The sequence below is a fragment of the Peribacillus sp. NPDC101481 genome, assembly GCF_044767165.1.
GTDB lineage: Bacteria > Bacillota > Bacilli > Bacillales > DSM-1321 > Peribacillus.
Genome location: NZ_JBIWNJ010000004.1, coordinates 53,917 through 111,587 on the forward strand (window position 1 = coordinate 53,917; position 57,671 = coordinate 111,587).

General features: G+C 40.7%; 61 protein-coding genes and 1 riboswitch (1 of these 62 running past the window's edge). Of the genes, 16 read left to right on the forward strand and 45 right to left on the reverse strand.

Annotated features, from left to right (window positions below; translation table 11 throughout):
• Positions 1–1,173 (reverse strand): SH3 domain-containing protein (locus ACIROD_RS21910; RefSeq protein ID WP_402944243.1); only part of this gene is annotated, 1,173 nt, incomplete at its 3' end.
• Positions 1,174–1,759: 586 nt separating this feature from the next.
• Between ACIROD_RS21910 and ACIROD_RS21915 the strand changes: the two genes are divergently transcribed.
• The 4 genes from ACIROD_RS21915 to ACIROD_RS21930 all read left to right on the forward strand — a co-directional run bounded on the left by ACIROD_RS21915 (position 1,760) and on the right by ACIROD_RS21930 (position 3,763).
• Positions 1,760–2,365, forward strand: coding sequence for a protein kinase family protein (locus tag ACIROD_RS21915; RefSeq protein WP_101224808.1), 606 nt, complete (start codon positions 1,760–1,762; stop codon positions 2,363–2,365).
• Between the two features lie 34 nt (positions 2,366–2,399).
• Positions 2,400–2,843, forward strand: coding sequence for a DUF6376 family protein (locus tag ACIROD_RS21920; RefSeq protein WP_402944246.1), 444 nt, complete (start codon positions 2,400–2,402; stop codon positions 2,841–2,843).
• 119 nt (positions 2,844–2,962) lie between these two features.
• Entirely contained in the window at positions 2,963–3,391 is a 429-nt protein-coding gene (locus ACIROD_RS21925; RefSeq protein ID WP_101225029.1) for an SRPBCC family protein, read from the forward strand.
• Entirely contained in the window at positions 3,392–3,763 is a 372-nt protein-coding gene (locus tag ACIROD_RS21930; protein ID WP_101224810.1) for an ArsR/SmtB family transcription factor, read from the forward strand.
• Between the two features lie 46 nt (positions 3,764–3,809).
• Here ACIROD_RS21930 and ACIROD_RS21935 read toward each other — a convergent pair whose 3' ends face one another.
• From ACIROD_RS21935 to ACIROD_RS21975, 9 genes are all read right to left on the reverse strand, one after another.
• Entirely contained in the window at positions 3,810–6,659 is a 2,850-nt protein-coding gene (locus tag ACIROD_RS21935; RefSeq protein ID WP_402944768.1) for a YhgE/Pip family protein, read from the reverse strand.
• Between the two features lie 2 nt (positions 6,660–6,661).
• Positions 6,662–7,168 (reverse strand): Rrf2 family transcriptional regulator, encoded by a 507-nt coding sequence (locus ACIROD_RS21940; protein ID WP_101224812.1) that lies wholly within the window; start codon positions 7,166–7,168, stop codon positions 6,662–6,664.
• Positions 7,169–7,342: 174 nt separating this feature from the next.
• A complete protein-coding gene (locus ACIROD_RS21945) occupies positions 7,343–7,672 on the reverse strand; it encodes a thioredoxin family protein (protein ID WP_402944771.1) in 330 nt (109 codons plus the stop codon).
• A 114-nt stretch (positions 7,673–7,786) separates the two neighbouring features.
• Positions 7,787–7,993 carry an alpha/beta fold hydrolase gene (locus ACIROD_RS21950; protein WP_402944251.1) on the reverse strand — a complete coding sequence of 69 codons (207 nt, stop codon included), beginning with the start codon at positions 7,991–7,993 and terminating at the stop codon, positions 7,787–7,789.
• 178 nt (positions 7,994–8,171) lie between these two features.
• Positions 8,172–8,327, reverse strand: a complete 156-nt coding sequence (locus ACIROD_RS21955) for a hypothetical protein (RefSeq protein ID WP_402944254.1) — start codon at positions 8,325–8,327, stop codon at positions 8,172–8,174.
• A 306-nt stretch (positions 8,328–8,633) separates the two neighbouring features.
• Positions 8,634–9,908 (reverse strand): M20 family metallopeptidase, encoded by a 1,275-nt coding sequence (locus ACIROD_RS21960; protein WP_402944257.1) that lies wholly within the window; start codon positions 9,906–9,908, stop codon positions 8,634–8,636.
• A 222-nt stretch (positions 9,909–10,130) separates the two neighbouring features.
• A complete protein-coding gene (locus ACIROD_RS21965; RefSeq protein WP_402944260.1) occupies positions 10,131–10,835 on the reverse strand; it encodes a VOC family protein in 705 nt (234 codons plus the stop codon).
• Positions 10,836–11,072: 237 nt separating this feature from the next.
• Positions 11,073–11,720, reverse strand: a complete 648-nt coding sequence (locus tag ACIROD_RS21970; protein WP_402944263.1) for a pentapeptide repeat-containing protein — start codon at positions 11,718–11,720, stop codon at positions 11,073–11,075.
• A 221-nt stretch (positions 11,721–11,941) separates the two neighbouring features.
• On the reverse strand, positions 11,942–12,424 hold the full coding sequence (locus ACIROD_RS21975) for a DUF4306 domain-containing protein (protein ID WP_402944267.1): 483 nt from the start codon (positions 12,422–12,424) through the stop codon (positions 11,942–11,944).
• Between the two features lie 135 nt (positions 12,425–12,559).
• On the opposite strand from ACIROD_RS21975, the gene ACIROD_RS21980 reads away from it, so the two are divergent.
• Positions 12,560–13,207, forward strand: coding sequence for a DUF6944 family repetitive protein (locus ACIROD_RS21980; protein WP_101224818.1), 648 nt, complete (start codon positions 12,560–12,562; stop codon positions 13,205–13,207).
• A gap of 266 nt (positions 13,208–13,473) precedes the next feature.
• Here ACIROD_RS21980 and ACIROD_RS21985 read toward each other — a convergent pair whose 3' ends face one another.
• On the reverse strand, positions 13,474–13,875 hold the full coding sequence (locus tag ACIROD_RS21985; protein ID WP_402944270.1) for a hypothetical protein: 402 nt from the start codon (positions 13,873–13,875) through the stop codon (positions 13,474–13,476).
• 165 nt (positions 13,876–14,040) lie between these two features.
• Between ACIROD_RS21985 and ACIROD_RS21990 the strand changes: the two genes are divergently transcribed.
• Entirely contained in the window at positions 14,041–14,460 is a 420-nt protein-coding gene (locus ACIROD_RS21990; protein ID WP_230177961.1) for a MarR family winged helix-turn-helix transcriptional regulator, read from the forward strand.
• A gap of 12 nt (positions 14,461–14,472) precedes the next feature.
• On the forward strand, positions 14,473–15,672 hold the full coding sequence (locus ACIROD_RS21995) for an MFS transporter (RefSeq protein ID WP_402944273.1): 1,200 nt from the start codon (positions 14,473–14,475) through the stop codon (positions 15,670–15,672).
• Positions 15,673–15,752: 80 nt separating this feature from the next.
• Here ACIROD_RS21995 and ACIROD_RS22000 read toward each other — a convergent pair whose 3' ends face one another.
• The 7 genes from ACIROD_RS22000 to ACIROD_RS22030 form a co-directional block, all read right to left on the reverse strand.
• A complete protein-coding gene (locus tag ACIROD_RS22000) occupies positions 15,753–16,967 on the reverse strand; it encodes a hypothetical protein (RefSeq protein ID WP_402944277.1) in 1,215 nt (404 codons plus the stop codon).
• 24 nt (positions 16,968–16,991) lie between these two features.
• The gene (locus ACIROD_RS22005; protein ID WP_402944280.1) at positions 16,992–17,819 is read right to left on the reverse strand and encodes a hypothetical protein; all 828 of its coding nucleotides are present in this window, start codon (positions 17,817–17,819) and stop codon (positions 16,992–16,994) included.
• Positions 17,816–18,502, reverse strand: coding sequence for an ABC transporter ATP-binding protein (locus ACIROD_RS22010; protein ID WP_034310708.1), 687 nt, complete (start codon positions 18,500–18,502; stop codon positions 17,816–17,818). Before ACIROD_RS22010 ends, ACIROD_RS22005 begins: the two co-directional genes overlap by 4 nt.
• A complete protein-coding gene (locus ACIROD_RS22015) occupies positions 18,499–18,879 on the reverse strand; it encodes a GntR family transcriptional regulator (RefSeq protein ID WP_048686641.1) in 381 nt (126 codons plus the stop codon). The genes ACIROD_RS22010 and ACIROD_RS22015 overlap by 4 nt, the downstream gene beginning before the upstream one ends.
• Positions 18,880–19,071: 192 nt before the next feature.
• Positions 19,072–19,827, reverse strand: coding sequence for an AAA family ATPase (locus ACIROD_RS22020; protein WP_402944285.1), 756 nt, complete (start codon positions 19,825–19,827; stop codon positions 19,072–19,074).
• 102 nt (positions 19,828–19,929) lie between these two features.
• Complete coding sequence (locus ACIROD_RS22025; RefSeq protein WP_402944289.1) at positions 19,930–20,538, reverse strand: YdbC family protein; 609 nt, start codon at positions 20,536–20,538, stop codon at positions 19,930–19,932.
• The gene (locus tag ACIROD_RS22030; protein WP_402944292.1) at positions 20,519–21,058 is read right to left on the reverse strand and encodes a GrpB family protein; all 540 of its coding nucleotides are present in this window, start codon (positions 21,056–21,058) and stop codon (positions 20,519–20,521) included. Before ACIROD_RS22030 ends, ACIROD_RS22025 begins: the two co-directional genes overlap by 20 nt.
• A 303-nt stretch (positions 21,059–21,361) precedes the next feature.
• Between ACIROD_RS22030 and ACIROD_RS22035 the strand changes: the two genes are divergently transcribed.
• On the forward strand, positions 21,362–22,369 hold the full coding sequence (locus tag ACIROD_RS22035) for a LacI family DNA-binding transcriptional regulator (protein ID WP_101224829.1): 1,008 nt from the start codon (positions 21,362–21,364) through the stop codon (positions 22,367–22,369).
• A gap of 113 nt (positions 22,370–22,482) precedes the next feature.
• On the opposite strand, the gene ACIROD_RS22040 is transcribed toward ACIROD_RS22035, so the two are convergent.
• From ACIROD_RS22040 to ACIROD_RS22050, 3 genes are read right to left on the reverse strand one after another with little or no spacing between them, the layout of a single operon-like run.
• A complete protein-coding gene (locus ACIROD_RS22040) occupies positions 22,483–22,986 on the reverse strand; it encodes a GrpB family protein (RefSeq protein ID WP_402944296.1) in 504 nt (167 codons plus the stop codon).
• A 40-nt stretch (positions 22,987–23,026) separates the two neighbouring features.
• Complete coding sequence (locus tag ACIROD_RS22045) at positions 23,027–23,527, reverse strand: hypothetical protein (RefSeq protein ID WP_402944299.1); 501 nt, start codon at positions 23,525–23,527, stop codon at positions 23,027–23,029.
• On the reverse strand, positions 23,524–23,895 hold the full coding sequence (locus ACIROD_RS22050) for a hypothetical protein (RefSeq protein WP_402944302.1): 372 nt from the start codon (positions 23,893–23,895) through the stop codon (positions 23,524–23,526). The genes ACIROD_RS22045 and ACIROD_RS22050 overlap by 4 nt, the downstream gene beginning before the upstream one ends.
• A 109-nt stretch (positions 23,896–24,004) precedes the next feature.
• Between ACIROD_RS22050 and ACIROD_RS22055 the strand changes: the two genes are divergently transcribed.
• Positions 24,005–24,502, forward strand: a complete 498-nt coding sequence (locus ACIROD_RS22055; RefSeq protein WP_101224831.1) for a VanZ family protein — start codon at positions 24,005–24,007, stop codon at positions 24,500–24,502.
• 441 nt (positions 24,503–24,943) lie between these two features.
• Here ACIROD_RS22055 and modA read toward each other — a convergent pair whose 3' ends face one another.
• The 5 genes from modA to bioB form a co-directional block, all read right to left on the reverse strand.
• Positions 24,944–25,744: a molybdate ABC transporter substrate-binding protein gene (gene modA, locus ACIROD_RS22060; protein ID WP_402944307.1), complete on the reverse strand. Its 801-nt coding sequence runs from the start codon at positions 25,742–25,744 to the stop codon at positions 24,944–24,946.
• Positions 25,745–25,838: 94 nt separating this feature from the next.
• Positions 25,839–27,008 (reverse strand): MGDG synthase family glycosyltransferase, encoded by a 1,170-nt coding sequence (locus ACIROD_RS22065; protein ID WP_402944310.1) that lies wholly within the window; start codon positions 27,006–27,008, stop codon positions 25,839–25,841.
• Positions 27,009–27,110: 102 nt separating this feature from the next.
• Positions 27,111–27,710, reverse strand: coding sequence for a DedA family protein (locus ACIROD_RS22070; RefSeq protein ID WP_101224834.1), 600 nt, complete (start codon positions 27,708–27,710; stop codon positions 27,111–27,113).
• Between the two features lie 17 nt (positions 27,711–27,727).
• A complete protein-coding gene (locus tag ACIROD_RS22075; protein ID WP_402944774.1) occupies positions 27,728–28,426 on the reverse strand; it encodes a polysaccharide deacetylase family protein in 699 nt (232 codons plus the stop codon).
• 528 nt (positions 28,427–28,954) lie between these two features.
• The gene (bioB, locus tag ACIROD_RS22080) at positions 28,955–29,938 is read right to left on the reverse strand and encodes a biotin synthase BioB (RefSeq protein WP_402944778.1); all 984 of its coding nucleotides are present in this window, start codon (positions 29,936–29,938) and stop codon (positions 28,955–28,957) included.
• 500 nt (positions 29,939–30,438) lie between these two features.
• On the opposite strand from bioB, the gene ACIROD_RS22085 reads away from it, so the two are divergent.
• The 3 genes from ACIROD_RS22085 to bioA are packed head-to-tail and all read left to right on the forward strand — an operon-like array spanning position 30,439 to position 33,088.
• Positions 30,439–31,023, forward strand: coding sequence for a biotin transporter BioY (locus tag ACIROD_RS22085; protein ID WP_101224837.1), 585 nt, complete (start codon positions 30,439–30,441; stop codon positions 31,021–31,023).
• Entirely contained in the window at positions 31,002–31,709 is a 708-nt protein-coding gene (gene bioD, locus ACIROD_RS22090) for a dethiobiotin synthase (protein WP_101224838.1), read from the forward strand. The genes ACIROD_RS22085 and bioD overlap by 22 nt, the downstream gene beginning before the upstream one ends.
• Positions 31,706–33,088 (forward strand): adenosylmethionine--8-amino-7-oxononanoate transaminase, encoded by a 1,383-nt coding sequence (gene bioA, locus ACIROD_RS22095; RefSeq protein WP_402944317.1) that lies wholly within the window; start codon positions 31,706–31,708, stop codon positions 33,086–33,088. Before bioD ends, bioA begins: the two co-directional genes overlap by 4 nt.
• 750 nt (positions 33,089–33,838) lie before the next feature.
• Here the strand turns inward: bioA and ACIROD_RS22100 are convergent.
• The 11 genes from ACIROD_RS22100 to ACIROD_RS22150 form a co-directional block, all read right to left on the reverse strand.
• On the reverse strand, positions 33,839–34,981 hold the full coding sequence (locus ACIROD_RS22100; RefSeq protein WP_402944320.1) for an amidohydrolase: 1,143 nt from the start codon (positions 34,979–34,981) through the stop codon (positions 33,839–33,841).
• A gap of 14 nt (positions 34,982–34,995) precedes the next feature.
• Entirely contained in the window at positions 34,996–35,505 is a 510-nt protein-coding gene (locus ACIROD_RS22105) for a GNAT family N-acetyltransferase (RefSeq protein ID WP_402944323.1), read from the reverse strand.
• A gap of 22 nt (positions 35,506–35,527) precedes the next feature.
• Positions 35,528–36,298, reverse strand: a complete 771-nt coding sequence (locus ACIROD_RS22110; protein WP_402944326.1) for an amino acid ABC transporter ATP-binding protein — start codon at positions 36,296–36,298, stop codon at positions 35,528–35,530.
• Positions 36,295–37,005 (reverse strand): amino acid ABC transporter permease, encoded by a 711-nt coding sequence (locus ACIROD_RS22115; RefSeq protein WP_402944329.1) that lies wholly within the window; start codon positions 37,003–37,005, stop codon positions 36,295–36,297. Before ACIROD_RS22115 ends, ACIROD_RS22110 begins: the two co-directional genes overlap by 4 nt.
• A gap of 20 nt (positions 37,006–37,025) precedes the next feature.
• On the reverse strand, positions 37,026–37,733 hold the full coding sequence (locus tag ACIROD_RS22120) for an amino acid ABC transporter permease (protein WP_053344404.1): 708 nt from the start codon (positions 37,731–37,733) through the stop codon (positions 37,026–37,028).
• Between the two features lie 32 nt (positions 37,734–37,765).
• Positions 37,766–38,590 (reverse strand): amino acid ABC transporter substrate-binding protein, encoded by an 825-nt coding sequence (locus ACIROD_RS22125; protein ID WP_402944334.1) that lies wholly within the window; start codon positions 38,588–38,590, stop codon positions 37,766–37,768.
• Between the two features lie 20 nt (positions 38,591–38,610).
• Entirely contained in the window at positions 38,611–39,144 is a 534-nt protein-coding gene (locus ACIROD_RS22130) for a GNAT family N-acetyltransferase (protein WP_402944338.1), read from the reverse strand.
• A 136-nt stretch (positions 39,145–39,280) separates the two neighbouring features.
• The gene (locus tag ACIROD_RS22135) at positions 39,281–39,541 is read right to left on the reverse strand and encodes a glutaredoxin family protein (protein WP_402944341.1); all 261 of its coding nucleotides are present in this window, start codon (positions 39,539–39,541) and stop codon (positions 39,281–39,283) included.
• A gap of 38 nt (positions 39,542–39,579) precedes the next feature.
• Positions 39,580–40,914: an LLM class flavin-dependent oxidoreductase gene (locus ACIROD_RS22140; protein ID WP_402944344.1), complete on the reverse strand. Its 1,335-nt coding sequence runs from the start codon at positions 40,912–40,914 to the stop codon at positions 39,580–39,582.
• A gap of 74 nt (positions 40,915–40,988) precedes the next feature.
• Positions 40,989–42,011, reverse strand: coding sequence for an LLM class flavin-dependent oxidoreductase (locus ACIROD_RS22145; protein ID WP_402944347.1), 1,023 nt, complete (start codon positions 42,009–42,011; stop codon positions 40,989–40,991).
• Positions 42,012–42,144: 133 nt separating this feature from the next.
• Positions 42,145–43,056 carry a LysR family transcriptional regulator gene (locus ACIROD_RS22150; protein ID WP_402944349.1) on the reverse strand — a complete coding sequence of 304 codons (912 nt, stop codon included), beginning with the start codon at positions 43,054–43,056 and terminating at the stop codon, positions 42,145–42,147.
• Between the two features lie 462 nt (positions 43,057–43,518).
• Between ACIROD_RS22150 and ACIROD_RS22155 the strand changes: the two genes are divergently transcribed.
• Positions 43,519–43,731: a hypothetical protein gene (locus tag ACIROD_RS22155; protein ID WP_101224840.1), complete on the forward strand. Its 213-nt coding sequence runs from the start codon at positions 43,519–43,521 to the stop codon at positions 43,729–43,731.
• A gap of 81 nt (positions 43,732–43,812) precedes the next feature.
• On the opposite strand, the gene ACIROD_RS22160 is transcribed toward ACIROD_RS22155, so the two are convergent.
• Both ACIROD_RS22160 and ACIROD_RS22165 read right to left on the reverse strand, forming a co-directional pair.
• Positions 43,813–45,162: an FAD-binding oxidoreductase gene (locus ACIROD_RS22160; RefSeq protein ID WP_402944354.1), complete on the reverse strand. Its 1,350-nt coding sequence runs from the start codon at positions 45,160–45,162 to the stop codon at positions 43,813–43,815.
• Positions 45,163–45,481: 319 nt separating this feature from the next.
• On the reverse strand, positions 45,482–46,870 hold the full coding sequence (locus ACIROD_RS22165; protein ID WP_101224842.1) for an amino acid permease: 1,389 nt from the start codon (positions 46,868–46,870) through the stop codon (positions 45,482–45,484).
• 502 nt (positions 46,871–47,372) lie between these two features.
• A riboswitch (glycine riboswitch) is annotated at positions 47,373–47,451 on the forward strand.
• A 206-nt stretch (positions 47,452–47,657) separates the two neighbouring features.
• On the opposite strand from ACIROD_RS22165, the gene ACIROD_RS22170 reads away from it, so the two are divergent.
• The 3 genes from ACIROD_RS22170 (at position 47,658) to ACIROD_RS22180 (ending at position 50,948) form a co-directional block, all read left to right on the forward strand.
• The gene (locus tag ACIROD_RS22170) at positions 47,658–49,001 is read left to right on the forward strand and encodes an amino acid permease (RefSeq protein WP_230177817.1); all 1,344 of its coding nucleotides are present in this window, start codon (positions 47,658–47,660) and stop codon (positions 48,999–49,001) included.
• Between the two features lie 271 nt (positions 49,002–49,272).
• Entirely contained in the window at positions 49,273–49,473 is a 201-nt protein-coding gene (locus tag ACIROD_RS22175) for a DUF3311 domain-containing protein (protein ID WP_048685209.1), read from the forward strand.
• Positions 49,470–50,948, forward strand: a complete 1,479-nt coding sequence (locus ACIROD_RS22180) for a sodium:solute symporter family protein (protein WP_402944358.1) — start codon at positions 49,470–49,472, stop codon at positions 50,946–50,948. Before ACIROD_RS22175 ends, ACIROD_RS22180 begins: the two co-directional genes overlap by 4 nt.
• Before the next feature lie 138 nt (positions 50,949–51,086).
• Here ACIROD_RS22180 and ACIROD_RS22185 read toward each other — a convergent pair whose 3' ends face one another.
• The 6 genes from ACIROD_RS22185 to ACIROD_RS22210 form a co-directional block, all read right to left on the reverse strand.
• The gene (locus ACIROD_RS22185) at positions 51,087–51,293 is read right to left on the reverse strand and encodes a hypothetical protein (RefSeq protein ID WP_057278651.1); all 207 of its coding nucleotides are present in this window, start codon (positions 51,291–51,293) and stop codon (positions 51,087–51,089) included.
• Positions 51,294–51,569: 276 nt separating this feature from the next.
• Positions 51,570–53,054 (reverse strand): argininosuccinate lyase, encoded by a 1,485-nt coding sequence (argH, locus tag ACIROD_RS22190; RefSeq protein ID WP_402944362.1) that lies wholly within the window; start codon positions 53,052–53,054, stop codon positions 51,570–51,572.
• 15 nt (positions 53,055–53,069) lie between these two features.
• Positions 53,070–54,758 carry an ABC transporter permease gene (locus ACIROD_RS22195; protein ID WP_230177822.1) on the reverse strand — a complete coding sequence of 563 codons (1,689 nt, stop codon included), beginning with the start codon at positions 54,756–54,758 and terminating at the stop codon, positions 53,070–53,072.
• Positions 54,755–55,867 (reverse strand): ABC transporter ATP-binding protein, encoded by a 1,113-nt coding sequence (locus tag ACIROD_RS22200; protein WP_402944367.1) that lies wholly within the window; start codon positions 55,865–55,867, stop codon positions 54,755–54,757. The genes ACIROD_RS22195 and ACIROD_RS22200 overlap by 4 nt, the downstream gene beginning before the upstream one ends.
• 15 nt (positions 55,868–55,882) lie before the next feature.
• The gene (locus tag ACIROD_RS22205; protein ID WP_101224848.1) at positions 55,883–56,974 is read right to left on the reverse strand and encodes an extracellular solute-binding protein; all 1,092 of its coding nucleotides are present in this window, start codon (positions 56,972–56,974) and stop codon (positions 55,883–55,885) included.
• Positions 56,974–57,671 carry the 3' portion of an ROK family transcriptional regulator gene (locus tag ACIROD_RS22210; protein ID WP_230177824.1) on the reverse strand. It continues 529 nt past the right edge of the window, so 698 of the gene's 1,227 nt are visible here — the last part of the coding sequence; the start codon falls outside the window, past its right edge — the gene reads right to left on this strand; its stop codon occupies positions 56,974–56,976. The genes ACIROD_RS22205 and ACIROD_RS22210 overlap by 1 nt, the downstream gene beginning before the upstream one ends.

A 57,671-nucleotide genomic window follows, 5' to 3' on the forward strand; every position in this document is an offset into this window, starting at 1 on the left:
TTTGATTTTCGCCCAGCCATTGGATTCCGAATATACCGTCACTTTCGTTCCTTTTGAAAGTATTGCGACTATGCTTGCGGTAGCTTTTCCACTTTTTCGCATATTGAGTGAACCCGTGCTCACATTCACATATTTCGTCGTCGTTTTAGCAGGTGTGACTGCTGTTGATCCCGATCCTGGCTTTGTAGCAGACAGATACTTGGTGCTGACATATCCGTCCTTTCCATTGGCTTTGATTTTCGCCCAGCCATTGGATTCCGAATATACCGTCACTTTCGTTCCTTTTGAAAGTATTGCGACTATGCTTGCGGTAGCTTTTCCACTTTTCCGCATATTAAGTGAGCCCGTGCTCACATTCACATATTTCGTTGTCGTTTTAACCGTTGCCGCAGCTTTGGTTACCGTTCCGGGCTTCGTTGCCGATAGATACTTGGCACTGACATATCCTTCTTTTCCATTGGCTTTGATTTTCGCCCAGTCTTTCGATTCCGAATACACCGTTACCTGTGTTCCTCTTGTCAGCTTCGCGACCAGGCCGGCACTATCACTGCCGCTTTTTCGCATATTTAGTGAACCTGTGCTCACATTCACATATTTCGTTGTCGTTTTAACGGTTGCCGCAGCTTTGGTTACCGCTCCAGGCTTCGTTGCCGATAGATACTTGGTACTGACATAACCTTCTTTTCCATTGGCTTTGATCTTCGCCCAGCCTTTGGATTCCGAATACACCGTCACCTGTGTGCCCCTTGTCAGCTTCGTGACTATGCTGGCACTATCACTGCCGCTTTTTCGCATATTTAGTGAACCTGTGCTCACATTCACATACTTCGATGTCGTTTTAATGGTTATTGCAGTTTTCGATAAAGTCCCCGGCTTTTTTGCCGATAAATACTTGGTACTGACATATCCTTCTTTCCCATTGGCTTTGATCTTCGCCCAGCCTTTCGATTCCGCATACACCGTTACCTGTGTGCCATTTGCCAGCTTTGCAACTATGCTTGCACCTTCCGCCCCGGTTTTTCTCATATTGAGCGATCCGGAATTCACCTGTACAAACATGACGTCTTCAATATTGGCCTGTTCCGCATGTAGTGGAGCTGCAGATATTTTTTCTTCGAAAGCAACTGTCGACAACACTGCAAAACAGAAAGTTGGTATAATTAATTTCTTCATCTCATTCTCCCTACTAAAGAATTATTTTTTTAACATTTATTTAAATATCGGTTAAAATTAGTATAATAATATAGGTAAATATGCTTATTCGTTTAAAATATATCATATTCCTTTAGATCTACAGGGAGATAAACTGGATTGTAACATAATAGTAAACTATTAGACATTTAAGTAATTTAATAGAAATATTCGCAATGAAACTTACGTGACAGGAAAATGATGGATATAAAGTATATTGATATAATTACTAATCACTCAAATAAATAAGGATGAGACGAGCATCTTTCTGCCTAAATCGAATATATATATAGGGTAAGCATCGATCTTATATTTGACGGATCGATGCAATAACCTATATAATTACTGTATATAACTTATAAGAATCCTTCTGTTAAGGGGAGTAGCTATTCAATAAAGTCGTCAGTACAGGATTGAATCCTCGGCTTTATTGGCAACTGATTTTAGTTGTTTGCAAGACCTTGCCGATTATTTGGTGAGGTCTTTTAATTTTTAAAAGACGGTATAACCACTAATCGGTTGTACCGTCTTTTTTGATTCGAAAAATCGCACAATAGAGGTGAAAAGTATGCAGAACTATAATGAATTAGCTCAAAGCGTTAAGATTTCCGATGATAAAAAGCATATATTGCTTGATGCCGACCCATCTTTATCACTGATCGGAAAAGGCCGAAGCGCATATGTATTCCGAATACATTCCACCAATAAGGCACTAAAAGTGTTTTTCCCGGATCATACACACACAGCTAAAGTTGAAGCTGAAATATACAAAACCGTCCAATCCATCGAATACTATCCAACCCTATATGATGCGGGGGTAAATTACCTGGTTATAGATCACATTGAAGGCAATACTCTTTTTGAATGTTTAACATTGGGAATCCCGATAACGGAAGAAAACATTGCGGAGATAGACCATGCCCTGCAATTGGCAAGGAAAGAAGGATTGAATCCTTCGGATATCCATTTACGAAACATCTTCATCACTTCTGAAAAAAAGGTGAAGATCATTGACGTTGCAAGGTTTAAGCAAGTGAAATCCTGCAATCAGTGGCACGACTTGAAAAGTGCATTTCACCTTTTCTATTCGAAGTCATTTTTTCCGAAGAAGATCCCCAGCTTCATACTGAATTCCATTGCAGCGATTTATAAAAAGAGATTTCTGCCCATCTGATCCTTACTATAATAAAATCACATTGGAGGCACATATGAAAAAAATAATGACCATTGCCCTACTGTCCATCCTTACATTAAGCGGATGCTCAGCTTTAGAAGAAGTCAATTCATCATTGGAGTATGCAGATAATGCGACGGAATATGTAAATACCGTTAAGGATTTTTCCAATGAGGTGCCCGCACTGTCACAGGACGCCGTCACGAATGACGAAGCAAGAGCAAATCTTGAAAAAGAATTGGAATTGATGAAAACGGAGATTGAAGAATTCAATGCAACCGAACCACCAAAAATAGCTGAAGGCATCCATGAAAAGATCGTCAGCTCAAATCAACAGCTTTCAGATGGCATTGAATTATATCTGAATAATATTGAGAATGGCCAAATTAATCCTAAAGCATTGGAAGATTCAGAGATAATGAAATCAATCGATAATATAACAGGATTGGCAAAACAAATTGAAGAGTTGGGAAATTAAACATTCTTCAATGAATAAAAAGAGATCGCTTGAAACAAATTATTGACATGAAACCAAAAGGTTTTATATAATCAACAAAGCAAAACCAATTGGTTTCATATTTTCACTTAAAAAGGAGAATCAGTATGGAAAATACATTACAGGATATCAAGAAGACGATTATTCTTGAAGCACCTATCCAAAAAGTTTGGGATACAGTTTCAACTGCAGAGGGCATAGCTTCATGGTTCATGCCAAATGATTTTCAACCAAAAGTGGGACATGAATTCCATATGCAATCACCCTTCGGTCCATCTCCTTGTAAGGTAATGGAGTTAGATGCCCCTTATCGCCTTTCATTCAGTTGGGATACGGACGGTTGGTTCATTTCATTCATTTTAAAAGAACTGGACGGCAAAACGGAGTTCACCCTTATTCATGGCGGTTGGAAAGAGCCTGAAACGATTCTTCCGAAACCGAACGAAAAAAGCTCAGTAATTCGCGATAGAATGAATCATGGCTGGGAACAGATCGTTAACCAAAAACTTAAAAAGGTTGTTGAGGGCTAAGTGTCTGCAACAGAAAAACATGATGTATTTCAGGCTATCGCAGACCCGACCCGCCGAAAGGTCCTGCAGTTGCTTGCTGAAGGGGATTTACCCATTTCAGAAATCACTTCTCACTTTTCCATGAGCCGTACGGCGATTGCCAAGCATCTTCATATCCTTTCTGAAGCTGAATTGGTAAGTGGCCGGAAGGTAGGAAGAGAGAAACGCTTTCGACTTCAGCCAGAACCTTTAGCAGAATTGAAACAGTGGCTTTCATTTTACGATCAATTCTGGGATAACAAATTATCCATCCTTAAACATGTGATTGAAAATTCAGGGGAAAATGGATTGAAAGTCATCGAAAAAGAAAAGGACAAGGATAAACCATCATAATGAAGAAAACCCCCGGCGCATTGCACTGGGGGTTTTCTTCATTTGTTTATGCATCCATCTCAATATTGTGTACTTTGCGCTTCTTGATGACCATCGTCAGCAATAGCAGCAGATTAAAGACAATGATGCATCCAGTAAGGAACACTATACTAGTTGTCAATGCATCCGCTCCAAGGCTCGTACTCATCGCCTGACGGAAGCCCATGACAGAGTATGTCATCGGTATGAACGGGTGAACATGACTGAAGAAGTTATTGGTCAGTTCCACAGGGAACATCCCTCCGCTTGCACCTAGCTGTAGTACAAGGAATATCATCGCCAATAAACGACCTGGATTTCCAAACCCTACGGTCAAGAAGGTAACGATGAACATGAAGGTAAGGGAAGTCAGTATGGAAACCCCAATGAATTGCCCCATATTCTCGACCTGTAAATCCATTCCCCAAATCATGATCACATCCAACACTAATGCAGAAAGCGTCGCTTGGATGAATAGGACCGTAAATTTACTGAACCACCATGCAAATCCTGATGTAGGCCTAGTAGAAGGCAGGCCTGTCGGGAATCCCATATTGAAGGCAATAGCTCCAACAAATAACCCAAGAGACAATACATAAGGAGCCAGTGCATGACCATAATTCGGCACGTCACTGCTTTTTTGTTCTTTAACCTGTGTCGGTTCAGCAATCATGCTGTAATTATCATCGGTTGTTTTATTTTCACTTATTTCTTCTGCACCATCACTGAGTTTTTCCGAAAGCTCGACCGTTCCATCTTTAAGTGAGGAGATTCCATCACCCAATTTACCGGAACCTTCAGCAAGTGCTGATGAACCTTCATTGATCTTACCTGCGCCATCAGCAAGCTGGATGACTCCATTGCTCAAAGTAGGCAGATTGCTTGCCAATTGTTCAGTGCCTTTAACAAGTGCTGATGAGCCCTCGTTCAATGCCGCTGAGTTGGCATCCAGTTGATTGGCCCCATTAGCAAGTTTGCTTGCCCCTTCGCCAACTTGGCTAACACCAAATGCGTACTTCTCAAGACCATTTCCAAAGGAGGATGACCCTGCTTGCAGTTGTGAAACTCCATCAACCAACTGACCAGATCCCTCAGTTAGTTTTGAAAGGCCATTATTTAACGAGGAACCGCCTTGAGCTAACTGGTTGATCCCCTTCACTAATTCTGGTGTCCGTTCATTTAAACTTTGTGTTGCCGCCGTTAATTGATTGCTTCCTTCAACAGCTTCATTCATGCCGCCATTTAATTGGGTCGCACCAGGAATCAATTGTTCTTCCAGTGCATTCCTTATTGCCGTATATCCGTTTAACGCAGAAACGGCGTTTGGATTGACTTTATTCACCGCATTATTTAAATTGGCCACTTGTTCCGGAAGCTGGCCCAATCCATTCAATACAGGCATTACTTTATCCTTTAATTGCGTTGATAAGTCGGATACACTTGCAGCAAGAGTCGCTGCGATTTGTTTTTGTGCTTCCGCCTGGCTTTGAAGTTCATTTTGAACCGCTCCGATTAATTCGGATTGTTGCTCACTGGTCATGCTTTTGAAGGCTTCCGTGTTTTGAACGGCATTGATTGTGCTCTGGCCATTATTTGCAATCGTTGATTGAAGTTCCGTCAACGCCGCTTGACTGTTATTGAGGTCTTCGGTAATGCGGGATACGGTACCGGACGCGCTGCTTCCTGCGGGAACCGCTTCTTGCAATTGATTAACACCGCTTTGAATGCTTGTCAGTCCTTGCTTAAGCTGATTCAGCTGTTCTTCTGCGGGTAATTGGCCATCCATTTTTTTCAGGCCGTCATTTAACGCCCGGCCTCCTTCTGCCAGTTTATTGATTCCCTCATTTAAACTCTGCTGACCTGCTGCCAATTTTGGAATTCCAGTCGATTGGTCTGTCAGCTGGCTTGCATTTTGTGATAATTGATTCAACCCATCATTCAAATTCGCACTGCCTGTTTGCGCTTGTGCCAATCCAGTATTTAAAGTTTGCGCTCCTGGAACCACTTTGGCCAGCCCAGTGGACAGTTGGGAAGAACCTTGTATAAGTGCTTCACTATTATTAGTTAATTCCCCTGTGCCTGATGCGAGTTCGTCCGCACCCTTTTGCAACTCACCGACACCGGAAGTGTATTGTGAAATTCCCTTATTTAATTCCGACGCGCCACTTTCAAGCTTATTGGCTCCTTCCAAAAACTCGCCAACGCCAACTTGAAGTTTATTCGCTCCATCTTTAAAGGTTAATGTGCTGGAAGCTAATTTATTCAGATTTTCTGTCACTTCTTTGTTTCCATCATGCAGTTTTTCAGCACCATCATCCAGTTTTGATGCCCCATCTGCTGCATCGCCGAATCCTTCTCCGATTTCATCCAGTTGTGAGAAGATCGCTTCCGCATATTCTTTTGTGACACTTTCGGCAATTTCCGTTTTCAAATTATTCGTTGCCTGTTTTCCGACCGTTTCAGAAACGAAACTGCGTCCAGGATTCACGTCATACGTTAAATTCATTTTTTTTGGCTTATCATCCATGACGGTTGAAGCATTTTTTGAAAAGTCCTCCGGAATGGTAACGACCATATAATATGTACCATCATCGAATCCTTTTTTCGCCGCTTTTTCCGTTACGAAATGCCATTCCAAATCATCATTGTCCTTTAATTGCTCGATTAGCTCATTACCGACTGTTAAGGTTTTCCCCTCATATTCCGCCTTCACATCCTTATTCACGACCGCAACAGGTAATTTGCCTGTATTCCCGTATGGATTCCAAGCAGAACTAAGGAATAACCCCCCATAAATAATCGGAACGAACAGTAAAACGATTGCCACACCGACCAGTTTTCGATTTGTAAGGAAAAGCTTCCATTCTTGTTTAAGCATGTTCACTTCTTTTCACCTTTCTTTTCACGCAGTACATCACTCAATGACGCGGTATTCCAATTAAGAGTCGGTATGTCCGTGGTGCCAAAGCTTTCTTTAAGCAAATCCGCCACTGTCTGACTGGAAAAGAACTCTATTAAAAGTTGATCCGCCCGAGAAAACATCCGACGAAGGACATCCATTCCCTTCTCTGCATACTCTCCATCTTTAAACGCTTTTTCTATAAGTCCTGTATCCGGAAACATCGAAATGGGACCTTCCATCGCCTCAATTATTTCAAGGTTTTTAATCTTATCTACGCTTTTGGCAAGAGTAAGGCCGCCGTTATTACCAGGAACGGAAGTGATTATCTGCTTTACGACCAATTTCCTTATGATTTTTTTCAAATAAGAAGGAGACACCTCTAATCGCCTGCTGATCTCATTAGACGAAAGCGGAATATTTTTATCCTGGGTAGAGAGTATTACGATGATGCATATAGCTTGCTCTACCCCTTTTGTTAATTGCAAATCAGTTCACCTCTTTCATTATGTATGTGGATATTTGATATCCATAATGGATATTCGGTATCTATAATTAAAACCCGTTTCACCTTAGAAATCAAGTCATTTATAGAAAAAATTTCTAAAAAAAGATGAACCCCTCATTACAGCTCCATGCGGGGTTCACCTTTTCAAGATCTTTTATAGGTCATTTAGAAATTCATTGACCGCTTCTGGAGTTTTAGCATTTGCACTGTGCAGGTGCGCAACCTTTTCCCCATTTTTAAATACTAATAGTGATGGAATTCCCATTACCGTTTGCTCTTCAGAAATCTCAGGGAACTCGTCACGATCGATCGTAAACCACTGTTTGTCTTGATGTTCTTGAGTGATCTCACCGATGAACATGTCTAAACGTTTGCAGTCCGGGCACCATGTAGTCGTAAAAATCCCGACCGTCAGTCCCTCTTGGTTGATTTGTTCACGATATTCTTGTTCTGTATTGATATTTTTCATGATTGTCTCCTCCAGGCTTTTCTTATCATCATACTTTAATCCATGAATTAATGTACTCAAGGATTAATATATAATTAATTCCTTCACAGTACAAACGGTTTATCCTAAAAGTATCTAACTCTTGCCCGGTTATGCTTTGCGCGATGCCGCCTTTTCTTTGTGTCCAAATCTCTCGTTTATGAAAGAAGAAATCCTCGAAATGAATTCCCTATTTTCATCGATGAAAAGATAGTGGCAGCTTTTTTCAAAAATGATCAATTCACTGTCAGGTATCTTTTCGGCGATGAGAATCGATGCCTCTACAGGAGTGATCCAATCGTGACGGCCTCCTGCCACTAATGTCGGGCAGATCCAGTTGGTCCACTAAGTCAAATGTTTTCAAGAATTTGGCCCCTTCATTAGCCGCTTCCAAATTAAAATTCGATTTCTTCTTTCTCATTATCTCTTTTTCCGCTTCAGATCTTACTTTTCCCCTTATGAATAAAAATAGAGCGGTTCCATGACTATACTGAATTCATTCTGCCATTTGCTGTTTTTCCATAGTCCCCTCGAATAGAAGTCTTGCCATCCTTCTTTGATCATCCGTCCCGGTTTCCTCTATTTTCACCAACGCTCTTTCTCCGAAAATATGGCTTGGCAGTACAACCAGGTCTTGTTTAAGTTTTTTCATTCGTTATCGCACTTTTTTCTACCCGTCCGCTCCTCATGGTTCGGGGTGTCACTTACGAACCTCTTTGGCCACAAAACTGAAAAAGCCTGAAGCGGTTTTCTGCTCCAAGCTTTTTTTAGCTTTTGGTCTTCATGTAAATGTAAAACAAAGTTTGATCAAAACACACTATAAAGAATTAATACCATCGAGTATATAAATAATCCCACCAATAACCACCACCATATACACCTTGAAAGAGAACATTAGCAGTAGCACGTGCAGTATACCCTGCATCGTTAACCTGCATAAAGTTTAATGAAAATAGGTTTAAAATGATCTAAGATACTTCACTGCCGTCTCAGCATATATCTCGGCAGATTCCACTAAGCTCTCCACTGAAACCCGCTCATCGTACCCATGGATAGTTTGTTCCAGCCCAGGACCATAAAGGACGGTGTCAATGCCATGGCGCCGGAAGTGACTGGCATCACTTGAACCAAGCAAAAGTAAGCTGAAGACGGGTTCCTCCATTCCAAGGACACGCTGAATTCCCAGTTCTATGGCCCTTACAATTGGACGATTCTCTAAGGTCCAGTTCGGGTTAGTACAGGGTACTATAGGCTCTACAATCGCACCTGGCGCTACAGCACTAACAAGATTCCTAGCGACATCAAGTACAAACTCGGACTTCATACCGAATGGAACCCGGGTATCCACTTTAATGATACACTTGTCTGCGACGACGTTCACATTTGTTCCGCCCTGGATTACACCTGGATTGTAAGAGGGACGATAAAGTAACTGTGACAATAAGGGATTTCCTGGATACTGAGATAGGAGCCACTCAGTATTGTACAAAAGTTGACAAGGCTCTGCCGGAGGCGTTGCCTTGAGCTCCCATAGCTTGGTTAGTGCTTCGACCGCGGCTGCCCCTCTTCGTATGGCGGAGATTCCATAAAGCGGTTGTAGGCTGCCATGATCTGCCTGACCTGGTATGAACACCTGCATCCATGCCTTGCCCTTTTCGCCGGCATTCGGATGGTGGGGGTCCGTTGGTTCACCAATCAGACAAGCATCACCTTTAATCAATCCTTGTTCCAGGAGCGAGGCCACCTCAATGCCGCCAGTCTCTTCATCCGGAGAGGCAATAACTCCTAGGCTACCTTTCAAATTAAGAGCGGGGGCGAACTCCTGAAGTAGCCCAGCCACAAAAACCAGTGATGCCAAGCCTCCTTTCATATCGGAGGCTCCCCTACCCAAAAGCATACCCGCTCTGACTTCTCCAGAGAAAGGATTGAAGGTCCAATGTGAACAATCGCCAGCAGGTACGACATCTGTATGTCCACAAAATAGGAGCCGTGGACCAGGTACCCTGGTTAAGGGAGCATCACAGACCACGGTAACCAACGAATTTTCGCTACGGCGGTGCTCGGTAATCAAGAACCCTTTTGCTGCTAGGTATCGGCTAATATGGCGTCCCATTTCTGCTGACCGCTTCTTAAACTCGGGCGATGGGTTTTCAGATGGAATTCGAATAGCAGCAAGTTCGACTAATTCCTGTTGCCTTGACCTTATCAGCTGCCGGATTATTCTGGTACTCATATAAATTCATCCCCTCCATGTCCAGCATTAGCCGCAGTATTTTAGCCACAGTATTTCTATACTATTCTATGTACTGTTCCTAGATCATATTTCTGAGGCTAAAAGTGGGGAAACATTTGATACATGTTATTTTAAAGTCTCGTTCAATGCTATAGTTAAACTTAATGAGCCAAAAATATATAGGGGTAATGCCTAACCTCCGTTATCTTAACAGCAATTCTTTCAACTATTTGGCTGATTATACTTGACTGGTTTTAATTTCATAAATCCTTTGCCATCCAATGAAATATCCAGTTGCTGATTTATGACTAGCGAAAGCGGAAAGATTTCCGACTCTTTATCCGAGAAAATCCAACGCCGTTTCCTTGGACCTAAAAGTAAAAACGAACCTGCTTCATGTTCCCCCATGAAATTCAATCCATCTTCACTTATTGCCTCACCCTTCCTTACAGGTACACCATTACTGATCAACTGATTTCCCAAAGTCCTGACTTCATCTGTCGTAATGTTTATTTCACTGATGCACAGGACGTTTTGTGCTGAAAAAGACTCAGCCTCGGATTCGGGTGATACGGAATATCTCGATATGAACTCGACAATGTTGCCTGAAGGGTCTAAAAAATAAAAAGAATGTGCGTCTGAAAAGCTGAAATAAACTTCGTCATCATCATCTTCTCTAGTCAATTTCACTTTTGATTTCGCCCATGCTTTTGCCGAAGTAAATAAATTGGTCGGTATGTTCATGGCAAAATGGTAAAAAGGCTTTCCTTTGTGATGATATTTTTTAATTTCAAGCACACTTTCCCCTGCCTTTATTACAAAACCATCATCAGTTTGCGATAAAAACTCAAATCCTAACACATCAACATAAAAACTCCGCATTTCATCCAAGACATGACTGTACAAAGTGACCTTATTGATAATCAACGTTCAATCCCCCTCCACTTAACAAATATTGTAAAGATATCCTGCATTTATGCAAACATTCCGTACTATTCAAAATCTATATAATTCTATTCACCCTCCCTTTTTTCACCATAAATATCCAATGAATTAGCGACAAGCCAACTCAAAAAGGACCACCAAATCGGTGGTCCTCGCTTCTGCTTCATTGAAGATCTCGCAGTTAACTCTCCATTAGCTCAATTTACATCTTAAAAAGGTTCACTCTTTAATTTTCAGTCCAAGCATGGCTGCAAAGACTATAGCTTGGTCCGGGGAAACTTCGCATCCCTTTAAATCCTCCGGGGATACGGTAAGCCTTTGAAATGTAGAACTGCTAATATCAATTCCTTTGAGCGGTGTCCGGGAAAAGTTCACTTCATTTAATCTGCATGTTTCAAACTTCACTTTAATGAATTTACATTCATAATAATCAGCACTTTCCAATGAGCAATGATCGAACTTCACTAGCTTTAAACTGGAATAACCAAAAGCACTTAAATTAAGGTTGCAATTCTCAAAGGAGACATTCCCTAAACTTGCGTCAGACAGGTTAATGCCTAAAAGTTTGGACTCTTTGAATTCCACCCGATGAATCGAGCCGCCCATGAAATCGGCATTCGTCAAATCGCAATGATCAAAAATGACATCCGTCAGCTCAATATTCCTGAATGATACATCGCTGAATGTCACATTTTTAAAAACAATCTGTGATAATACGATTTTTTCCATATTTTCTCTATCGATCGTGCAATTAGTTATGATACAGGACTCAAGATAAGGCTCATCTTGATAATATATTTCCTGAAAGTTCGCTTGGGGTAAGTCATGGGGAATCTTTGGCTGTTCAATTTTTATTTTGCCTGACATATTATCACCTTTTCGCTTTATTCTTCAATCACTGGATAACCCTATATCCAACCGATAAGGGTTCATCGCCGGTAATATAGCAACTGGTCTACTAAATTTCGACTTAACTATAAACTACATTTCAGTGAAGTTCAATCTAAGAATTTCGCGGAAATGACTATTATTTTTCGTTATTTTGTGTCATCTTTCCAAAAAAAAAGCTGCCTCATTGGCAGCCTTGCTTACTTCATGAACGTATTGAATCCTCTTGGCATCCGGAAATAATATAGAACTCCACTAAATATGGCTATCATTCCGCCTATCAGAAAAAGTGCTTGAAAGATATTTCCTCCAACAGTCGGGGAATTGGATACAAAACCACTTGAAAGCAGAAAAAGGATACCCAATCCAAAGAAGAATAGTGCCATTTTTTTAATCCTTCTTTTGAATAGGATATATCCCGTAAGTATGATAAAGTACGATGCGGCTAAGACCATAAGAAGTGGAAATAGCGGCTTGAATTTTGCGGCATACACGAAATAATCAAAACTCGAAATATCATCTGCTTCCATCCTCTGATCATCATTAACTTGTGTGAAATGGGTGGAATACTTCCATTCCCAAGGTCTATCCAGGATTTCACTGCCTTCGTACCAGGTACAAAACATAAAAACGATAAAGAAAAGTGCAGTGATAATCATTTGTAAAAAAATGCTAAATGTCAATATCATCTCCTCCAGCTGTCATTATACCAATAAATGGTTATTTTTCAACCCGAGCTTACGGTGTTAAAGCAATATGTAAACAAACACTGTTTCCTGAATAATATAATCTAACCACTTTTAAGGAGCGTTTGAGATATGATCACTCATGGAGATGACCTCCTTATTTCAGGAGCATGGTTACTTGGCATCGGCACACTTGTAGGTGCAATCGGGCAAACCCGGCAAACTTTAACGGGGACTAACCTCGGAAAAGATCTTGTCCTCAAAGGGAATGGCATTGAGGCCGTTGGAAATTCGCTGCAAGCAATCGGCCGTTCGAAAATGCTGAACTCGGATAATGAACGATCGGAAACCTATTTCATATTCGGTGCTTGGCTTGAGGCTATTGGCAATATCGCAAATGCAGTTGGAATAGATATGCAGTTGAGTGGTTCAGAGGAAGAGGGCACCAGAACCGATGCACTTGGCAGTGGAATCCAAGGACTAGGTGCCGCATTTGAAGCATTCGGGGCATCATTGACGGAGGAGTCCATTTCACGCTCTTTTGAGATCAAGGGAAATGGACTCATTGCAGCCGGTTCTTTTTTGGAATCGGTCGGAAATATCTTCATTTTAAACGAAAAACGACGGATGGGAGAACAAATTCTTTTACTAGGCAGCTGGACCCAAGTTTTCGGTGCATTTATATTGATCGAGGCCTTTTCACTTGGCCCAGAACCCGAACCAGAGAAAGGGAAAGATGGACATAACGGCCATTATAGCTATGCCAACTATTGCGTATGATTAAGGGGCCGTGAGTTCGTTCTTCCTCCGATCGGGATCTTCGAAATATACAGCATAATGATCCTTCCCACCGGCAATTAATGTTTGTCGGTATAAAGGATGGCAAATCCTCTGCCCATTAACTTTCTAGTGATCTCATCAACATGATGCCGGGAAGCAGCAGACCCACTCGCTCGCCCTCTATGATAGGGAATGCGATAACCTTAAAGGTTTACAGCCCTTTCCCCCCGACCCCTTTATCAAAACCACCACTTACGCAGGTCCACTTATTTTAAGATTCCGTCGTAAACCTCTCCGCCGCCATTTATTTTGATAATTTTCAGGCGATTGGTATTTTTGACGAAAACGGTTTTATATTGTTTTTCACCGTTCAACTCAATAAGGAATACTCGTTTACCATCGTTATCCGTTTCCTTATTGAAAGTATAGTCTTCATTGCCGATTTGCTCGATGATTTTGTCATATTCGGGCAAAGAAGACCACCTCTCATGATTATGACTTGTTTGAGTTTCTGTTTGCGAAGGTTGTTTTTGTTGTTCATTTTCAGTTTGGGTTTGATTTTCATCTGTTGTTAGGACAGATTTTTCCCCGTTTTCATCCGCTTTGTCATTATTGCAAGCAGTTAGCATTGTTACTGTGGCAATTAACGCGATCATAGATTTATTCATGCTTCACATCATCTCCTATTCCTATATTCCCATTCATTTTAGCTAAAAACCTGATTTAACTAAACAATACATATCCGAGTGGACAGAATGGATTTGTTTTGGTATTATAGTTACTCAGGGTAACAATTACTCACGATAACTATATATTGATAAGAGGTGTTTCTGATAAAGACTTTCCAAAAATTCTTTCAGCAATTATTACTGCTGTACCGGCCGTTTGAAAATAATCTTAATATCCAGCTGAATAAGCATGATTTACACAGGGCGCAATGGTCCATTTTACATTTCTTAATCAATAATGGTTCGGCGACGCTTGTAGAGCTTGCCAATTATCAAAGTGTGGAAAAACCAACGATTACGAGGACCATTAGCCGCTTGGAAGAGCTGGGGTATGTCGAGCATGTGCCAAGCAAAGATAGACGCGAGAAAAGAATGCGGCTTACGGAGCTTGGCAAAAAAATTTACAGTGAAGTCCGCGTGACAATCGATCAATACGAACAGGATATCTTGCAAGGAATCACTGAAGAGGAACAACTTGCAGCCATACGCATCATGGGCGAAATAAGAAATAACATTATAAAGTAAGGAGATAATAAAATGGATCAATCCAGAGCCAGACTGTGGACGAAGGACTTTGTCATCGTTTCGTCCATCAATTTTTTCATCACATTAATCTTTTATTTACTGATGGTGACACTTGCCATCTATGCTGTTAATGAATTGGATGCTTCTACAAGTGAAGCCGGACTCATATCGGGTATTTTTATTATCGGGACGTTAATCGGACGTCTATTCATCGGCCGTTTCATTGATTCAATCGGCCGGAAGAAAACATTATTCATAGGCTTGATCTTTTTCACTTTGACAACACTTCTATATTTTGTGGACCTTGGAATTGGCTTCCTGCTTGTTAACCGCCTGATTCATGGGATGGCGATGGGGATGGCTAGTACTGCGACAGGCACGATCGTCGCCCAGATCATCCCGGCAACTCGAAAGGGAGAAGGCATCGGCTATTACAGCATGAGCGCAACGCTTGCGACGGCAATCGGTCCTTTCATCGGTCTGTATATGGCTCAACATACAAGCTTCCAAGTCATTTTCAGTTTCTGCCTGGCTTTAGGGGTAATCTCCCTGATTACAGCATTCTTCTTGTATGTCCCGGCATTGAAAGTGACGGCCAAAGTTACGGAAAGCAAAGGATTCATGCTTTCCAATTTCATTGAACCTAAGGCACTGCCCATCTCAATCATCACTTTGTTATTGGCATTCTGTTATTCCAGTGTCCTTTCTTTCATCAGTTTTTATGCCATTGAAATCGATCTGGTCAATACGGCAAGCTTCTTCTTTGTAGTTTACGCAGTAGCCGTATTGTTATCACGTCCTTTTTCAGGACCATTGATGGACCGGAAAGGATCGAACTTCATTATGTATCCGGCTTTCATTATTTTCGGAATCGGATTGCTCCTTCTAAGTATGACAACCAATAGTTTCACTTTACTGGCAGCCGGTTTCCTAATTGGCCTTGGATTCGGTAATATGCAATCCAGCTCGCAGGCGATTGCCGTTAAACTGACACCGCCTCACCGAATGGGGATGGCAACGTCCACCTTCTTTATCATGCTTGATGCAGGACTTGGATTCGGCCCTTATATTCTGGGATTCATCATTCCGGTAACAGGTTACAGCACACTTTATGTCATCTTGGGCGTTTTGGTCATCGCAACCTCCGTCCTTTACTACTTCTTGCACGGCAAGAAGGAACGTACAGCCAGAACGAACTTGGCTTCCATTTAAAATAAAAAGGGATATCCCATTGGGGGATATCCCTTTTTATTTTAAAGCTTTTTGAAACAGCTTCTAGCTATATTAGGTCCTTATTTTATTTCCAATTCATCGATAATAAGTCCAAAACCTTTGCTGTTCTTTTTATTTATGACTGTTTCACCTTTATATAAAGTCTTTCCAGTCTTTATATCTGCAATCAGAAGTTTGGCAGGCTTGTATGTTAAAACGTCTTGATCCACTTCTTTGCCTAATAGGAAGTACACACGCCCGTTCTTAATGGCAGCGAAGTATTGTTCCTTTTTATTAGCAGCTATATCCAGCTCCGTGTCATTCGTTAACGTTTGACTGCTGAGGTCAAATGTTTTAATGCGATATTTACCTGATTTCATTTCAACTGCATAAAGGTTTTTCCCGTCTGCATATCCTGATCTTGCCATGTCCAGGCTAAGCGATCCTTTTTTAACCGTTTCTAATTTTTCCGTTTCATAATTATAAGATAAAAGCTTGCTTTCTTTTAGTTTTTCCTCATAAGGACCCTCCTCATGATTTACTCCTTTAATTAATGAAATTAAAACCATGTTGTTTGGCCGGGAGGGAGCAACATCAATTGGCATCTGAAAATCAACCTGATTAGGGTAAGTAAAGGTTTCAGATAAAAGGGTTTTATCGCTTAAGACTTTTTTATTGGCTACATCGATCGTATACAGATGAACCTCTTTTGTCTGCTTCTCATTGTTGGAATTCACATCATTCATCGTTAAAACCTGTAGTTTTGAATGCACCAACTGCACATCCCTGACATCAGTATTCATGATTCTCTCTTGATTCGGAAGTTCGATTTGGAAAGAGGTTTCCTCTTCATCTTTCTTTTCCAGTAAACCGATATCAAACTTTGCTTCCATCTTCCCGTTATTCGTAATATCGCTATTCACCCAAGCGTAAGCAAGAAAATCATCGTCTTCATATAAAGAACTGATGGAATCCTTGCCACGCATAAACGAACGATGTTCTTTTACCAATCTTTCAATTTGATGATCTTGTCTTCCAGTTAAGTTCTCCAAGTAAGACCTTTCGCTGGCATATGTCGTTGTATTGGATTCAATTGTTAATGGATCATAAAAATTACTGCCATTTTGAAGCGTACCATTTATGATCACCGGATCAAGCTCTTTATCGCTGCCTTCCAGTGTCTTGAACGTATACTTTGGAAGGCTGGAAGCGGAGGAAGCTACTTTGACATAATAGGTCCCGATGCTTAAGATGACAACCATTCCAATAATGATGCTGCATAAATAACGTTTCACCTTGTTCACTCTCCTTTAAAGTTGTTATACGGTAACGCGATTTTTCAATAACCAAGCACCAAGCCAAACCGATAATCCTGTCAAAATGATCCCTATTGCGAGCATCAGGCTAAATAATTCATTAGGATAGAAATAGAAATTCCCGATTTCCATTAAAACTGGGGCTAAAAACAACACAGCTGCGAGTCCGCAATATACCAAGCCCAAAATGATTCCTTTTATGCGGAAACTTCTTTCAAACATGATAGCCGTGAATAATATCGACATGATCATAAGACCGATGCCATAGGAAAGCAGGAATTGCGTGAACGTGCTTGGAATGATCAATGACAAAATCGGACTGAGTTTCGTAATGGTGAAAGTTGACATTTCATTCAAGATCGCTTGTGGCACATTTGAATTAAATAGGGCATTTTCCATTGGTAAAATGATGATTTGGAAAGCAATCAGCCCTAATACCATCAGGAAGATGGCCGTAGCTTTTGAAAGGTAGATTGATAATCTGGATGTTGGTAACATCAATAGACGATAAATGAATGTATTCTTTCCAAACCAATCACGATACCAAATAAGGAAAATGTAAAAAATAAGGGCAACCGCACTCAGCGCTATCGGTCCTACAAACAAGAGGGTATCTGCGATAAAATTAAAGTCAAAGCTTCCATAATTGGTAATATAAGCGGCTTCAGATAGTCTTTCTTCTTTCATGACATCCCTGGCATCTTTAAGAAGGCTCTTCGTTACGATGATCACTCCGGCAAATTGCGAGACCAAGGTTATCAACAATAAGCTAAGATAGATTTTACTGAAACGGTTGATTTCAAAGTTCACTAGTTTTATATATCGCATCATGATTGATACACCTCTCTCATTACATCGACTACCGATTTCCCTTCCTCTTCACGCATTTCTTCTGTATTGAACTCTTTAAGCACTGTACCGTTATCTAATAAAATGACCTTATCGATCAAATGTTCAATATCACCGATTTCATGGGTCGTGATGATGACTCCTCTATCTTCAATTAGGTGGCTCGCAAAGACATCGGCAATTTGCTCGCGGCTAAACATATCGATTCCCGAAAATGGTTCGTCCATCAGTACATAATCGACGTCAAGGGACAAACCAAGCATCAGGTTAAGCTTAGCTGTATTCCCTTTTGACAATTCCGAAATGCGATTCTCCTCTTTAAGCTTGAAAAACCCCATTAGCTGGTTAGCTCTTTCCGGATTCCAGGACGTATAGAAATCCGACATGAAAACCATTGCCTGTTTAATGGTCATTTGCGGGAGCATGGTCGGTGCGTCCGGAATGAAGGTGATTTTTTCATAACTGTCCTTTGTCATCTTTTGATCATCGATCAGGATTTCACCTTTATATGGCGTCAATCCCATGATCGCTTTGAGTGTAGTCGTTTTACCTACACCATTTATCCCGATCAGACAAGTGACTTCGCCTTTATTGGCTGTAAATGAAACATCATCCAAGATCTTTTTCCGTCCATAATTCTTGGAGATCTTTTTTACTTCTATCATTGTTCTTCCTCCTCCCTTATTTCTTCCGAGTATTTTTCTTTAACCACACGAAGCAGTTCATCAACCGGTACATTAATCGGACGAATCGCATCGACAAACGTATCGACAGCTGCCAAAATCAATTCCTGCCTTACAGCCTGTAGTATCGTTTCATTCGTCGTGATTTGACTGGGGAAATTTCGTTCTGTATGAATCAAGCCCTGTTCCTCCATTTCTTTATACGCTTTTTGAGCGGTATTGGGATTTATATTAAGTGAAGCCGCCAGTTCTCTTCGGGAGGGAATTTCCTGCCCCGCCACGAAATTACCAATGGCTATTTGTTCTTTAAAATGCCTAACTACTTGCAGATATACCGGTTCCCGGGTATTTACGTTCATTAAAACCACCCCCTATTTATTAAAAAAAGCCTGATATACGTGTATGTACTAAGTGGTTCATACACCTTATAGATGTACTATACCCGTAATACACCTAAGCTGTCAACAAGGAATTCCAAAAAAATGAAAACCCCGTATGTGCAGTGCAGACGGGGTTTTTCCTTAGTTGCTTTTCATGGAGATGCTAAAATCTCATTGAAATAGATGATGAAGAAGCCGATCTTTATCTTCAAAAAACTGTTTCATTAACAAATAGTGATTGGACTCCTCTAACGTCACCTCACTCATTCCCTCATCTGAAATTTGGAGGATTTTAGCATCCGGGTAGGCCATGATGATCGGGGAATGGGTGGAAATGATGAATTGGGAACCTTGTTGAACAAGCTCATTTATCCTGGCCAGCATCGATATTTGTCTCAATGGCGACAAAGCAGCTTCAGGCTCATCGAGGATATACAATCCATCGCCTTGAAATCGTTCTACAAAAGCAGAAAAAAACGATTCCCCATGAGATTGCTGGTGTAGCGATTTTCCACCGAAGGAATCGATGATTTTCGACCCAAACGATGACTCCCTGTCCAATTCCTCTATATTGGTAGCTAAATTATAAAAGGTTTCCGCCCTAAAGAAAAAATGATCCTTCGGTTTGTATACGCCTTTTTTCAAACGGAGGAATTCGTCCAAATTGGAATGTGAATCATAATTGGAGAAATTGAAATTTAACGTTCCGCCTTCCGGATTGAAGCCATACGCAATCGCAATACCTTCAAGCAAGGTGGACTTCCCCATTCCATTTTCCCCGATGACATAGGTAACACTTGGATGAAAAGCAACTTCCTGAAGATGCCTGATAACCGGCAGATCAAGAGGGAAATGGTCATACGAAGATATTCGGTCTCTATTGAGGTAGATGCCCCTGATGTACTGTGAATCATAATCTAGTTTCATTTGTAATCACCTTCTGTAGAATATATTTAGAGCTCTGATATGTCCTTAACGTTCAAATCCAAGACGCCATAGCCTCAATTGATAGATTGATAATGTTCGATTCTAAATGACCACCCACTTTGGATGCAATTCAATTAAACTTCCTGTAATGCGATGGGTTGAAACGTTCACTCCCGATTCGTTTATCAGGGAAGGCAATTCCTTATCCGCATACCTTTGATGTGAAAATTCACTGTCCCATATTGAGGCGACAAGGTATCTGCCGTTTTGCCTTTTTCTACCGAATGCGCCAGACAGCATGCCCTTGCTCCCTACTTCTTTTAGCACCTGCTCAAAACGGGCTCGTTTATCCTTTTCAACAGAACAGTCAGCCACTCGCAGTAATTTCCCCTTGCCGAAAAAAGCTGTAATGTCTGTTGTTCCTATATTGAAAATACTCTCGAATATATCGACAGAAATATTTGTATAAGTACTTCCCTGGTCACTCTTCCCGAATATTGCATCATGCTGATGCTGCATGAAACTTTGATAGACATGGAGATTTTTCCAAACGGAGAGAATGCCTGCTTCAAAGGGTTCATATCTATTCCACCCTCCGATTTGACCCATGAAACCAGCACAATGACGCAATTCTACCCATCCCTCTTGTGCTTTTGAAAATGAACGCTTGTTTTCCTCATTCACTTGGCATTTAATCCACTTCATTAACATGATGATTACCACGCTTCGCCCAATGTTTCGCTTTTTCATCAACCTTTTTGATAAAATCATTTTTCCCGTTAACATATCCTTTAATATCATCTGGGAATTCCGCTGCCAAGCGCTGCTTCAGCCTACTATATTTTTGTGCTTCATCAGGGTGTGATAGCAAATAATCCCGAAAAGCGAGGTGTCTGGCTATTTCCTCATGTCCTTTTTCAAACATGTGAATATGGTGCGTCCTCTCATCCCCGCCTTTATGAAAAAACCGTCGTCCGGCGATTCCGTTCTCGCCCCTGGCATCATACCCTATCTCTTCCATCTCTTTATTAAAATCAGCCACACATTCCACATCTTTAACCACTGCCAAAATATCTATTACTGGCTTGGCATGGATGGCCGGTATGGCCGTACTGCCAATATGGTATAACTCTATCATTTCAGGCCCGAAAATATCCTCTAATTTTTGGTATTCATCATGAAATAGCTTTGACCATTCTTTCTTATATAGAACAACCTCGACCTTTCTCATGTAAGCCTCCTTGATAGGAATTGGCATTTACATTCCTTTTGATTATTTCCTTATTTTAACACCAATGTTCATATATCACAAAAAAGCAGCCGGGATAATAACCCCCGGTTGCTTTTTGGATAACGCTTACATTTTACTTTTACTTCGCTTTTTGTATGGAAGTCACATTCGTATCTTTCAAAATAGTTGGTACATCCAATGCTTAACAAAATCTGCTAACTGGCGTTGGAATCGTAATGCTCCTTTGTTATGATGAAGGTAACCCGTTCTATTTCAAGAAATAATATCCTTTAGGAGAACATCATGAAAAAAAAGAAAACTACCATATCAGATGTTGCTGAGAAGGCCGGTGTTTCCAAAAGTACGGTTTCTCAATATATTAACCAACGTTTTCGTTATATGAGTGCTGAAACAAAAAACAGAATCGAGCAAGTCATCCAAGAACTTGATTTTCGCCCGAATGATAATGCCAGGAATTTAAAAGTGAAAAAAACAAAAGTGATAGGCATACTCGTAGCTAATATTTTACATACTTTATCCACCGAAATCATTCGTACCGTAGAAGAACAGCTTCAGCAGCATGGCATGAAGGTATTCATATGTGACTCAGCCGATGATCCAGAGAAAGAAAAAGAATACCTTGATTTGCTGGTTTCCACGCAAGTAGATGGAATCATCATTTTTCCGGTAGGAAATGATTTTAAAGTCTATAATTACTTGATCGATCATTCAATTCCAATGGTTTTCGTTGATCGATTAGTAGATGGAGTTACATCCGATTCCGTTCTTTTGGACAATCATGCTGCAATCTTTTTAGCTGTTTCCATGCTGGCTGAAAAAGGACACGAAAATATTGCTTTTTTAACCTTACCGATTGATATCCCGATCACACCAAGATTGGAAAGAATCGAAGGATTCAAAAAAGCGATGGCATCTCATAAATTGGAAGTCAGGGAGGATGATATTCATTCTTTACCAAGAAATCGAATTCAAGAAAAATTGGCCCAGATATTCGATGCAGAAAAACCTCCAACAGCCATTGTGGCAGGAAATGATTTAGTGTTACGTGAAATCCTTAGCTATTTGAAAAAGCAAAAAATCTCGATTCCTGGGGAAGTGGCCATTGTCAGCATTGATGATGTCGCTTATACGGAGTTTTATGAACCATCCATCACAACTATCGGACAACCCATACAGCAAATGGGAATTAAAACAGCAGAGTTATTATTGAACCGGATAACCAATTCGGATCAGACTCCGTACATTACTTACCGGTTTGCCCCTGAACTAATTGTTCGGAGTTCATGCTAATCGCCCATAAAAAAACGGCAGTTTAAATTGACTGCCGTTACCTCTTGTCCTAAGAAAAGCTAACCTTTGGTGTTTCATTTTCTTTCAGTTAAGAAACATTGTAAGAAGAACTATCATCTTGCTGACTCTATGACATTTTGGATAAATGGAGCTTTTTCTTTCGTGTACCCCACTATATCCCCAGGATGCTTTTGAGCTAAGGATAATTTTAATTCCTGATATTGTTTCCTTACGTCAGGATGATTTCTTAGATAGTCCCTAAACGAAAGTTGATTCTTCCACTGTTCACTTCCGAATCTATAGATATGCAAATGATGTGTCCCCGCTCTCCATTGGCCTTTTCTAAAAAAACGCCTTTCGGGAAATTCCTGATGCGGGACAAATTCATATCCAATCGATTTCAAGGGCTCAATGAATGTGTCTGCTACATCTAAATGCCGGACGCCAACCATGATGTCCAAAATCGGTTTTGCCCCCAACCCTATGACAGATGTACTTCCAATATGCTCAACACAAAGGCAAGAGTTCTTTAAAACCCCCATTATCCTCGCTTTTTCCTGTTGAAATTCATTAACCCAATCAGGGTTATAATCCTCGATTTTTACTGTTTTCTCCATATAATCACTCAACTTTTCAGGTAAAAGATATTATCAGCCATTATTTCTCATCACGTGACCATTTGACGATCGGATCTTGCGTACTCGGCTCATAGTAAGTTCCGACATACACCTTTTCTTTCCCGGTTATTTTATTCGTTCGGATGACTGTATATCTTCCTTTATAATAATTTTTGGTAAGATAATATTTCCGGTAAGAAAACCCTTTTTCGGGGCCGGTTAATTTCTCTTTAGTTTTATACGCTTCCGGCTTGTTCAAGCTCTCTTTCACTACACTTCTAATATTCAGCGGAGTTCCCTCAAGCTTAACATCACTTCGGAAATCGGCGCTCCTTGTCTCGGCTTTCCCTAAAGGCACGGATGCCATTTCGATCGTTTCTTGGGTTTGTTCCGAAAATGATTTTGTGACTCTGTATGAATACAGGATATTCATGGAACTTATATTGTCTTTCATTTTGCCAGCAAATTCAGGCATGGCAAAATTCAATAGAAAGGTGATCGATATACATACGATTAATAAAGTAAGCGAAATTTTCTTCATATTCCCTCTTTCTCAACTATGTATTCTTGTAATCCAACTTGTTCATTTTCCTTTGGAATAATTCCAAATTTAGCGATTAATAGAATGGCAAGAAAACCAAAACAGCAAAAACTAGTATTATCACTTGTAATAAATGAAGCCGGTATAATATGAGATGAGAGTAATGAATTCAAAATATAAGAAAAAAGAAAACCCGAATAGGATAGGCAAATCAGGTAGTTTCCAATCAATACCCTCTTGTAATGAACATACTCCGACTTATTTCCGTTCCTAATACTGACACAATGTCTAAATTGCCTAATGAGGCCGTATGTGAAACCAATAATTAACATGACTGCAATGAGAAAATCAATTATTGCTTCCTCCACTTTTACCCCTCCTTGCCCTAAAAAACTTGTAAAATATTACATTAAACTCATCATATACCATTTATGATAAAATGATAAATATTTCCTACTTTAATATTGGAGTTGTATCATGAAAATTTTTGTAAAAATTGTATTATCGTTATTTATGGTTCTTTATCTATTAATCCTTACAAAGCTCATTTTATTTAAAACCCTCTCGATAACCGAAATGAATGGTCATATTATTTTTACCTTCAATGGCCGATATTGGGGGTCCCATAACTTCATCCCTTTTAAAACCATTTTCCATTACCTGTTCTTAGCGGATGTAAATACATCCATCCGGATTGAGAACATAGCGGGGAATATCATCGGTTTTGTACCATTTGGCTTGATGCTTCCATTAATATCAAAAAGATTTTCCCAACTCAGATCGATCTTGATTGCAACATTCTGTTTTAGCTTCACCTATGAGGTTCTTCAGCTTTTATTTGAATTAGGAAGTTTTGATACCGATGATATGATCCTAAATACTCTTGGCGGGACTATAGGATACCTGCCGATTAAGCTGTTTTACACAGTTTTCAAAAAGAATGGAACCATTCACAGCCAGGCCCAAGGACAGTAATTTGCTGTCCTTCTTTTGTCACAAGTTACTTTCACGCCGCTGCCGAATTATTGACGCGTAGGTTGAAATATCATGTCCTTATTCTTACGTTTAAAGCAAGACAAGGTTTCAATATAAAGGAAAATATACCTAATATTACTGTAGATGCATAAAAAAAAGACCACCAGATTGGTGGTTACAGCCTGTAGACAAATTCAAAGAACAGCAAGAGATGTTTCAGTTGATTTCAGAAATCCGCTCCCTTTCCGCCGACTGCCTGCCAAGCCGCATCAAAGCAAGCGGCTGCGGTGTCTCGGCTAGCCAGTAATTCGGCAGGAGTGTCGCAAATTTCTTCAATCCAATGAGGATTACAGTAAAAAAACATTAAGTATAATCTAGTCTTGTTTTAAAATTTAGGTAGAACCCCATTTTGTCTACAAACCCAGGCCATCAGATTGGTGGTTATTTCAAATTTTTAAATCCGTATTTTTCAAAGATTTTCATGGAGTCTTCCGTTTGGAGATAATCATAGAATAGCTTGGCTTTCTTATCATGATCCAAGTCATTGATCATTCCGACGGGATATATGATCGGATCGTGTAAATCTGCCTGGGCTGCTGCAATGATTTCAATTTTCGATGAGTTGAGCGCATCCGTTTTATAGACGAGGCCTGCGTCCACGTTTCCCGTTTCCACATATGTAAGCACTTGCCGGACATCCTTTGCATATACCAATCGATCTTCAACCTCTTTAAAGAGGTTCATGTTTTCCAAAGTTTGTTTCGCATATTGCCCTGCCGGTACAGACTCTGGAGTGCCAATCGAAATTTTTTCTGCCTTTGTAAGGTCTTCCAGCGATCCGATTTCCTTTTTGGAATCCTTTGGCACCACCAGCACCAGATCATTGCCGACTAAATCGATTCCGTTTTTCTCTTCAATAAGATCTTCCTCTACTAATTTATCAAATTTATCTTCTGCAGCTGAGAAAAACAGGTCAACAGGCGCGCCTTGGGATATCTGCTGCTGAAGAGCTCCAGAGGCTCCAAAGTTATAATGAACTTCTACATTTGCATTCTCTTTTTCAAAAGACATCTTTATATCATTTAAGGCATCTTGCAAACTTACAGCTGCGGAAACCGTCAATTCCACTTTACCTCCGGCTTGCGCCTTCATTTCCGTTTTTTCCGCTTGATCATTTGAACAACCTGCGATCGCTGCCGCTAGCAGCATAATCGAAAAAATCATAAGGTATGTTTTTTTCAAAGTCACTCTTCTTCCGACCTTTCATTTTAGGTTGGCTGCTAATTCAGCAGCCTTCCGTATTATTCTTTCATTTAGATTCCGAACACCATGCATCTCAGCTATAAAGAAGTTTGGGCTGTCGGGCTAGATAGGAAGGTGTACCATTTTGATTAAGACTAAGGATCAATTTCATGACCTCCACTATTCCCTCAGGTTTCTCCAACTCTATTTCCTTATGATAAGCTTCTATGGATGTGTTCCACTTTTTCATTTTTTTCTGATCCTTCAATATACCCAGCAATTGTTTTTCAAAAGGCTTTTTCTGATTAAGTTTAAATACAAGTCCTTGTTGTTTTAAATATTGCAGATTAATTTCCTCCTGCCCGGGAAGCCTCGAATGAACAAAAATGGGAAGCCTTTTTCGCAATGCTTCGCTAATCGTAACACCGCCCGGTTTCGTAACGATTGCGTCAACTTCTTCATAAAGCTTATTCATTTCAGACCTTGATGAGATATAAGGCAATGGTTTGATATGTGGTAAGTTCCATGTTTCGATTTCTTCATAAAGCTTGCTGTTATTTCCGCATAGGACTAAATAATCAAAGTCGGTTGAATTCTTTAACTCATCACCTAAGTTCAAAATCCCTCCAAGACCGCTATTTCCTCCGGATATCAAAATTTTTGGCCGTGCTGTATTTCTTTGGACACGGGCATTTTTAGTGATTTCCTCGTGCACGGGAATGCCAGTGACCATCATCGTTTGTTTTGGTATTTGACGCTTACTCATCAGCTTTTCTTTTACTTCTTGACTAGGAAGAAAATGGGCATCTATCCCTTCGCTTCCCCACACATTATTAATAAAGTAGTCCGTGTACACATTTATAACCGGTGTGCTGCACTTCCCTTTCATCTTTAGCTGACTTAAAAGATAGGAAGGAAAACCGTGTGTACACACAATTAAATCAGGCTTTTCTTCTGCTATTAATTGTTCCAATTTATTCATGAATAGTTGCTGATACCACTTAAATATCCGTTCCTTTGGCGTGTGCACATAAAACAGATTCTTATAGGCAAGATTATAGGTTTCCGGCGCATAACGGATCCATGTAAGATAACTATTTACAATGATTTTTTCTAGAGAGGTATTGGTATAGCTGATTAGATCGATTTTCTTATAAGTAATCCCATTTGAATGCTTTTTTAACATATCCATTAATGCCTCTGCAACTTGATGATGTCCCGACTGCATTCGAAAGAGAGGTAAAAACAAAATTTTCTTCTTCATATATGTGTCATCTCCTAAGAAATCATTCTGAAAATACAAAATATATAGTTCATGATATCTTCTTCTTATAATAAATTTCCAATTTTATAATAAGGAGCCGACTCAACCTTTGGACATTTGTTTTCTCTTTTTAATGTATTTGATAGAAACATAAAGTGCAAAAATAACTAAAAATACAAGCCCTAAATATGGAACATATTTAGGATTAACATTAAAAGCATCCCCGATATAATAACCGGCCACTATAAAAGGGACGGTCCATAGAATAGTGCCAAATAGGGAAAATAGGAAGTATTTCCGAAAAGGTATAGAAGAGATTCCTGCGAAATATGGACTAATTTGTCTTATTCCCGGAATATAAAATCCAAATACTAAGGTTTTTTGTGCATTATCCGTATAGTTTTTCTTTGCTTTCTCCCAGCGTTCAGTCGTAATCCCAATGAATCTTCCAAATTTATTTATAAATGGATACCCCACATATTTTCCGCATGCATAAGCTGCAAGCATTCCGATAAAGGCGCCGAGAATTGCACACAGCATTGCCAAACCTAGTGAGAGCTTACCTTGTGCTACCAACACCCCAATCAGAAATAGAAGTGATTCTTCAGGAGCAGGCACTCCCACAATGCCGAAGAATAAAAAAAGAAAAATGATCAGGTATCCATATGAATCAATAAAATGTAAAAGCGTATCTATATTCATAATACCCCCAGAATTATTTATAAGTCTTTTAAAGTAATAAAGTAAATTCCTTTTTCCTTACTCTCCTGTAGGTAAATTTTTAACATTTCAATCATATAGCCTGGTGCTTCTTTATCCGCTCCCAATGTTTCACCACAGTCATGAAGCAACAGGATGGAACCTTCTGTCGAAGTGCTTCGCAGTTGATCAAGCAAAGTATTCCTGCAATTTTCGACTTTCCAATCCCCGAAGATGCCGGACCACATCACCACTCTATATTTCTTACTGAAAAGTGGTGTGAACATATTAAAATGGCCCCATGGCGGTCTATAAAAAACAACCTTTTCATTCGTAACTTCATTTATCGCCTTTTCAGTCATTTCCAACTGTTTCCGTAAATGGATTGGTGATAGCACCCAGCTTGAAACATGATGATAATGGTGGATCCCTATAGTATGTCCCTCTTCATGCATTCTTTTAATAATCTCAGGATTTCTTTTCACCTTACTGCCAACAACAAAAAATGTGGCCTTTATCTTATACTCTTTTAAAAGATCAAGTAATTTTATTGTATATTCTGGGTTTGGGCCATCATCGAAAGTTAGCGCAATCCCATTATTCAAATTGATATTTTTTGTTATTCCCAGACTGCATACACGAATAAGCACCGTTGGGATAATAGTATAAAATATTAATAGCAATAATAAAATAATAAAACTAATCAGCCATATATGCATCACACAAAACTATCCTCTCATTATTGATATTACCAATACTGATTCTTTCCCTATATCATATTCATTTACCACAATGCAGCAAATTTTATTGTATTCAGGTAATTCATTAAAAAAACCTCTTCTTACAATTTAGCATTTTTTTTTCATTATTTTCACTTATCAATCATTTTTTTATTTTTGTAAAATTTTACTGACCACTAGCCTGCTTACTGCAAAGTAATAAAACACCTATAAAGAAATTAGAATTAGAGCAGTTTGCCTGCATTTTTTTCATTTAAAAACGTTCCAATTGTTATCATCCGGAGCATTTTTTGCCGTTCACGATTTTTTCATCCATCAACGCTCATTTTGCGGCCGTCCACGCACCTTATTCGACCGTTCTCGGATTTATTCGACCTTCCTAACTCTTTATTCGACCCTCCATGCACTTTTTCCGACCCCAATTGGGTCTTCTTTTGCCGACAAACTGAAAAAAACACCCTAAGGGTGTTTTTTTATATCCATATTGTTTTCCAATAATCCTCTTTATCAAAGTGCACATTCTTCAATTTCGAATCCCAGGTCTTCGATGATTCCCCAATCTGCTGTGGGTTCTTGACCAGCTGTCGTTAAATAATCGCCGACGAAGATGGAATTGGCTGCATAAAGTGCCATGGGCTGCATGGAACGGAGATTGACCTCACGACCGCCGGCCAGACGGATTTCTTTACTCGGATTAACGAATCTCATCATCGAAATCAATTTCAGGCATTTAGTAGGGGTCAACTCGGAAGTTCCCTCAAGCGGCGTTCCGTCAATTGCATTGAGAAAATTACAAGGAATGGAATCTGCATCAAGGCTGCGTAGGGATAGTGCGATTTCCACCGCTTCCGACTCAGATTCCCCCATACCGAAAATGGCACCAGAACATGGGGACATTCCGGCTTCTTTTACAGCTTCGACTGTATCTACCCGGTCTTCATATGTATGTGTCGATGTAATTTTACTGTAGTTTTCCTGTGATGTATTCAAATTGTGGTTGTAGCGATGAACGCCTGCTTCCGCAAGTTTGCCAGCATGTTCCTCATTCAGGAAACCTAAACAACAGCAGATTTTAAGATCCGTCGTTTCGCGGATTTCCTTTACTGCTTCAATGACATGATCGATTTCCCTGTTGGTCGGACGACGGCCGGACGCAACGATGCAGTAAGTACCCGCTTTGCGACGAATTGATTCTTGCGCTCCCTCGACAATCTTTTCTTTCGTCAACCAAGCATATTTATCGATTGGGGCTTCCGATACGATCGACTGCGAGCAGTAGCCGCAATCTTCGGGACATAATCCTGATTTCGTATTGATGATCATATTCAATTTAACTTTTTTCCCATAATGATGCTTGCGTATGAGGTAGGCCGCATTCAAAATTTCCAAAACCTCTTCGTCTGGGGCTTGTACGATGGATAATGCCTCTTCCTCCGTCACTTTATATCCTTTGATAACGTTCTCCGCTAACCTCTTCCAGTCCCTTAACATTGTTTCCAAACCTATCCCTCTTTTCTTTATTGTGTGCCGAATCGCTGGTTTATGGATTCCTTGACTATGCAATTCCTAGAAAAGGAGCATAACCCGGTCTGGTAAATAAAGACCAACTGCCTGCAATATCTACCTGATGCTCCAACCGCGAATGCCTCCATCTCCAATCCACTTTCCCTTCAAACCAAGTAGTCGCATGTGCACCATCCAACCACAATGGGCAGCACTTAACATTTAGCAGTATCAATACTGCCTGGCGATTTAGGTAAATTTGTTAACCTTAAATATTTTAAGTTAACATATCGATAGAATAATAACATACTAACAAAATATTATTCAATGGTCTTTTTTCAATATTTTCCTAGTCTCTCCTTTAAATCCCGATAAAGATGGCTTTTTATATGTTAACTAAAAAATAAATTAGTTGACATATAAAATAGAAATCAGGCAAACTAATAGTGGGCATTTTGCCAGCACTTTCAAAAAAGGAGGTTAAAAACTTGAAAGCAAGGACGATTTCCTATGTGGCCCTTTTTACCGCGTTAACTGCCATTGGCGCCTTTATTAAGATACCTATACCTTACATACCATTCACACTGCAAATTCTGGCAGTTTATTTGGCAGGCGCATTATTGGGGCCCCGGCTTGGAATGCTCAGTCAGTTATGCTACGTCTTGATCGGACTTATCGGAGTGCCCGTGTTTGCTGAAGGCGGGGGATTCGGCTATATTTTCAAACCTACATTCGGCTATTTGCTCGGATATATACTGGGAGCCTATGTAAATGGATGGCTGATCAACCGGTTTTCCCTCTCCACGATTCGTTCCATATTCTTTGCTAATGCCGCCTCTTTGCTGACAGTTTACCTTTTTGGCTGCATCTGGCTGTATGGTGCAATGAAGTGGATTGTTGAAACGCCGCTTACCATCAACCAGACGATTCTTTACGGCTTCTTGTTACCTGTACCCGGTGATCTTATGCTATGCATTCTATGTGCTGTCATCATTCAACAAGTACGTCCGCGCATTGCAAGATATATAAACGTAAAGGAGCTGAATCATCCATGGGCCAAGCCTACTTTATAACCGGAACTGGCACGGATATTGGAAAGACCATCGTCACGAGTGCACTCTATCTGTCTCTTCAAACATTGGGAAAAAGCGTCACGATATTCAAGCCATTCCAAACTGGAATCAATGAAGAAAATCATACATACCCGGATATATCTTGGTTTGAGCAGGAACTCGGTGTAAAGGATTCAGGGTTTTACACACTGAAACCGGAAACCTCCCCACATTTGGCGATTAAATTAACCGGTAGTCTTATCGATGAGAAGAAAGTCGTGGAAAGGGTTCACGAACTTGAGGAAATGTATGACATCGTATTAGTAGAGGGCGCTGGCGGATTGGCTGTGCCGCTTATTGAACGAACGGAAGGTTTCTATATGACGGCGGATTTCATAAAGGATTGCGGCATGCCTGTCCTCTTCGTATCCACAAGCGGTTTAGGGGCGATTCATGATGTCGTGACCACCCATTCTTATGCCCAAGTCCATGATATAAACGTGAAAACCATTTTGTATAATCATTTCCGGCCGGAAGATCGGATTCATCAAGACAATATCGAAACCATTGAAAAGCTGACTGGGCTGAATGGCCTCGCCTGCATCCCAACACTGGCCGATGTTAGAAAAGACTTGAGAATCTGTATCCTTGATTTACTTAGTGATCAAGATTATACCCACCAACTGAAAGAGGTGTTCAAAGCATGAACAGTCAGGATTTAGAACAATGGGATAAGGAATATGTATGGCATCCGTTCACACAAATGAAAACGTATCGGGAAAGCAAACCGCTGATCATCGAGCGCGGCGAAGGCAGCTACCTGATTGATGTGGATGGCAAACGCTACCTCGACGGCTATGCTTCATTATGGGTGAACGTGCACGGGCATAACGAGCCGGAATTAAACGGTGCCCTAATTGAACAAGTGAATAAAGTCGCGCACTCCACGCTGCTGGGATCTGCGAATGTACCATCGATTCTACTGGCAAAAAAACTGGCCGAGATCACTCCTGGTTCTTTATCGAAAGTCTTCTACTCTGACACGGGATCTGCCGCTGTTGAAATCGCCCTTAAAGTCGCATATCAATATTGGCAAAATATCGATCCCGTCAAGCATCAGAATAAAAACAAATTCGTCTCACTTGACGAAGCATACCATGGCGATACTGTCGGAGCTGTGAGTGTGGGCGGAATGGATTTATACCATAGAATCTTTAAGCCCCTCTTATTTCAACGGATTTCCGCCCCTTCACCATATGCCTATCACATGACTGAGTATGGAGATCAAGAAGCCGTGAAAAACCATTGCTTGACGGAACTGGAGCAGTTACTGGAGAAACAATCAGAGGAAATTGCAGGATTGATCATCGAGCCGCTTGTGCAGGGAGCAGCAGGCATCATAACCCATCCCCAAGGCTTTTTGAAAGAGGTCGAACAATTATGCAAAAAGTACAATATCCTCTTAATTTGTGACGAGGTGGCCGTAGGATTCGGTCGCACCGGTACAATGTTTGCCTGCGAACAGGAGGATGTCGTCCCTGATATCATGTGTATGGGTAAAGGGATCACTGGGGGATATATGCCACTCGCAGCAACCATCATGACCGAGCAGATCTTTCATTCCTTTTTGGGGGAAAGAGAAGAACATAAAACCTTCTATCACGGCCACACCTATACAGGAAATCAGCTAGCCTGTGCACTGGCCCTGAAGAATATCGAGCTAATGGAAAGCCGTAATCTCATTAAAGACATCCAGAAAAAATCTAAATATCTATCACAAAGACTGCAAACGCTATACGAACTCCCGATAGTCGGCGATATCCGCCAGCGCGGCTTCATGATTGGAGTGGAAATCGTTAAAGACCGCCAAACAAAAGAAACGTTCACCCTCCAAGAGAATGTCGTTTCCGGAATCATCCATACAGCACGGGAAAATGGCCTGATCATTCGGGAACTTGGTCCAGTCATCACGATGATGCCGATCCTTTCCATGTCAGAAAAGGAACTCGATTTCATGGTCCAAACCGTCTACCGTGCCATTAAGGAAGTCTCCATTCATAAAGGATTGATTCCAGCAGCTAACTGATACACAAAGAACCGGAAGAGCAGAGCTCATCCGGTTCCTTCTATACTTTGTAGGGACTTCGTGAAGAAAGATCAAAGATATTGGACATATACCCAAGAAATCAAACATCTTGGCAATCAAGAAGAGGCAGCTGTTGAACCTGAGGAAGTTTTATATCCTTATGTTTAAACAGCTTTTTAAGCGCAGCTATTGATCATCTCATGGAATCAGCACCCTCGATGTGATGCCCTTTTTTTCGATTGATTTTGGATGATTTCACCTATTCAAAGGGATTTCCAGCAGCATCACGAGACTTCTGCGGGAAAAACGCGTCCAAGGAAGACCCGCAGGCACAAGAGCGCTGGGGGCGGACCCCGCGGAAAAGCGAGTGCCTGGAGGGAACGTTCGAATTTTACTACTCCTCAAAAAAGCTGCAGTCCTATAGCTAATGTTGCGCTTTGTAATTTACCTCCCGGGAATCCAACTTGCTTAAACCCACTATTACCTTTACGTTCGACTTTTTAATTTTCCTCCCTCACACATCGAAGAAGGTGGCCAACCCAGGCTGTCTTTTTCATTTTTTAAATAAATAAGGCACACCACAGAATCCGATATCTGAATAATTAATTTGTGCCTAGAAACTCTCTGAGGATTATTGCTTGTGAGCGAGGATTCATGCCTTGAATTTGAACCGATAATTTGGAAATACGACAACTAGGGTGCTATGCACGAACCAGTTTAGATCGTGTCTGGCACCTTAGCCATGTATGTTCACCACTTACCATGTTTATGTAATAAATCCTTGGCACTTTCAGATAAAAAATGAGCGGCTTTAATAATGGATTTTTCATCAACAGTAAAAGCTGGATGATGCCAGTCTTCGTTTCCGTTTGTACCAAAAAAGGCAAAGGTACCGGGGATATGTTGAAGGTAATAAGCGAAATCTTCACCACCCATTGAAGGCTCTGGATTGATTACGTGTAATGATTGCTGCCGAGCAGACACGCGTACCATCTCTGTGACAGCTGGATGATTAAGAAGCGCGGGGGGACCAGGAAACCAACCAATCGCAGCTTCCTGTGAAAAAGCAGCTGCAATATGATTCACAATCGAATAAAACTTTTCTTTTACTTCTTCGCGGATTTCAGCATTAAAGGTTCGAATCGTTCCTTCCAATATGACGTCACCCGGAATTACATTCCAAGTGTTTCCACCTGTTATTCTCGTAACACTCACCACAGCACAATCTAATGGGGATACACTCCGGCTGACGATAGTTTGAAGAGCGGTAATAAGCTGAGCCGCTGCCGCTATTGGATCTTTTCCGTTTTGAGGGATGGCCGCGTGGCTCCCCTTCCCTTTTAGCACAATATGAAAACGGTCCACTGCCGCCATTAACGGACCTTCTTTTATCCCGATGGTGCCGACAGGCAAATTGGGTTTATTGTGCAGGCCAATTACAGCCGCTACATCGTCAATTTGACCATCTTTTATCACATGAACCGCACCGCCACCTAATTCTTCTGCGGGTTGAAAAAGCAATCGCACTGTCCCGTACAACTCTGATTGACATTCTTTTAAAAGGTAGGCAGCTCCTATTACAGCTGCCGTATGAAAATCATGGCCGCACGCATGCATCACTCCTTTTACTTTCGAAGCAAACGGAAGCCCAGTTTGTTCCTCAATCGGAAGCGCATCGATATCCGCCCTTATGGCTACTGTCGGTCCGGTTTTGCCACCCTTTATATCTGCAAAAACACCTGTTTTCAATCCTGTATTTCGTATTTCAATGCCCTCTTCCTCGAGCCAATTTTGAATTGATTTTGTCGTTTCAAATTCTTCATTTGATAACTCCGGATATTGATGTAAATGGCGCCTTATCGATATTAAGCGCTTTTCCAGCTCTCGACTCATACAGACGCCTCCTTCTATAAATCTAAGCGATAGCATTTTACTAAAATATCATGATTTTGAAATTCTTTCGTTCGATCCCGTTTAAAGCCAAACCATTCGTATAGTTTTATGGCTTTATGCATCTTATCAGTAGAATGTAAATACAAACTGGACGCACCTTGCGATTTTGCATAAATTACACTTGCTTTTAATAATTCCTGTGCGATACCGCGTCCCCTTGATTCGGGATGAACGGCCAACAACCGAATGATTGGTGAAAGGATCCCAAGTTCCGGCTTTTCATATGCTTTTTCAGATGACTGAAAAAGCTGTAATGTACCAAGGATATCCTGATTGCACTTTGCAACCAACACCTTATCAACATGTGGATTATCCACGGAAGATTGAATATTTTTTAAATATCCCTCCCAAGCTTCCGGGTTCGAATATTCATGTTCATATTGTTGATAACTTTCTACCAATAAACGGCGCACCGTCTCTTTATCTTCTTCAATCAATTCATCGACTACGATTGTATTAATCATACGTCCTCCTTGGCCCCTTTCTTTAATTGGCCTTTTCTTTTAATAACGATAAGGAATAATCTCTTGATATCCGGTTTAAAAATTGTCGTGTTCGTTCTTCCTTTGGAGCATTGAAAATCTCCAATGGTGACCCTTCTTCAACAATGACCCCGCCATCCATGAAAAGAATGCGATCCGATATCTCTTTAGCAAAACTCATTTCATGGGTTACAATCACCATCGTGATGCCCTCCTGTGCAATTGCTTTTATGACAGAAAGCACCTCCCCAACCAACTCAGGGTCGAGTGCCGACGTTGGCTCGTCAAATAGAATGACCTCCGGATTTAAAGCAAGTGCCCTGGCAATTCCAACACGTTGCTGTTGACCTCCTGATAATTGCGAAGGGAAATAGTTATGCTTATCTCCCAAACCTACTTTTTCCAATAACAGCTTGCTTTCCCGAATTGCATCAGCTTTCTTATATTTTTTTGTAACAATTAACCCTTCCATTACATTTTCCAAAACAGTTTTATGAGCAAATAAGTTATAATGCTGAAAAACCATCGCCGATTGTCTTCTAAGGGACAAGATTTCCCTTTTAGTCGCCTTCTTAGACTTCACCTGTATATCTCCTACTTGAACGATTCCCTCATCTGGTTTCTCCAGAAAATTCAAGCATCTAAGCAGGGTGGTTTTCCCAGATCCACTTGGTCCAAGAATGGTAACTACTTCTCCCTTGCCTATTTTCAAATTAATTCCTTTTAAAACTGGCTGCTGGTTAAATGATTTTTTTATATCTTTTAAATAAATCATTGTACTCCTCCTCGATTATAGGCAGTGGCCTTTTTCTCAATTAAAAACGAAAGCCCCTCTGCAATGATTGTGAGACCCCAATAAATTAAACCAGCAGCAATAAAAGACTCCAAAAATTTCAAATTGGTGGATGCAACAATATTGGCTGCTCCTGTCATTTCTTTTTGCGATACAATGAATGCAACCGATGACGTATGCAGAAATCCAATGAAAATATTCGTGAAATTCGGGATGGACTGAGCAATGGCCTGTGGCAAAACAATTCGCGTCATGGCTTGAAACGAATTCATACCCACGGAATAGGCTGCCTCCATTTGGCCATTGGAGACACTGATAATTCCCGATCTGAATATTTCTGATAAATAAGCACCCGCACTCAACGATAAGGCGGTTAAGACAAATAAAATAATCGGAATGGAATTAGATTGTATACCCAAATCAAATTTCTTAGAAATTTGATCGATTAATAATGGAAAACCGAAATAAATGAGCATTATGTGCATGATAATCGGTGTTCCTCTAAAGAAGGAAACATAACCATTTGCAACTCTACATAGAAATTTCACTTTATATATCCTAATCAAGGCAACAGCGAGACCGATAATAAAACCTGCAAGAAGAGGAAGCATCGTTAAGATAAGTGTGATCGGAAGTGCTTTAATAATCTCCTTAAAAGCAGTCCCAATAAATAGAATATCAATCGTCAAGTCCTTCCCTCCTCCCTTTGTTATCCAGTAACAGACACATCAACAGTTTGATGCCGATTAATGCGGTTTTCATAAAGTCTGAATATTTTCTCAAACAATAGCACGACTGCATAATAGATAACAGCTAATGAGAGATAGACTTCGAGAGCATGTGCAGTTGCAGCAATTAATGTCTCTCCCCTACCCATCATATCCATTACGCCGATGGTAAAGGCAAGTGAGGTATCCTTCAAGGATCCGATAATAGAGTTTGCGATATTCGGAAAAGCAATCCGTATTGCCTGGGGAAGCACAATTCGAAAAAAACTTTGACTATTATTCATACCAACAGAATAGGCTGCTTCCGTTTGCCCATAATCGACAGCCTTAATCGCTCCACGGAATATTTCTGCGAAATGCGCCCCATTACTTAATGCATAAGTAATAATGACAAAATACAGAGCATCCATTCTTGAAATATCAATATTAATGAATAAAAGGATTGCAGGCAGTCCATAAAAAACTAGAAACAATTGTATTAAAATAGGCGTTCCCCGAATGAATGAAATATACAAAATGACAAATTGATTCAAAACAGGGATACGAAATAATCTCAGGATGGCTGCCGCTATCCCGATGACCATTCCTAATAAAACGGATGCCGCCAGAATTTGCAATGTTACTCCAAGATAATATATTAACGTCGGAATGAAATCGACGATTAATGAAGGATCAAATGCTTTCCCCATGCTTTAGCACCTCCACGCTTACTACTATCTAATTAAAATCCTACTGAATAGTCTGCACCCAGCCACTTTTTACTTAGTTCGCTAACTACCCCATCTTTTTTCAGCTCCACAAGTGCTTCATCAATTCTCTTCTGTAAAGGCGTTTCGTCTTTTCTTAGCAAAAAGTATACTTTTGAATTAAGAAGTGGCTCACCCACAACCTTTTGCTGTGCATCTGCTTGTTTATTTAAGAAGTCGACTGCAAATGGTGTAGTAATGGTAGCATCCGCCCGACCAGTTTTGATTTGATTCTTCGTATCATCTACGCCTTGGCCAGAATAGACAATTTCAATACCGGCATTATTTTCTTTATTATACTTTTCAAGAAATACAGCAGAATTGCTCGTTGCACTCACTATCGCTTTTTTTCCTTTTAGATCTTTAATGGAGTGAATATCATTGTTGTCCTGATGAACTGTAACTTGAAGGGGAAAGACATTATATGGTTCTTTATTAAATAGAAATTTTTCTTTTCGTTCATCATTCACCTCCATTTGGTGAGCTACAAAATCTATTTTGTTCGTTTCTAAACTTAATAATAGATTAGAAAATTCCATCGTTTTAAATTCAAATTCATATTCAGGCAGCTTTTCATCGATTTGCCGAACCAACTCGACATCATAACCTGTCAGCTTACCATTACTATCCAAAAAGCAAATATTCGGGAATTGCGTCCCTGTTCCGACAATGATTTTCTGAACTTTTTTATTTTTTGAACCTCCAGAACTTGATTTAGCAGTACTCGTTGTTTCTTTCGAAGAGCAAGCTCCCAAAAAAGTAAGTAGCAGTGCCATAACAATTAATAATGTTTTTTTCATCTCAAATTCCCCCGACGTTTTTAATTACTAACAATTGGTTCTTTTTTTTCAATAATGCGATACAGCGTTTCATCTAGAATTTTACGAAGATACACAATTTTTTCTCCATCGTGATCTCGTTCAGCAAAAATCTCATAGCCTCTTCTTTCATAAATGGAAACAAGCCAAGGATGACGATCAGCTGTCGCCAAATAGACGGCCGGCGCTTTCACCTGTTCCCGAAGTGCATTTTCTTCCACCCAGGTTAACAAAGTTGAGCCAAAACCTTTTTGTTTGTATAGGGGGTCGACTGCAAACCACCAAATGAATGGGTACGGACTGAAATGATCAGGATCATTCCATGGATGACGAACTGTCACAGTGGAAACAATTTGACCCTCCTGTTCTAAAACATAAGTGAGATTCCGCCTAATATTATTCGTCACTAGCTGCAAATCAGCTGTCGCAGCCAGAAAGTTAATATTCAATTCTCTAATTGGTTCATAAGCCCGAAGTGTGACGTTTAGCACTTCTGGAGCATCCTTTACAGTAGCAAGACGGATTAGCTGTGTCATGACTAACTCCCCATTTCTATAACATATTATTTACACAAGAATAGTCGGATTAATATCTGCAATTTCCCATTAAATCACTCGCTCTAGCTCTATTTCATAATGTTCTTAGTCATCTTTTTAAGTCCGTTAAATTTTGTTATTGTAAGCGTTCGAGTACTTTTTCAAGATAAGGTATGCCAATTTCCGTAACACTCTCATATACGTTGCCTCTCCCAATTTCAATAATTGGCACATACCGAACACCATATTTGATTTCTAAAATATCTCGCCGTTCATCATGATTGGTAACATCCACCGTTTGATAAGAGATCTCCTTTTCTTTTAAGTATTGTTTAACCTCTTCGCAATAGTGACATCCTTGTTTTGACCAAACGACGACAGATAACGCTTCTCCCATTTCTTATTCCTCCTTCAATTTTTAAAATAATTCTTCAATTATTGATTAATGCTTTCCTTCGCATAACGATTTTCCGGGAATGGAAGCCCCAAGTTGCCTCTTAATGTTTCTGCTTCATATTCAGTACGATATATTCCCCTTTTTTGCAGGATAGGAATCACATAAGATACAAAGTCACTTAAAGCATTTGGAACACTTGAAGCAAAGATAAATCCGTCCGCGCCCTTCTCTTCGAACCATTGCTGAATCAAATCCGCCACTTTCTCTGGAGTTCCAATAAAAGTAGTCCGGGGGGTAGTCTCTTTAAGTGCTACCTGACGGAGCGTTAACAGTTTCTCCTTGGCTTCCTGTTTAATTCGATCAGTTGTACTTCGGAAACTGTTTTTTCCGATGTCTCCAAGATCAGGGAAAGGTGCATCCAGTTCATATTGGGAAAAATCATGATGATCGAAGTATCGTCCCAAATAGTCAAGCGCCTTATCTATAGAAACCAGGTTAGCAAGTTCTTGATATTTGTGCTCTGCCTCTTCCACAGTTGCACCAATGATTGGCGCGATACCCGGCAAAATAACAATTTCATCAGGGTGTCTCCCGAATGCAATAGCCCTGTTTTTTACATCATGATAAAATATCTTGGCATCTTCCAAAGTTGGTTGACCTGTAAAGATTGCATCCGCTTCTTTAGCCGCAAGATTTTTTCCAGCTTCTGATGAACCTGCTTGAAAAACGACAGGTCTCCCCTGTTTAGATCTAGCAATGTTGAGTGGTCCTTGCACCGAGAAAAATTCTCCTTTATGTTTTAATTGATGCATTTTAGAAGGATCAAAAAACTCACCGGATTTTTTATCCCGAGTAAACGCGTCATCCTCCCATGAATCCCAAAGTCCTTTGGTAACTTGTATATATTCTGATGCTATCCGATAGCGTTTGGCATGATCAGGGTGTTCTTCAATCGTTTTGTTATAGTTCAAGGCCGTACTCTCAAGAGGAGTAGTAACAAGGTTCCATCCGCCACGACCTTGACTAATGTGATCAAGTGAAGCAAATTGCCGGGCGACAGTAAATGGCTCACTGTATGAGGTGGAAACTGTTCCGACTAGCCCTATTCTTGATGTGAAAGCAGCGAGTGCGGATAAAATGGTAAGTGGTTCAAAACGATTTAAAAAATGCGGAATTGACTTCTCATTGATAAACAATCCGTCAGCAATGAAAAGTAAATCGAACATTCCCTCTTCAGCCTTCTGGGCCTGCTCCTTATAAAATTCAAGACTAACACTGGCATCTGCCTGAATATCAGGATGTCTCCAACCAGATATACTCCCTCCAACTCCGTGAATAAGCGCTCCAAATTTCAACTTTCTCTGCTCAGACATCGATACTCCTCCTTTAATTAATCGGTATTTAGCTTTGCTGATATCTAGCATCTTGCCTATTTACTGAAGACTTTTTAATTTTGGCTCGTAACGTGTTTCTGTTCAGATAAGGCTAATTGAAGTGGACTCAACAATCGGAAAGATCTTAACCTTTCTGCTTCCTTTAAAATCGGCGAATGTAGGATGAACTCATCTACCCCATATTTTTCATGTAAATTTGTTAATACCTCTTTTACATATGAGGGAGTTCCGGCAATAATATTGGAATCCTGTTCTTCAATTTCGTAAGACTCCCCAGATTGTTTCCCAAATAACTCTGCTTGCACCAGTGTTTGGACCGTAACAGAACGACCGCTTTTAAGATGTACTTTCACAATCTTCTGATCACCTGTTAACTGTTCTGCTTCTTGTTGTGAAGGAGCAGCAATCACTGAAACCGATACCTTAAAGCTCCCAGTTGGAAAGTTACTTTGGTAAATGCGTGAAGCATCTTCGAGTACAGTCTCATTACTATTGATAAATCGGGCAAATACATAAGCTATACCAATATCGGCTGCTAGCCTGGCACTGTCAGCACTTGCACCAAGCAGAAACATCTTTGGCTTTTTTGAAGGGAGTGGTGTCGCTTGAATGCCTGCAAGCGGGTGAGTTTCATTAACTGAATTTTCGATTATTTCTTGCAAGAAAGATAGCCGCTCTTCGAAATCTTTTCCATCATTCACAGTTCCAAACTGTAGTGCCTTCGTTGATAAGGGGAGACCACCTGGTGCCTTTCCGATGCCAAGGTCTACCCTGCCTGGCGAAAGATTTGATAACACGTGAAAGTTTTCCGCCACTTTATATGGACTATAATGCTGAAGCATAACACCTCCGGACCCTACCCGAATCGATTTTGTTTGGGCTAATAAATAAGAAATCAATACTTCCGGGGAGGACCCCGCTAACTGTTCGGCATGATGATGTTCCGATACCCAGAAACGAGTATAACCCCACTCTTCTGCATGTCTAGCCAGATTAATGGTTTGCTGTAGTGCATCAAATGCTGAAGCTCCTGGAAATATCGGGCTCTGGTCTAAAATGCCAAGCTTATAACTCATATTCTCTCCTCCGTTTTAATTCAAAGTTTACTTATGCGAATAATTATATTTTGACATATCCTATCACCTAAAACATGCTAATGGCAATGGTTTTACTAATAGAAAAAAATATTGTATTGATAGAAAATATCTATCAATTCGATTGTACCTGTAATTGCTGATGGTTTTTCTCAAATTTCCGAATTGATAAAAGAATGTCTTTCCATAGTAAGGGTGATTCCAACCCGTGATTTAAATGCGTTAGATAGATATGCTGCTTTATCTTGATTAAATGTGACACATCCACTTCAACCAGAGTGCCCTGTTCCAACTCTTTTTTAATACATAAGTACGGTAAAAATCCGATACAGCTTCTGCTAAGAATTAGCGACTTCGCCACTTCCAGGTGATCAACCTGAAACTCAATGCGCGGCTCTACATTAGATACTTCAAAAATTTTATGAACGTGGTTCCAGTCAAATGCACCACACTCAAAAAATACCAACGGCTCCATTGCTAATTCCTGTACTGTTAGCTCAGTTTGAAGTTGAAATGGATGTCCTGGATACACGACTAAACGAATCGAATTATCAAGGGTCTTGTAATTTTGCAAACCACTATGTGTAACATCCTTCATAAATGCTATATCAACCTGTTTCTGAAGCAATTTTTCCACTAATACATCATTTGTTGCTGAAATAAATTTAAAGCGTAAATTGGGGTTTTCCTTTTTCCATAGAGGAAGAGCATATGGAATAAAGTATTGCGATGTAATGATATTAGCCCCTATCGTTATTTCCTCCAGTTCGCTTCCTGTTTTTAACTGCTTTTTCCCCTGGTGAAAGGTCCGAATAATTTGATCCGCAAATGGAATGAAGGCTTTCCCTTTTTCGGTTAAAATTATCCCTCTCCCTTGCCTCTCAAATAGTACTGAATCGAGTTCACTCTCAAGCGTCTTAATTCTTGCCGAAACCGTCGGTTGTGATAAAAACATTGCCTCTGCGGCTTTATGAAAACTATTAAGGTGAACAACATACATAAATGCCTCAATATGATCAATATTCATCTTGCCAACTCCTTTTACCAAAATGAACGCAAAAAGCTCCTGTTCGCTTATCGCGTTCAGGAGCTTTTGGTTGTCCAATCAGCTCATATCTTATAATTATTCTTTCTCCGATTTTAATCTTATAAAACCAATAAGTAAAGTGTAATTTAATTAACTAACAACCAACAAGTCACGATATCTTTATTGCGATCTCATACAACATGATATTAGGAACGTATATTAAATAAAACTAATAAATTCATTCTCTTTCTGCCCGTTTTCAATCCTAAGGGTGTACCTTTTTCATGAATTTGTATTGTCCATAAATTTGGCATCGTTTATTTAAATGGCTTTTTTGCTTGTTTCAAAATTTCCCCAAGCTGCCCATCCTGTCTGCGTCATATATTTTTTCTCCTTATAAAAAAGAAAAGAAAGGTCATCCTAATGGAGTAATTCCAATAATGACATAAGGAGAGAAGCTACATGCCTCAACAACAAATTGATATCAATCAATTAAACCAAGCAAAGGCAAACGTTACCCTAACACAAACCTTACTTTCACAAGCAATTGAAAAATCTTCCTCTGATCCAACTTTGGCACAAGAAGCCATTAAACAAGCAGCTCAAGAAATCGCACAAGCCCAGTCTTCCGTAAATCAGGTTTACAGTGCAGTTCAAGCTCAGCAAGCAGAATGATAAAATGAAAATAAAAGAGGCCTATCCCAATTGAGGAATAGGCCTTTTAATAACGAATGTTTTTGGTTCATCCAAGCTTTTTCAGACCCACTTCTTAAAAGGCGGTATACTTTGAGGGAATTTAAACGTATTGCATGGATCATATCTCGTTTTAACTTCCCGAAGCCGCTTGAAATTTTCTCCATAGTACGCAGTTGGCCAATCTTCGATGAGGATATCCGGCCAATTCACGTAGTCACCTGTAGTATATGGTGACAATGCGCATTTAAGTTCTTTGATCCACTGGATGTTTTGCCGCTCTTCTTCTGGATTCGTCCATGTAGCCAGATACTCCTGGGCGATGATGGCATCCCGATAATAAAAAGCCGTTTCATTTGGGGACACACGGCCAACTGCCCCTCCTAGGGATTGGTGCCAAATGGCTGCATTTTCATTTGGAGCGTTTTCCAGAAAATGCTTCATCGTCAAGATTGCTTGCCGTTGAAAAGGTTTTTCAATGAAGGACCCCGACCGCTTGCGATGGGCCGGTCGATTTCCACTTGGATCATTAAAGAATTGCACAGCATCAATGTACGGGACTTCCTTTATCATGGTATTTGTTGGAAAACCCGCTCTCGTCAAAGGCTTTAGAAGCTGCTGCAACCTATATGATGGCCCAACAAATTCACCTTGAGCGATAATTTGGTTTACTTCCTTTGACTTGAATTCGATTTCTGAAGTTAAACACTCTTCAACTTGAGGGGCCCAATCCTGCCAGGCTTCAAACACCGCTTCAAAATCTTCCCATCCCCATGTGACGGAGAAAATCGATACCCTTGATACGGGGTGTACCCGAAAGGTAAGAGAAGTGACTATGCCAAAGTTTCCCCCTCCACCCCCGCAGCATGCCCAAAATAAATCACTATTAATTTTCCTATTTGCTTTAATAAGTTTGGCGCCCCTCTTTCCGCACGCCCTTACCATTTCTATTTCAAGCAAATTGTCACAAGTAAGTCCAAAGCGTCTCGATAACATGCCTATTCCACCGCCGAGCGTAAGGCCTACAAGACCAACACCGCTTTCGGTTCCAGCCGGAAGCGTCGTGCCATACTTCCATAGCGTATTATATACTTGACCTAAATCAGCTCCGGCTTCGATTTTTGCAATCATTTTTTCACGGTTGACCTTGATATTGTACATTTCACTTATATCAATGATTAGACCGCCATTCACTAATGAAAAATTTTCATAACTATGCCTGCCGCTCCTAACCCGGAAAGGTGTATGATTTTCCCGGGCCCACTTCAATGAATTCAATACATCATTGGAATTCTGACAAAACACAATGACCTTTGGAAATTTAGAAAAACTTAAGTTATTATTTATCCTGGCCTGCTCATACTCAGCATCATTAGGTGTAACGACCCGCCCGGTAAGCTTTGTTCTTTCCAAAATATACCCCCTCCCTCGGGTAAAGATGATGTTACATCCTATGAAAAAGTCTGTCAGGAAGACACATTCCATAAGCGTCCCACTGCTGGCATCCCTTGTTACGGGGACTAATTAGCTTTACTCGTGAGATTCGCTGATTTACTCGTGAGTTTCGCCATTTTACTCGTGAATTCCACCACTTTACTCGTAAGTTTTGCCGTTTTACTCGTGAATTTCGCTGGTTTACTCGAATTTCGCCATTTTACTCCTGAATTCCAACAATCACCAAAGACAAAAAAGCCCTTCTCGAATTAAGAGAAGGGCTTTCCGATAGAGTTTCTTATCCAGAAATTTCATCATCGGATTTAACATCCAATGGTGTTCGTTTATCCATTTTCAGCATGTAATAACTTGCTACGACCAAGGCTAGGAAAACGATCCCGACAACCAAGGAAATCCGGGTACTAGGATTGATCCACATACCGACCAACACCATCAGTAAGAAGGCAATTGTCGCATAGTTACTGTAAGGGGCCAACGGCATCTTGAACGGATGTTTCTCCATTTCAGCGGCATTTACCTTTCTGAATTTAAGCTCACTGATAAGTAAGACAAACCATGGAATCATCCCGGGTAATACACTCGCACTGTACACATAAAGGAATAATTGCGGCGGTGCAAGGTAATTCAGGATAACCCCGATGCCCAATCCTAATAGTACAGCGATCGTACAATATGCCGGCACTCCATTTTTAGATACTTTAGCAAAGACTTTTGGAGCTTGGCCATTCAATGCAAGTGTGTAAAGCATACGCCCTGCACTGAAAATCCCACTGTTGCATCCAGACATTGCCGCTGTGATTACGACAAAGTTGATGATTCCTGCTGCTGCTGTGATACCTATTTTAGCAAAGGTTGAAACGAATGGGCTTCCTAAGTCATCCAGTTGATCCCAAGGGAAGACTGTCACGATGACAAATATGGCACCAATATAGAAAATTAATATACGCCATATGATTGATTGGATAGCTTTTGTTACGGTCTTCCTTGGATCTTTCGCTTCTCCGGCTGTGATGCCGATAAGCTCAACGCCTTGATAGGATGCCACGACAAGGGAAAGCGCAAAGAAGAATCCTGTCCAGCCTCCCGTAAAGAAGCCGCCATTTTCCCATAGATTCGATAATCCAATCGCATCCCCGCCATTCCCTATTCCAAAGAAGATAAGGCCTAGGCCGGCAACGATCATCAATATGATCGTTATGATTTTTATAAGTGCAAACCAGAATTCAAATTCCCCGAAGGATTTAACTGAAATGAGGTTGGCCGCCCCCAAGATGATCATGGCGACCACACCTGGTATCCAAGCCGGTAAATCCGGGAACCAATATTGCATATACAACCCAACCGCGATGATTTCGGACATTCCGACGATTACCCATTGAAACCAATTGCTCCAAGCAGTCATATAACCTGCCAAAGGATGTATATAGCTGCTCGCAAAGGTTGCAAAAGAACCTGTAGTCGGTTCTAAATAGAGCATCTCACCCATGGAACGCATGATGAAAAATATAAAAATACCTGCGATGGCATAAGCAAGCATTACAGAGGGCCCGGTCCATTTGATCGTGCTCGCCGATCCCATGAATAACCCGACACCGATGGTTCCGCCCAAAGCTATCATTTGAATGTGACGTGCTTCCAGCCCTCTCTTTAATTCCTTGTTCGACATGTTTAACTCCCCCAGATGCAATATCGGTAATGCTTTTCCATCCTTAACACGAACGACTCTCTATTAATTATTGCGGTTAGAAATGCTTTATCGAAAAAAATATCAATAACACTTCAATTATGTTTTCTTATCTTATAATAGTAAATATTCTGTAAAAATACAATTGTATTTTTGAAATAAACAGTTACCAAATATATCTTGGCAATTTCCCTTATCTAAAAATATCATTTCAAAAAAATGATGTTCAATATTTCATAATAGTGATCATCCAAAAAACAAATTTTTCAAGTACCTTAATAAAAATTAAGACCACTATAAAACTACAGCTATTGCCGTTTTCACTTCAAAAAAAACTTGTTGACCTTCCGAAAAATAGATGATAGAATTCCAATATTATTTTATAAGCATAATGAATGATTCAGCAGTGGTAGATTATCACTGACAACATTTATTCACAACCGCATACAAGCAAGCGATGAATGCTATGGATGACACTATAGCAGGAGCAGCTTCTGGAGAGACTGTACAAGTTGCAGCGCCGAAGGATTCACAATCTCAGGCAAAAGGACAGAAGAGTAACGAATGATAAAATTGTTATTCTGAACCCTTTAAGAGATTGGTATTATCCAATCTCTTTTTTTATTGTCCATTTTGTGGTTGGACTAAAAACAACAGCTTTAAAACCAATGGGAAAGGCAAGCTGGACGAAAAAATCAGTCCCTCTCTCCAAGACCATTCAGGTAAATTCATTCACTACCAAGACTATAAAAAGACGGGGGAGTAAGAATTGGCAAAACAAGAATTAAAAAGAGATTTAAAAAATAGACATGTACAACTGATCGCAATAGGAGGAACCATTGGCACCGGATTATTTTTAGGTTCCGGAAAAGCCATACAATTAGCAGGACCTTCCATTTTATTTTCCTATCTGATAATAGGGATTGCCTTGTTTTTTGTGATGAGGGCACTAGGGGAATTGCTCTTATCCAATGCAGGGTATACATCATTCACTGAATTTGCAACCGAATATGTCGGTCCATGGGCCGGCTTCGTGACAGGGTGGACATATTGGTTCTGTTGGATCATGACCGCAATGGCCGATATCATAGCTGTCGGCGTCTATATGCAATATTGGTTCGATATCCCTCAATGGATTCCGGCTCTAATATGCCTAGTCATTCTGTTAGGATTGAACCTTTTGACCGTTAAGTTATTTGGTGAATTGGAATTCTGGTTTGCCATCATTAAAGTAATCACGATCATCGCCTTGATCGTCGTGGGGATCATCCTTTTGATCATCGGCTTCAATACCAATAGCGGAACGGTTTCCCTAACGAACCTATGGAATCATGGGGGCATGTTCCCTAATGGCATTTCTGGATTCCTATTATCTTTACAGCTGGTCGTCTTCTCATTTGTCGGTGTCGAATTGGTCGGGGTTTCCGCAGCAGAAACGGCAAACCCGAGAAAGAACATTCCATCTGCCATCAATAAAATCCCTGTCCGGATTTTACTTTTCTATGTTGGTGCACTATTCGTCATTCTCTGCGTCAACCCATGGACACAACTGGATGCCACGAGCAGCCCATTTGTAGAGGTCTTTGCGTTAATCGGCATTCCTGTCGCTGCAGGGATCATCAACTTCGTCGTTTTGACATCCGCTGCTTCTGCATGCAACAGCGGTTTATTTTCAACGAGCCGAATACTTTATACGTTAAGCAGGAATGGCGAAGCCCCTGCTAAACTGGAAAAATTAAATAAACAGGCTGTTCCGAGCAATGCCTTATTAACATCCACAATCGTTGTATCAATAGGGGCTTTATTAAGCAAACTGATACCTGAACAGGCATTTACCGTCGTGACGACCATCAGTGCCATCTGTTTCATATGGGTATGGAGCATTATCTTGATTTCCCATATCAAATATTCGAAAACAAGGCCTGACCTAAGAGCGAAATCGACTTTCAAGGCTCCTTTTACACCCTTTGTCAATTACGCCATATTAGGATTATTCCTGTTCATCCTTATTGTTATGCTATTCGCTGAAGCTACACGACTATCACTGCTCTTAACCCCAATCTGGTTCATACTTTTGGTAATACTATATAATTCTCGGAAAAAATATAGCTAAAGGAAATAAAGCCTTGAACTCACTATGAATTCAAGGCTTTATCTGTTTTATGAACATATCATTGTTCGGCTGTCTGCGCACAGTTGCTCAAATATATCAGGCAACTGCATTAAATTTTATATCAAAATAGTGTAAGCTAATATATATTATCGGAACTTTTCCGTCATGTATGAATTTTTCATCCCGGTTTGGTTCACCCATCCATCAGTGGCATTGAAGAATAAACCCCATTGGTGGGCGTTTCACTTTATTAAAACGGAGGGGTTTGTTTATGAAGATTATATATATTCTTACTCTAGTTCCTTTTATAGGCATACTAGGATTTCTGCCTTTTGTTAATAAAATAGAACCATATGTATTAGGGATGCCTTTCAATATGTTCTGGATGGCTATGTGGGTGGTCCTTACCTCTGCCATACTGGGCATCATGTATAAGCTGGATCCCAGGAATCGGGAAGGTGACCAGGAATGAATATTGCTCTCTTAATCATTTTAGCATTTTTACTTCTATCGATATTTTTAGGCATACGCTCTTCAAAAGGAAAAGATATGGACTTGGAACAATGGACGGTTGGCGGACGCGGTTTTGGTGCGATATTCGTCTTTCTGCTGATGGCTGGGGAAATCTATACGACCTTCTCCTTTCTTGGCGGCAGCGGCTGGGCTTATGGCAAGGGCGCACCCGCTCTATACGTTCTAATTTACATTACTTTATCTTACGTATTATCCTATTGGCTCCTACCGGAAATATGGAGATATGCCAAGGAAAATAAACTGATGTCTCAATCCGATTTCTTTGTAAGCAAATATAAGAGTCCCGGTTTAGGAATTTTGGCTGCGCTTGTCGGTGTGGTGTCGATGATTCCAGTGATCGTCGTGCAGCTGAAAGGATTGGGGATCATTGTCTCAGAAGCATCTTATGGTGCCATCTCTATGTCTGAGGCAGTTTGGATGGGGGCGATCAGCCTTACCATTTATGTGATGATCTCCGGTATACACGGTTCAGTTTGGACAGCGGTCATTAAAGATATAATGATGGTCGCCATAATAGGATTTTTGGGGATTTATCTGCCGATTCATTACTTTGGCGGATTTCAGCCGATGTTTGAAGCGATTGATGCGGCCAAGCCTGGTTTTCTTAAGTTCCCAGATCAGGGACTTAGCGTATCATGGTTCATCTCCACGGTAATATTACTCGTATTCGGTTTCTATATGTGGCCACAAGTTTTCAGCGCTGTTTATTCAGCACGCAGCGGCAAGGTATTTCGAAAAAATGCAATCATCAGCCCTTTATATACACTCATGCTGTTATTCGTCTTTTTTGTTGGGTTTACAGCAATATTGAAAGTGCCCGGACTCGTTGGGGCAGATGCAGACCTGTCATTGCTGCGCCTTTCGATCGAGACCTTTGATCCATGGTTTATAGGCATAATCGGCGGAGCTGGATTATTGACTGCATTGGTGCCGGGATCCATGCTTTTGATGAGCGTCGCTACACTGCTCGCGAAAAACGTCTATAAGGAATTTGCACCTGCAGTATCCGATTGCCATGTTGTACGATTGGCAAAGTTCCTTGTTCCAGTCATCGCCCTTATAGCCGTCTACTTCACCTTAAACGGCGGCGAAACGATGTCAGCATTAATTCTTATGGGATACAGTCTAATCACACAGCTTTTCCCATCCCTGCTCTTTAGTCTGAAAAGGAATAATCCGATCAATAAATTTGGCGCAATCTCCGGCATCATTTCAGGATTGGCCATCGTAATTTGCATTACACTCAGTCATTCGACAATAGGGACCTTGTTTCCATCCTTGCCGCAAGCAGCGAAAGATTTGAATGTGGGAATCATCGCATTGGCAGTCAATTTCATTGTGATGATCGCAGTAAGTCTGGCTTTCAGAAAGCAAGCGATTCAGTTGGAACCTAAATCCGTTAACGAAATATGAAGAAACTTTGAAACCGGTTATTTTGGATAAATAAACATCGGAAGGCTCAGTCAAAAGACTGAGCCTTCCTTATTATCGGCATCCAAGCATAGTGTCCTTTTTCTCAATATTGTTTATAGGAAACCTCATTTTAGACTATTAATCTTTTCTGTTTATAAACAAATCCCCTATTTTAACTAATAAATACAACGAAAAAATAATCATCAAGGTTCTGGATACTACCAGACCATCAATAGCTAAATCATATCCACCTCTTAATAAAACTTCCGGATTCAAACAAAAAGTAATCGATATTACGAAAGCTATTAAAATCAGGATAACACCGAACTGAGATCTATTTGACATTAACATTCCGCCTTATATTATATATTTTCCAAATAATAGCATTATTTTTAGAAATAATCTACATTCATTATCACTAGGGATATCTCAGTTGCAATAAAAATCCAAAATAAATAGCCACCCTGATAGAATGACTATATATCATAAAATATGAAGCTTTCTCAGTAAAATTCATCGAATTGCTTCCGAGCCAACAAAAAATACTCTCTTCAGAAGGTTCATGCTTTTACTCGTGAGTTTCATGCGCGTCAAGACTCATTTCCCTTTAACAACATACCTTTAGTAATCCACTAAAGCCTTCCTGCCATCATTCAATGCTTTGACCATTTCCTTGTATTCCTGCAAATCATGTTCCTGTTTTTGTTTTCTATTTACAATCATTCTCGTAACCTCTTTTGGGGAGGGCCCGCCTTGAATGCTTCTGATTTCCACAAAATATTCGGGAGAGATTATTTTTTTCCATTCATCTTCTGCTATGTTCACTGAAACGAATTCATTGATGATCTTGTTGATTTCTTTTGTGTCCCAATCATATAGCTCTTTCCCTTCACTAATTGACCGTTTTGCAATATGACTGGCTATGGAGTGGGCTTTTCTAAAGGATATGTCGTAATCTCTTGATAGGGTATCCGCTAATTCAGTAACCGTTATACTGGATTTTGCGGCCATTTTCTTTGTGTGTTCTTCATTTACTTTCAAGGTTGACATGACGGCATACATTAGTTTCATGACACGTCCTGCATTCGAAAAAGCCCGATATAAATGCGGCTGTAAATCATCTTCCGTATCGACGATATCACCAAATGGTGTATTGTGGATCATATTCATTGCAGCAAGTGCATCACCATACGCACTGCTTGCAATCGAACGGGAATGTTCAATGGAGACTGGATTTCTTTTTTGCGGCATGATGCTGCTCACTTGAACATAAGGGTCCGCCACATGAAAGGTTCCAAACTCCCTTGTCACATGCTGCAGGAAGTCTTGAATCCATCTTCCTGTATTGACCATGCACGTCATGATGGCAGTTGCGGTTTCCAATAAATAATCCGCCCCGCCAATCGAGTCATAGGAATTCTCAATCACCGAATCAAATCCAAGCAGTTCAGCCGTACGGTTCCGGCTGATCGGAAAACCGGTGGTCGTTAACGCGGCCGCGCCCAAAGGGGATTGGTTAACCGTTTCATAGGCTGCCCATAACCGGCCAATATCCCTTTGAAGCACATCATATATTGCCAAAAAGTAATGTCCTATCGTAGTCGGCTGAGCCGGTTGGGTATGCGTGTAACCAGTTATATAGGTTTCTGTATGTTTTTCAGCCTGCACCAAGAATGCTTCACTCAATTGGTTTGCATAGCCAATCAATTGGAGTAGATGACCTCTTAAAACAAGCCGGTACATGGCGACTCCCATATCATTACGACTGCGGCCGATATGAATCTTCCCTGCAAGTTCATGACCGATTTCCTCACCGATCTTTGCCTCCATCATGAAAAATAAGTCTTCGAACTGGGGCTGATAGGTCAACTGCGCTAGATCTGTTTGAGCCACTTTCCGAATCCCATCAAGCATGGTCTTCGCCTCTTCTTCTTTAATGATCTTTTGTTCCGAAAGCATGATGACATGTGCCCGATGAATATCGAACATTGCATGAAATAAGTAATCTCTTTGATCATTAAAAACAGGCATCAGAAGCTCTCTAGCATATGTTTTTCCGGGAAAGGCACTACCTTCATTTTTGATAAATTCTTCAAGCCTGCTCATCTTTTAACCTCCGATTTATAAAGCTCTTTCCGCTTTGATTCCAAAAAACTTGTTCGAAATAAAGAGAACGATTACAATCAGCGTGATTTGAATCATCCCATAGGCAGCTGCCTGCCCCATATTGAACATCCGAAGCTGATTCATGATTTCAATGGATATGGGCCTGTTAGAAATTGTGTACAACAGGACCGACGTCGGGAATTCCCCCACAGATTCGATAAATGCCAATAATGTCCCTGATAAAACACCAGGCATAATAATAGGAAATATGACTTTTCTGAAGGTATAAAACCACTTTGCCCCCAAGTTTCTGGCTGCTTCTTCAATCGAGTCATCCAGCTGCTCCAGAACGGCGTTAGTCGAACGGACAACGAGCGGAATATGCCTGATGAAATAGGCAAGCGGCAAAATCCAAAATGTTCCTACCAAAATTTGACCAAAGGAAAAAACGCTAGGTTCATTGAATGCGAATATCAAGTTCATCCCTATGACCGTTGCAGGCAACGCCCAAGGAATCATGACTAGAATATCGACAAAGCTTTTCCCGACGAATTTCCGTTTGACAAGTACATAGGACGCTATGACCCCAAACACCAGATTTGCCAACGTAGCAATAACCGCCATCAGTAAACTATTTCGTAACGGTTTGAAGATATTAGGGTCTTCAAACAAAAGCCGGTAATTTTCCATATTAAATACTGTTGGATATGTTTGAAATGTCCAGGTTCCATCCGGCACAAGTGAAAGCAATAGAATCGTAAAGTGCGGTAATAGCAGAATGATTACGCCGATGATACCCGTTAAGACCATCACCCATTTCACAAACGGGTTTCTCACTTCACTCCTGTGTGCGCCAATTCCTTTCGAAGCCATGCGATAATCCTTCCTATTTTGATACCAACGCATGAATAATAGAAATGAAATCGAAACGATGGATAGAATGACGGATTGAGTAGCGGCAATTTCCATATCACCATTGATTTTTGAAAAATAAATTTGCAGGCTCAACACCCTATATCCGCCAGCTAATAAAAACGGGGCACTGAAAGAAGCCATCGATATCATGAAAACAAGTAGAGAAGCGGCTACGATGGCAGGTGTCAATAATGGAAATGTCACCTTCCAAAAAACCTTGATTTTATTTGCGCCTAAGTTATAAGCCGCTTCTTCAAGGGAAGGATCTATTTTGTTGATTGCAGCGGATACGGTCATATAAAAATAAACATACATCGTATAGGCATGCACGATAAGGATTCCCGATACCCCGCCAATCTTGAATGGAACCTTCTCGAGACCAAACAGGTCCTTGATGGCATTTGGAATCAATCCCGATTCTCCATATAAAAACATAAAGGCCATGACCCCTACCAATGATGGAAGGACAATAGGCAAAATTGCTGCTGAAGAAAAGAAGCTTCTGCCGGGAAAATCGTAACGGTTAAAAATGAATGCGAGCGGAATGCCAATCAAGGCACTGACCAATACACTCAATAAGGATATATAAACAGAATTCCATAGAGCCTCTAAGTTCGTTTTCGATTCCTGTACGAAGAAGTCCTGATAATTTCCAAGGGATATCGTTCCGTCTTTTTGCAGACTTTCTATAAAGGTCCTCAACGATGGGTAGAGTACATAAGCTACTAGCACCAATAAAACTGGTATAAGGAGCCAAACCGTCAATCTCGTATCTCGATTTTTAATCATGGAGCATCACCACTTATGATGGGAATAAGACGCAGCTGTTTCTCAGGAAGCTGGACATACACTTCCTTTCCTTGATAAAAGTATCCAAAATCATAAGTGTTAAATACGTCGACCCTTAGTAACACGTCTTGAACATCCACCATGACATTCACAACAGATCCAAAGAATTGGACGGAATTTATTTTACCTTTAAAGATATTCTTTCCTTCCTCGATCACATCCAGAATTCTGATTGCTTCAGGACGAATCGAAACAGCAAGGTCAGCATCACTCTGTATGATTGAAATTCCGTCCCTAGCTTGATTTTCCACCTTCAATTTAATCGGTTTTTCACTATTTTTAAGGGCAACCTCTATATTATCTTGTTGGACTTTTTCGACTTGAACGGGCAATAGATTAATCTCACCTATAAAACTCGCCACAAAATCATTGGCCGGCCGATTATAAATTTCTGCCGGCGTCCCGACCTGGTGACATACACCATAATTGAACACAGCGATCCGATCACTCATGGATAAAGCCTCAGCCTGATCATGTGTGACATATATGGTGGTAATCTTATAGTCACGCTGCAGCCTTAAGATTTCCACTCTCATTTCATCACGAAGCTTGGCATCCAGATTACTTAATGGTTCATCCAGCAGTAATATCTCCGGTTCAATGACCAGTGCTCTCGCAAGGGCCACCCGCTGCTGCTGCCCTCCGCTTAACTGGCTCACTTGACGATTCGAGTAGCTCTCCAGCCTTACCTTTTGGAGGGCATCCAGCACTCTCCTCTTTAAGTCAACAGAAGAAACCTTTCTCACACGCAAGCCAAACGCTACATTTTCAAAAACAGTCATGTGGGGAAAGAGGGCATAGTTTTGAAAAACCATGCCTGTATTTCTTTTCTCCGGAGGTACACGCGTCATATCTTTGTCGCCAAATCGGACGACACCTTTTGTTGGATAATAAAAACCGGCAATCATCCGAAGCGTTGTCGTTTTACCGCAGCCGCTTGGACCAAGAAAGGTAAAAAACTCACCTTCTTTGATGTCCAGATTTAAATGGTCAACAGCTATCGTTTTCCCGAAGGCTTTTTGGACATTCTCTATTTTTATTGACGCCATCCCAACGACACTTCCTTATTCTTTAATTTCTTTATCTCCACTTTTAATATTTTCGTCCCAATATTTCATCCACTCGTCACCTTTTTCCTCGAATGCATTCCAATCAATATCCATCGCTTTAATTTCCGTTTCCGTGATCCATTCAGGTAAATCCTTCACATCACTTCTGGTCGGAATCCTGTAAAATTCCTCTGCCAAAGTTTTTGCGGCTTCAGGTGAATTCACGAACTCATAAAAGGCTTCAGCCGCTTTTGGATGCTTGGCACCTTCAACGATGGCGATACCTTCTGTCAATACAGGTGTTCCGCTCTTCGGAATGACAAACTCGAACGGATAATTTTTATTTTCCTTCAGCATGACAACATCCGGCATTGCCCAAACGGAAAGTGAGCCCTCTCCTTTGGCTACCTTGTTATACATCATTTCCGGGTTTGCTGAATATTCCTTTGTGTTTTGATCGAGCTTCTTTAACCAGTCATACCCTTCTTTTGGATCATTTGTATCCTTATACGTACGATAGATCATCGCAGAAAAAATTGTCCTCATCGTTCCGGAGGCTAACGGATAACGGATGATGATTTCGTCTTTCCACTTCGGATCAAGCAGCTCATCCCAATCTTTCGGTACCTCATCCTTCGATAGTTCTTTGCTGTTGTACATGATGACTTCCGGTGTCTGGCTCGTTCCCGTCCAATACCATTCCGGATCGTGGAATCCTTCATCAAGACTATCGGAATAACTAGGCTTATAAGCAGCCAGCAGCCCATCAGCCTTCGCTTGATTGAAGTTCGTGGAAGGTGCCCCCCACCAAACGTCTGCCTGCGGATTACTTTTCTCTGATCGAACGCGGTCAAGGATTTCCTGGGACCCCATATCAAGCCACTCAACATCAATACCATACTCATCTTCGAACTGCTTTTCGAATTTTGATAAAATATCTTTGCCATGCGGTGAATAAACAACGATCTTATCTTCCAGCTCACCCTTTTTTCCGTTGGCACCGCCAGCATCCGAATTCGTTTTCGTATCTGTACCGTTACATCCTGAAATCAATAGTGCTGCCGATAAGGCCATTACTGAAACAAACGACTTTTTCCTACTTTTCATTAATACTCCCCCTCATCCCGAAAATTCAAAATGCCATCATGCTCCCTTAAGAATAAGGAAACCGCGCCTAGTACTCCTGCGTTTTCTCCCAATTGTGAAGTTTTCATTTCTACTAAACTAGGAAGATATCGATCAACGATCTCCCGAATTCTAGGTAAAATGTATTCAGATGAATTTAATACACCACCTCCTAAAATGATTACTTCTGGATTTAGCAAACTGGCCGCATTGACAATTCCGCACGCTAAATGTTCGATGGCTTCATTTATGACGGCCATTGCAGTCGTGTCTCCTTTTTTTGCTGACAAAAAGGCATCCTCCCCCGATAGTTCGGAAGATTTGGCCCGTTCGAATAAAAGATGATGAGGATCCTTGAGGACCTCCCTGGTAAAATGGCTGCCTATCGACTTTCCTCCTGCGACACTTTCCAAATAGCCGTATCTATGGAAAATCGGCTTGAATTCACGCTTCATATCCTCTTTGTCCGTTACCATATATCCCATTTCCCCAGCTGCACTGGAAGCCCCTCTGTATAACTGGTTGTTCAAGATGATTCCGCTTCCTATCCCCGTGCCAACCGCAATGAACAGCAAATTCCGCTTATTTTGTGCATTACCCAGCCACTGTTCACCTAGTGCAGCCGCGTTTACATCATTGTCCAGAAAAATGGGGAAATCAAAATACCGCTTCGCTTCGG

What these genes read in the sequence shown, in the direction of transcription:
- ACIROD_RS22200 (WP_402944367.1), bottom strand. Translation starts at nt 55,867, where the DNA reads ATGGCGTCAATAAAAATAGAGAATGTCCAAAAAGCCTTCGGGAAAACG.
- ACIROD_RS22025 (WP_402944289.1), bottom strand. Translation starts at nt 20,538, where the DNA reads ATGTTAATGAAGTGGATTAAATGCCAAGTGAATGAGGAAAACAAGCGT.
- ACIROD_RS22035 (WP_101224829.1), top strand. Translation starts at nt 21,362, where the DNA reads ATGAAAAAAAAGAAAACTACCATATCAGATGTTGCTGAGAAGGCCGGT.
- ACIROD_RS22150 (WP_402944349.1), bottom strand. Translation starts at nt 43,056, where the DNA reads ATGAATATTGATCATATTGAGGCATTTATGTATGTTGTTCACCTTAAT.
- ACIROD_RS21995 (WP_402944273.1), top strand. Translation starts at nt 14,473, where the DNA reads ATGGATCAATCCAGAGCCAGACTGTGGACGAAGGACTTTGTCATCGTT.
- ACIROD_RS22020 (WP_402944285.1), bottom strand. Translation starts at nt 19,827, where the DNA reads ATGAAACTAGATTATGATTCACAGTACATCAGGGGCATCTACCTCAAT.
- ACIROD_RS21980 (WP_101224818.1), top strand. Translation starts at nt 12,560, where the DNA reads ATGATCACTCATGGAGATGACCTCCTTATTTCAGGAGCATGGTTACTT.
- ACIROD_RS21920 (WP_402944246.1), top strand. Translation starts at nt 2,400, where the DNA reads ATGAAAAAAATAATGACCATTGCCCTACTGTCCATCCTTACATTAAGC.
- ACIROD_RS22195 (WP_230177822.1), bottom strand. Translation starts at nt 54,758, where the DNA reads ATGATTAAAAATCGAGATACGAGATTGACGGTTTGGCTCCTTATACCA.
- ACIROD_RS22185 (WP_057278651.1), bottom strand. Translation starts at nt 51,293, where the DNA reads ATGTCAAATAGATCTCAGTTCGGTGTTATCCTGATTTTAATAGCTTTC.
- ACIROD_RS21915 (WP_101224808.1), top strand. Translation starts at nt 1,760, where the DNA reads ATGCAGAACTATAATGAATTAGCTCAAAGCGTTAAGATTTCCGATGAT.
- ACIROD_RS21970 (WP_402944263.1), bottom strand. Translation starts at nt 11,720, where the DNA reads ATGTCAGGCAAAATAAAAATTGAACAGCCAAAGATTCCCCATGACTTA.
- ACIROD_RS22010 (WP_034310708.1), bottom strand. Translation starts at nt 18,502, where the DNA reads ATGATAGAAGTAAAAAAGATCTCCAAGAATTATGGACGGAAAAAGATC.
- bioB (WP_402944778.1), bottom strand. Translation starts at nt 29,938, where the DNA reads ATGTTAAGGGACTGGAAGAGGTTAGCGGAGAACGTTATCAAAGGATAT.
- ACIROD_RS22040 (WP_402944296.1), bottom strand. Translation starts at nt 22,986, where the DNA reads ATGGAGAAAACAGTAAAAATCGAGGATTATAACCCTGATTGGGTTAAT.
- ACIROD_RS22135 (WP_402944341.1), bottom strand. Translation starts at nt 39,541, where the DNA reads ATGGGAGAAGCGTTATCTGTCGTCGTTTGGTCAAAACAAGGATGTCAC.
- ACIROD_RS22125 (WP_402944334.1), bottom strand. Translation starts at nt 38,590, where the DNA reads ATGAAAAAAACATTATTAATTGTTATGGCACTGCTACTTACTTTTTTG.
- ACIROD_RS22140 (WP_402944344.1), bottom strand. Translation starts at nt 40,914, where the DNA reads ATGTCTGAGCAGAGAAAGTTGAAATTTGGAGCGCTTATTCACGGAGTT.
- ACIROD_RS22165 (WP_101224842.1), bottom strand. Translation starts at nt 46,870, where the DNA reads ATGTCGAACAAGGAATTAAAGAGAGGGCTGGAAGCACGTCACATTCAA.
- ACIROD_RS22105 (WP_402944323.1), bottom strand. Translation starts at nt 35,505, where the DNA reads ATGATTAATACAATCGTAGTCGATGAATTGATTGAAGAAGATAAAGAG.
- ACIROD_RS22120 (WP_053344404.1), bottom strand. Translation starts at nt 37,733, where the DNA reads ATGGGGAAAGCATTTGATCCTTCATTAATCGTCGATTTCATTCCGACG.
- ACIROD_RS22145 (WP_402944347.1), bottom strand. Translation starts at nt 42,011, where the DNA reads ATGAGTTATAAGCTTGGCATTTTAGACCAGAGCCCGATATTTCCAGGA.
- bioA (WP_402944317.1), top strand. Translation starts at nt 31,706, where the DNA reads ATGAACAGTCAGGATTTAGAACAATGGGATAAGGAATATGTATGGCAT.
- ACIROD_RS22045 (WP_402944299.1), bottom strand. Translation starts at nt 23,527, where the DNA reads ATGAAGAAAATTTCGCTTACTTTATTAATCGTATGTATATCGATCACC.
- ACIROD_RS22005 (WP_402944280.1), bottom strand. Translation starts at nt 17,819, where the DNA reads ATGATGCGATATATAAAACTAGTGAACTTTGAAATCAACCGTTTCAGT.
- ACIROD_RS21955 (WP_402944254.1), bottom strand. Translation starts at nt 8,327, where the DNA reads ATGAAAAAACTTAAACAAGACCTGGTTGTACTGCCAAGCCATATTTTC.
- ACIROD_RS22175 (WP_048685209.1), top strand. Translation starts at nt 49,273, where the DNA reads ATGAAGATTATATATATTCTTACTCTAGTTCCTTTTATAGGCATACTA.
- ACIROD_RS22130 (WP_402944338.1), bottom strand. Translation starts at nt 39,144, where the DNA reads ATGACACAGCTAATCCGTCTTGCTACTGTAAAGGATGCTCCAGAAGTG.
- ACIROD_RS22030 (WP_402944292.1), bottom strand. Translation starts at nt 21,058, where the DNA reads ATGAGAAAGGTCGAGGTTGTTCTATATAAGAAAGAATGGTCAAAGCTA.
- ACIROD_RS22055 (WP_101224831.1), top strand. Translation starts at nt 24,005, where the DNA reads ATGAAAATTTTTGTAAAAATTGTATTATCGTTATTTATGGTTCTTTAT.
- ACIROD_RS22015 (WP_048686641.1), bottom strand. Translation starts at nt 18,879, where the DNA reads ATGAACGTAAATACCCGGGAACCGGTATATCTGCAAGTAGTTAGGCAT.
- ACIROD_RS21960 (WP_402944257.1), bottom strand. Translation starts at nt 9,908, where the DNA reads ATGAGTACCAGAATAATCCGGCAGCTGATAAGGTCAAGGCAACAGGAA.
- ACIROD_RS22110 (WP_402944326.1), bottom strand. Translation starts at nt 36,298, where the DNA reads ATGATTTATTTAAAAGATATAAAAAAATCATTTAACCAGCAGCCAGTT.
- ACIROD_RS22070 (WP_101224834.1), bottom strand. Translation starts at nt 27,710, where the DNA reads ATGAATATAGATACGCTTTTACATTTTATTGATTCATATGGATACCTG.
- ACIROD_RS22075 (WP_402944774.1), bottom strand. Translation starts at nt 28,426, where the DNA reads ATGCATATATGGCTGATTAGTTTTATTATTTTATTATTGCTATTAATA.
- ACIROD_RS21985 (WP_402944270.1), bottom strand. Translation starts at nt 13,875, where the DNA reads ATGAATAAATCTATGATCGCGTTAATTGCCACAGTAACAATGCTAACT.
- ACIROD_RS22100 (WP_402944320.1), bottom strand. Translation starts at nt 34,981, where the DNA reads ATGAGTCGAGAGCTGGAAAAGCGCTTAATATCGATAAGGCGCCATTTA.
- argH (WP_402944362.1), bottom strand. Translation starts at nt 53,054, where the DNA reads ATGAGCAGGCTTGAAGAATTTATCAAAAATGAAGGTAGTGCCTTTCCC.
- ACIROD_RS22180 (WP_402944358.1), top strand. Translation starts at nt 49,470, where the DNA reads ATGAATATTGCTCTCTTAATCATTTTAGCATTTTTACTTCTATCGATA.
- ACIROD_RS22205 (WP_101224848.1), bottom strand. Translation starts at nt 56,974, where the DNA reads ATGAAAAGTAGGAAAAAGTCGTTTGTTTCAGTAATGGCCTTATCGGCA.
- ACIROD_RS22155 (WP_101224840.1), top strand. Translation starts at nt 43,519, where the DNA reads ATGCCTCAACAACAAATTGATATCAATCAATTAAACCAAGCAAAGGCA.
- bioD (WP_101224838.1), top strand. Translation starts at nt 31,002, where the DNA reads ATGGGCCAAGCCTACTTTATAACCGGAACTGGCACGGATATTGGAAAG.
- ACIROD_RS22065 (WP_402944310.1), bottom strand. Translation starts at nt 27,008, where the DNA reads ATGAAGAAGAAAATTTTGTTTTTACCTCTCTTTCGAATGCAGTCGGGA.
- ACIROD_RS21935 (WP_402944768.1), bottom strand. Translation starts at nt 6,659, where the DNA reads ATGCTTAAACAAGAATGGAAGCTTTTCCTTACAAATCGAAAACTGGTC.